This window comes from Microbacterium sp. Soil_N32 (genome assembly GCF_057655505.1).
Map to the genome: position 1 here is coordinate 1,293,785 of NZ_JBDGME010000019.1, position 54,093 is coordinate 1,347,877.

A 54,093-nucleotide genomic window follows, 5' to 3' on the forward strand; every position below is an offset into this window, starting at 1 on the left:
GGGCGACGTCGATCGAGGCGGAGGCCGCCGCCTCGGCATCCGCGCCCTCCGACACGTCGCGCGTCGACGCACGGAAGTCGTCGAGACGCTGCAGGCGCGCGGGGGTGCGCGGGGGCCGGGCCCGCAGCGCCTTCGCGTGATGGCGGATGCGCGGGATCACGCAGCCCACGAGCGACGTGAACAGCAGGAGGTAGATCGCCGAGAACCACGGCGAGAGGTACACGTCGAACAGCTTGAGGCCGTCGAGGATCGGGAACAGATCGGGGTTGTCGCGCTGCCACTGCGTGACGCCGTTCGGGTCGGCCATGCGCTGCGGGAAGATCGAGCCGGGGATCGCGGCGACGGCGAGCACGAGCAGCAGGATGAGCGCGGTGCGCATCGATGTGAGCTGACGCCAGCCCCATCGCAGCCACCCGACGAACCCCAGGCGCGGCTGCGCGATCGCCTCGTCGCCGTCGACGTGGTCGGACGGCCGCAGCGGATCGGTCGACCTGGTCTGGGTGTCGGTCACGTCGTCCTGGTTCTTCCGGTCGGGGGTCTGGTCGGGGGTCTGCCGCGCGGGGTCCGGGGAGCCCGGCGTGGCGAGGCGGTCAGAGCGGGAGGATGACACTGCTCATCACCGCCGTCAGGCGCGACATGAGGTCGGTCCACAGACCCGTGAGCATGAGGACGCCGAGCAGGATCAGCAGCACCCCGCCGATGATGTTCACCACGCGGATGTGGCGGCGCAGGAAGCCGATCGTCGTCGCCGCCCAGCCGAAACCGAGCGCGACGAGCAGGAACGGGATGCCGAGGCCCAGCGAGTAGGCGAGACCGAGGAAGCCCGCGCGCACCGGATCGCCGGCGTTGAACGACAGGGCGAAGATGGCGCTGAGGGTCGGCCCCAGGCACGGCGCCCACCCGATGCCGAGGGCGACGCCGAGCAGGGGCGCCCCGATCATGCCGTACTTCGCGTCGACGTGGAAGCGCAGCTCCCGCTGCGCGAACCCGAAGAGTCCGAGGAAGACCAGACCCATCAGCACGATCACCGCGCCGAGGATGCGCGTGACGAGCTCGCCCCACTGGATGAGGAAGACGCTCGCCACTCCCCCGAACGCGGTGATCGCGACGAACACGGCGCTGAAGCCGAGGATGAACAGGAGCACGCCGAGCACCGTGCGCGCCCGGGTCGGAGCGACCGTCGAACCGTCGCCCCCGCCGGCCGCGGAGCGCGGCGTGACCGATCCGCCGAGGAAGCCGAGGTAGCCGGGCACGAGCGGGAGCACGCACGGCGAGAGGAAGGAGATGAGCCCGGCGAGCATGGCCACCGGGATCGCCAGCCACAGCGCCCCCGATCCGATGATCGCTTCGGGGTTCACGGGGTCTCCGCGAGCGCGTCCTTGACGAGCGTGGACAGGATCGATGTGCCGTCGATGGGCCCGATGATGCGGGCGGCGACGCGGCCCTGCTTGTCGAGCACGAGCGTGGTCGGCGTGGCCTGGATGGGCGTGGCCTCGGCGAACGCGAGTTTCGCCTGGGCGGTGTCGACGTCGATCAGGCTCGGGTAGGTGATGTCGAACTCGTTCGAGAACGCCTTCGCGGTGTCGGCCTGGTCGCGGGTGTTGATGCCGACGAACGACACCCCCTGGTCGCCGTACTCCTGCCAGACGGCTTCGAGGTCGGCCGCCTCGACGCGGCACGGCGCGCAGCCGGCGTACCAGAAGTTCACGACCGTGACCTGACCGGCGATGTCGGCGCTGTCGAAGGCCTCGCCGTCTTCGTTCACGCCCGCGAACTCGACCGGCTCCCCGCGCTCGGCGACGGGGATCTCGGTGATCGCACCGTCGGCGGCGACGTAACCGGTGTTCTCCCCGCTCAGGAACGACTCGCTCACGGCGTCCGGAGCACAGGCGGTCAGACCGACGGCGAGCACCGCAGCGAGCGCGGCTCCGATCACACGCCGAGAGCGGCGGATGCGGGAGGGCCGGCTGCCGCGGATCGGGAACGTCCTCGAGGCGAGTGGCACGGTGATGAGTTTACGCCGAGCTTCCTATGGGTCGGCCGGATGCCGGAGCGCCGGGAGAGCGACAGCGCGCCCGTCAGACGGCGCCGACGTCGATCGCGCCGCCCGTGGCCGCGGGCTCGGCGTACTCGACCTCGCGCCACACGTCGCCGACGCGTTCGAACGACGTCACGCTCGACAGGGCGCAGCGCCGGGTGCGCGGGTCGTGACGCAGCGGCAGACCCGCGACCGACAGGTGCGTGATCCAGATCGGCGCCTGGTGCGAGACGATCACGGCGTCGCCGGCCTCGGTGCCGTGCCACAGGTCGTTCATGGCGTCGAGCATCCGATCGGCGATCGACGCGTACGCCTCTCCCCAGCTCGGCAGCGACGGCTGCCGCAGGTGCCACCAGTTGAACGGGTTGCGCAGCGAGCGGCTCATGCGCGTGCCCTCGAAGACGTTCGTCGGCTCGATCACGCGCTCGTCGAGCACCGGTTCGAGGCGGAAGCGCTCGGCGAAGGGCGCCGCCGACTCCTGCGCGCGCTCGAGCGGCGAGCACCGCAGCGCCTCGACGTCGCGGCCGAGCGCGGCGACGTGCTCGGCCGCGGCGCGCGCCATGTGCTGTCCGGCGTCGCTGAGGTGGAAGTGCGGAAGACGCCCGTAGAGCACGCGGGTGGGGTTGTCGACCTCGCCGTGGCGCACGAGATGCAGTCGCGATGCCGTCACGTCACGCCCCGCAGCCGAGGGTGTCGCCGAGGTCGGGGGCGACCGGTGCGTCGACCGCCGGGACGAGAGCGAGGTTCATGGATGCGCCTTCCGTTCCCTGCCACCCTACTGACCGCGAGCGCCGCACCCCCGCCCGCGAGGCACCCGGCTGCGCCCGCGTAGACTGGGCGGGTTCACCATCCCCCAGATCAGGAGGAAAACTCCGTGCTTCGCACCCATTCGGCCGGCTCCCTGCGAGCCGAGCACATCGGTCAGACCGTCACCCTCGCCGGGTGGGTGGATCGCCGTCGTGATCACGGAGGAGTCGCGTTCATCGATCTTCGGGATGCCTCGGGCATCGCCCAGGTGGTCATCCGCGACGAGGAGATCGCGCATCCGCTGCGCAACGAGTTCGTGCTGAAGGTGACCGGCGAGGTCTCGCGCCGCCCCGACGGCAACGAGAACCCGAACCTGCCGACCGGTGAGATCGAGCTCATCGCGACCGACGTCGAGGTGCTCAACGAGTCGGCGGCGCTGCCGTTCCAGGTCTCGACCGCGCTGGCCGAGACCGAGAACATCGGCGAGGAGGCGCGTCTCAAGTACCGCTATCTCGACCTGCGTCGCCCGACGGCGGCCTCGGCACTGCGCCTGCGCTCCGACGTGTACAAGGCCGTCCGCGACGTGCTGCACGGCGACGGCTTCACCGAGGTCGAGACCCCGACCCTCACCCGCTCGACCCCGGAGGGCGCCCGCGACTTCGTCGTGCCCGCCCGCCTGCACCCGGGCAGCTGGTACGCGCTCCCCCAGTCGCCGCAGCTGTTCAAGCAGCTGCTCATGGTCGGCGGCGTCGAGAAGTACTACCAGATCGCCCGGTGCTACCGCGACGAGGACTTCCGGGCCGACCGCCAGCCGGAGTTCACGCAGCTCGACATCGAGATGAGCTTCGTCGACCAGGAAGACGTGATCGCGCTGATGGAGACGCTCGTCGTCGCCATGTGGAAGACGATCGGCGTCGAGGTGCAGACCCCGCTGCCGCGCATCACCTACGCCGACGCCATGGCCAAGTACGGCTCGGACAAGCCCGACCTGCGCTTCGGGCTCGAGCTGGTCGAGGCGACCGAGTACTTCGCCGAGACGCCGTTCCGGGTGTTCCAGGCCGAGTACGTCGGCGCCGTGCGCATGCCCGGTGGTGCGAGCCAGCCGCGCAAGCAGCTCGACGCCTGGCAGGACTGGGCCAAGCAGCGCGGCGCCCGCGGCCTGGCCTATGTGCTGTTCAACGAGGACGGGACGCTCGGCGGTCCCGCCGCGAAGAACCTCTCCGAAGCCGAGCAGGCGGGCCTCGCCGGTCTCACCGGAGCCGAGCCCGGCGACTGCGTGTTCTTCGCCGCCGGTTCGACGAAGGAGAGCCGTGCGCTGCTCGGCGCCGCCCGCGTCGAGATCGGGCGTCGCCTCGGCTACCTGAACCCCGACGAGTTCGCCTTCACATGGGTCGTCGACGCCCCGATGTTCGAGCCGGCGGCGGATGCCGTGGCCTCGGGCGACGTGGCCGTCGGCGCCGGCGCCTGGACCGCCGTGCACCACGCCTTCACCGGCCCGAAGCCGGAGTTCGAGGACACCTTCGACACCGACCCCGGTTCGGCCCTCGCCTACGCGTACGACATCGTCTGCAACGGCTCGGAGCTCGGCGGCGGTTCGATCCGCATCCACCGCGAAGACGTGCAGAAGCGCGTGTTCGAGGTCATGGGCATCAGCGACGAGTTCGCGCAGGAGCAGTTCGGCTTCCTGCTCGACGCGTTCAAGTTCGGCGCCCCGCCCCACGGCGGCATCGCGCTGGGCATGGACCGCGTGCTGCAGCACCTGACGAAGACCGAGTCGATCCGCGAGGTCATCGCGTTCCCGAAGTCGGGCAACGGGTACGACCCGTTGACCGCCGCGCCCGCCCCGATCACCCCGGAGCAGCGCGCCGAGGCCGGGGTGGACTTCACCCCCGACGACGAGGCCTGACGCCGGCCACGAGGGCCCCGGGACGAGCACCCCGCTCACCCGGGGCTCTCGTGCATCCGGCGTCAGTGCATCAGGCCGAGGGCCGGGGCGAGGTTCTCGTTCCACACGTCGACGCCGAGCTTGGCGATGAGCGCCACGACCACGACGAGGAAGACCACGCGGATGAAGCCGGTGCCGCGCGAGATGGCCATGCGCGAGCCGAGGTAGCTCCCCGCCACGTTGGCGATCGCGAGGATGCCGCCGAGCAGCCACAGCACCGACCCGTGCGGTATGAAGAGCAGCAGCGCCCCGGCGTTGGTGGCGAGATTGACGATCTTCGCCTTGGCGCTGGCCTGCAGGAAGTCGTAGCCGAGCAGGGCGACGAGCGCGATGACGAGGAACGTCCCCGTGCCGGGTCCGATCATGCCGTCGTAGAACCCGATGACGAGGCCCGCAGCGCCGGCCATGACGTGGTGCCGGTGCCCCTGGAAGCGCAGTCGGGTCGCTGCGCCCATCTGCGGGCGGAGCGCCGTGAAGAGGGCCACCGCGAGCAGGGCCACGACGATGATCGGCTTGAAGGCGGCGGCGGGCAGCAGCGTCGCCACCGCGGCTCCGCCGAACGATCCGGCGAGCGCGATGAGCGCCATCGGGATCGCCGTGCGGATGTCGGGTTTCGCGCGGCGGTAGTAGGTCACGCTGCTGGTGGCGGTGCCGAAGACCGAGGCGAGCTTGTTCGTGGCGAGCGCCTGGATCGGCGCGATGCCCGGGATGAGCAGCAGGGCGGGGAGCTGCAGGAGCCCTCCCCCGCCGACGACCGCGTCGATCCATCCGGCCGCGAACGCGGCGAGCACGACGAGCACGAGCGTCGCCCAGGTGAGCTGCTCGAGCCCGAGAACGGCGCCGATATCCACTCGCCCCATGATTGCAGACCCCGGGGCCACCCTCGGCATCCGCTCATCGCCGGGTCGCCGCTGGCAGACTGGGCGGATGCTCCCCGCCCTGCCCCTGCCGCATCCCGTCGACTCTCGTCTCGGCCGTGCCGTGCTGCGCCGCGCGACCGCGCACGACACGGATGCCGTGATCATGCTGCTCTCCGACGATCCGATCAGCGCCGCCCGGGGCGACGTCGCGTCGGCCGACGACCGCGACGCGTACGCGTCGGCGGCGCGGCAGATCCTCGAGGACCCGTCGAACGACCTGCTGGTGGTCGAGCTGGACGGCGAGGTCGTCGGCACCCTTCAGCTCACCTCGATCCCCGGGATGGCGCGCCGCGGAGCGCGGCGTCTGCTCGTCGAGGCGGTGCGCGTGCGCAGCACCCTGCGGTCCTCGGGCATCGGCTCGTCGGTCATGCGCTGGGTCGCAGACGAGGCCGCACCGGCGCTCGGCGCCACGATCGTGCAGCTCACGTCCGACGCCGCACGCACCGACGCCCACCGGTTCTACGAGCGCCTCGGCTACGCGGGGTCGCACCGCGGATTCAAGCTCACGGTCGCCCCCCGCTGAGCCGTCGGAGCTGGTTGGTCCCGCGACGACGCTCAGACGCGCCACCGCGCCGTCATCTGCCGTTCACCGCCGTCGCTCCCCGCGGTCATCCGCGGCCCATATGTTCCTCTCGCAACCCGAACCGGCGCCCCGCCGGACACCGAGAGGACACTCATGGCACGCTTCACCCGCCGCGCGCGCATCGGCGCCGGTCTCGCCCTCGTCACCACCGCCGCCCTGGCGCTCACCGCCTGCTCCGGCGCAGCTGACGCGACCGACGGATCAGAGGGCTCGACCGACGCCGCCACCGCGACCTCCGTCGAGGACTTCGGCTCGTTCGCCGACCTCGAGGCCGCCGCCAAGGCCGAGGGGCAGCTTAACGTCATCGCCCTTCCCCGCGACTGGGCCAACTACGGCGAGATCCTCGACCTGTTCGCCGAGAAGTACCCCGAGATCACGATCAACGAGGCGTCGCCCGACGTGTCGAGCGCCGAGGAGATCCAGGCCGCCGAGACCAACAAGGGTCTCGACACCGCCCCCGACGTGTTCGACCTGGGTCTCACCGTCGCCCTGCAGAACACCGACAGCTTCGCCCCGTACCAGGTGCAGACCTGGGACGAGATCCCCGACGCCCTCAAGGAGCCGACCGGCCTCTTCGTCGGCGACTACGGCGGGTACATGTCGATCGGCTACGACTCGTCGAAGTACGACGCCCCGTCCGAGCTCGCCGACCTGCTCTCGGCCGACTACAAGGGCGCCGTCGCGATCAACGGCGACCCGACGCAGGCCGGCGCGGCCTTCGCCGCCGTGGGTCTGGCGACCGTGCAGTCCGAGGGAACGCTCGACGACTTCCAGCCCGGCATCGACTTCTTCTCGGAGCTGCAGAAGGCCGGCAACATGCTCAAGGTCGACGTCACGACGGCGACCGTGGCGAGCGGCGAGACGCCCGTCGTCTTCGACTGGGACTACCTGAACGCCTCCCACACGGCCGACAACCCGAACTGGGAGGTCGTGGTGCTCGACGGCACCGGCTACGCGGGGTACTACAACCAGGCCATCAACGTCGACGCCCCGCACCCGGCGGCGGCGCGCCTGTGGCAGGAGTTCCTGTACAGCGACGAGGTGCAGAACCTGTGGCTCAAGGGCGGCGCCCGCCCCGCGCGCATGGAGGCCATGACCGAGGCCGGCACGATCGACGCCGACCTGGCCGCGGCTCTGCCCGAGGTGCCCGAAGAGACGGTCGTCCCGACCGAGGAGCAGTCCGAGAACGCCGGCACCCTGCTCGGCGAGAAGTGGGCCGCGGCGGTCCAGTGACCGCGCTCGTCGACACGGGGGCGGATGCTCCGGCATCCGCCCCCGTCACCCCCGCCGGGTCCGCGCTCACCGCGAGGGCCCGGCGGTCGGCGCGGTCGTGGGCCGGGCTGGGACTGGTGCCCTTCGCGGCGTACGTGGTGCTGTTCCTCGCGGTGCCGACGCTCCTCGCGATCGGCTCTGGCTTCTTCACCCGCGACGGCGCCTTCACCTGGTCGAACGTCGCTGCCCTCGGCGACCCGGTGGTGTTGACCACGTTCGCGAACTCGGGCGGGCTCTCGCTGCTGACGGCCGTGGTCGGCGCGATCGTCGGCGCCCTCGTCTGCTACGCCCTGCTCGGGTTGAGCCCCGACGGCATCGTGCGGCAGACCGTGGATGCGGCGGCCGGGGTGCTCGCCCAGTTCGGCGGGGTCATGCTCGCGTTCGCCTTCATCGCGACGATCGGCATCCAGGGCGTGATCACCGCGCTCCTGCGCGACACGTTCGGTGTGAACATCTACGAGAACGGCACCTGGCTGTACGAACTCCCCGGTCTCGTGCTGCCCTACATCTACTTCCAGATCCCGCTCATGGTCATCACGTTCATGCCCGCCCTCGCCGCGCTCAAGCCGCAGTGGGCCGAGGCGAACCTCACGCTCGGCGGCACCCGCGCGAGCTTCTGGCTGCGCATCGGCCTGCCCGTACTCGCCCCGTCGTTCCTCGCGAGCCTGCTCCTGCTGTTCGCCAACGCGTTCTCGTCGTACGCGACGGCCGCAGCGCTGGCCAGCCAGGGCTCCCAGATCGTGCCGCTGCAGATCCGGGCCGCGCTGACGAGCGAGACCGTGCTGGGCCGCGAGAATCTCGCCGGTGCGCTCGCCCTCGGCATGATCGTCGTCGTCGGCATCGTCATGGCGCTGTACTCGCTGATCCAGCGACGAGCGGCGAGGTGGCAGTCGTGAATCGTCTCGCCCCGTCCCGCGTCACCCGATGGGTCATCGGCATCCTCGTCGGCCTGTTCTTCGCGCTCCCGCTCGTCTCGACGTTCCTGTACACGCTGCGCGACCTCGACGGCGGTCTGTCGTTCGACCACTGGGTGGCTCTGTTCGATCCCGCCGCTTCCGCCGCGATCCGGCCCATCTGGACGGGCCTCGGCAACTCGCTCGTCCTCGCCGCGGTCACCGTCGCGATCGTGCTGCTGCTACTGGCACCCACGATGATCCTGGTGAACCTGCGGTTCCCGCGACTGCGGCCCGTGTTCGAGTTCGCCGTGCTGCTGCCGATCTCCATCCCCGCGATCGTGCTCGTCGTCGGCCTCGCGCCCCTCTACCTGCAGATCGGGCGCAGCCTCGGCACGGGAACGTGGACCCTCGCGTTCGCCTACGGCATCACCGTGCTGCCGTTCGCCTACCGCTCGATCCAGGCCTCCATCGACGCCGCCGACCTGCGCACGCTCGCCGAGGCCGCACGCTCCCTCGGGGCGAGCTGGCCGACGGTCGTGCTGCAGGTGCTCGCCCCCAACCTGCGGCAGGGCCTGCTCGCGGCGTCGCTGATCTCGATCGCCGTCGTGCTGGGCGAGTTCACGATCGCCTCCCTGCTCAACAAGCAGGTGTTCCAGACGGCGATGGTCGTCGTCCAGAAGCAGGACCCGTACGCGCCCGCGATCTTCACCCTGCTCGCCCTCGCGTTCGTCTTCCTCCTGCTCCTCCTCATCGGCCGCGCCGCCCGCGGCACCCGAAAGGCCCGCTCATGACCATCGACCACGCCCTCCCCCGCACCAAGGACAACGTGCTGCTCGCCGAAGCGGGCGAAGGAACGCGCGTGCAGCTGCAGCGCATCGTGAAGAGCTACAGCGGCAACCGCGTGCTGCACGGGGTCGACCTCGACATCGCGCCGGGCGAGTTCGTCTCGCTGCTGGGCCCATCGGGGTGCGGCAAGACCACGCTGCTGCGGGTGCTCGCCGGGCTCGAAGGCGCCGACGAGGGTGCCGTGCTGCTCGGCGGCCGCGATGTCTCCCGCGTGCCGACGAACAAGCGCGACATCGGCATGGTCTTCCAGTCGTACTCGCTCTTCCCGCACCTGCGCGTCGTCGACAACACCGCGTTCGGTCTGCGGCGGCGGGGCGTGGCCGCGCGGGAGGCGGCGAAGCGCGCGACGGATGCCCTCGCCCTGGTGGGTCTGGCGGACTTCGCCGACCGCTTCCCCCACCAGCTGTCGGGCGGGCAGCAGCAGCGCGTGGCCCTCGCCCGCGCCCTCGTCACCGAGCCGAAGGTGCTGCTGCTCGACGAGCCGCTCTCGGCGCTCGACGCCAAGGTGCGCGTGCAGCTGCGCGACGAGATCCGCCGCATCCAGCTGCGCCTCGGCATCACGACCGTGTTCGTCACGCACGATCAGGAGGAGGCGCTCGCCGTCTCCGACCGGATCGCCGTGATGAACGCGGGCCGCATCGAGCAGATCGGCTCGCCGGAAGAGCTCTACACGACGCCGTCGACGGCCGGGGTGGCTGCGTTCGTGGGTCTGTCGAGCGTCGTCGCGGGCGTCGCCGAGGGCGACCACGTCCTCGTCTGGGGTCAGCGGCTGCCGCTGCAGAGGCCCGCCGACGGACCGGTCGACGTCTACCTGCGCCCCGAGAACGTGCGCTTCGCCTCCGAGGCGGATGCCGCGACCGACGCCCTGGTCGAAGAGAGCACCTTCCTCGGCAGCATGCGGCGCACGCTCGTGCGCACGGAGTCGGGCGATCTCGTGCGGGTGCAGCACGCCCCCGGCATCCACCCGGCCTTCGGCGACCGCGTGCGCATCGCGATCGTCCCCGAACCCGTGGCGGTGGATCCGCGCGGGTGATCCGCACGCCCCCGACACGGACGTGGCCCCCGGAGTACTCTCCGAGGGCCACTGCCGTGTCAGACCGTCACAGCACGCGCGAGAGGAAGTCCTTCGTGCGCTGGTGCTGCGGGTTGCCGAGCACCTCGCGCGGGTCGCCCTCCTCGACGATGTAGCCGCCGTCCATGAAGATCAGCCGTGAGCCGACCTCGCGGGCGAAGCCCATCTCGTGCGTGACGACCAGCATCGTCATGCCATCGTCGGCGAGCGAGCGCATGACCTGCAGCACCTCGCCGACGAGCTCGGGGTCGAGGGCCGACGTGGGCTCGTCGAACAGCATCATGTCGGGGTTCATGCACAGCGCACGCGCGATCGCGACGCGCTGCTGCTGACCGCCCGAGAGGTGGCCGGGGTAGGCGGTCGCCTTCTCGGCGAGTCCCACCCGTCCGAGCATCTCGTGCGCGATGCGCTCGGAGTCGGCCTTGCTGCGCTTCTTCACCCGCTGCTGCGCGACCGTGAGGTTGCCCAGCACGCTGAGGTGCGGGAACAGGTTGAAGCTCTGGAACACCATGCCGATGCGGGTGCGCACGCGGTCGATGTCGGTCTCGGGATCGGTGATGTCGATCCCCTCGATCCGCACCGTGCCGCCGGTCGGCTCCTCGAGCAGGTTCACCGAGCGCAGCAGCGTCGACTTCCCCGACCCGGAGGGACCGATGATGCACACGACCTCGCCCTTGGTGACGGTGAGGTCGATGCCCTTGAGCACTTCGTTCTCACCAAAGGTCTTCACCAGTCCCTGCACGTCGATCGCAGGGGCATGCACGTCGATCAGTTCCGTGATCATCGCTCTCTCGCCATCCGTCGCTCCAGCCACGCCGTGTACCGCGTCAACGGGATCGTCACCACCAGGTAGAGCAGCGCACCCACGATGAGCGGGGTCGCGTTCGCGTTGGCCGTGTTCGCGTCACGCACGAAGGTCGTGAGCTCCTTCGACCAGATGAAGCTTCCCGCCACGAACACGAGAGACGTGTCCTTGAGCAGCAGCACGAGCTCGTTCGTCATCGGCGGGATGATGATGCGGAACCCCTGCGGGAGGATGATCCAGAACATCGTCTTCAGCGGCGACATGCCCAGGGAGCGCGCCGCCTCGGTCTGTCCCTTCGGCACCGCCTGCACGCCGGCGCGGATGACCTCGGCGATGTACGCCGAGGCCACCAGCATGAGGCCGAGCAGTCCGGCGCCGACGGGGCCGCCGGGCACCTTCCACCCGAAGACGATCGGCACGATGAACGCCACCGAGAAGATCGTCAGCAGCGCGGGGAGCCCGCGGAACAGCTCGATCCACGCGGTCGCCACCCACCGGAACAGCCCGATGCTGGAGAGCTTCATCATCGCGAAGAGGATGCCCAGCAGCAGACCGCCCGTGAAGGCGATGATCGTGAAGAGGATGGTGTTGCGCAGACCGACCGTGATGACGTCGGGGAACAGTCGCGCCGCGACCTCCAGGTTGAAGAACTGCGGGATCGCCCGCTGCCAGTTGATCGACAGGGCGATGCCGATGATCACCGCGAAGAAGATCACGTACATCGCCAGGCGATACAGCCTGGACCTCGTCGTCCGTTTCAACGCCATCGTGAAGGACCTCCGACCTCTCTACTCGCCGGTCACTCGGCCGAGAAGTAGGAGTCGTAGATCTTCTGGTACTCGCCGCTGTCGCGCAGCTCCTGCAGCGCGTCGTCGACAGCCTTGCGCAGCGCGTCCTTCTCGCCCTTGGCGAAGGCGAAGCCGTACGACTCGTCGGTCTCGTAGGTCTCGACGATCTTGTAGGCGCTGTCGGCCTTCTCGTGCTCGAGGTTCACCGGCTCGTCCTGCAGGATCGCGTCGATCTGACCGGCCTGCATGGCGGGCCACAGCTCGCCGTCGGAGGGATACTGCACGAGCTCGGCGCCCGTCGCGTTCTCCGATGCGTAGGACTCGCCCGTGGTGCCCTGCTGGACGCCGACGTTCTTGCCGTCGAGGTCGTCGATGGACTCGATCCCCGAGTCGGTGCGCACGAGCAGCGACTGCAGCGAGTCGTAGTACGGCTCGGAGAAGTCGATGTTGGCCTTGCGCTCGTCGGTGATGGTCATGGCCGAGGCGCCGAGGTCGCACGTGCCGGCGACGAGCGTGGTGCCCGACTGGAGGGCGTCGAAGCCCACGTCCTGCACGGCGAGCTTCAGGTCGAGCTTCTTGGCGATCGCGTCGAGCAGGTCGATGTCGAAGCCGGAGTAGCCGCTGTCGGTGCTGGGGTCTTCGACCTCGAACGGCGGGTAGGGCACGTCGGAGCACGCCGTGAGCGTCCCGGCCGTGACCAGACCGTAGTCGTCGCCCTCGCCCGAACCGCCGGATCCGGCGTCGTCGGTGCCTCCGGCGCAGCCTGCGAGTGCGAGGGTGGCGGCGGCCGCGAGTGCGAGGCCGGCGAAGGTGGTGCGACGGTGCATAGCTGCTCCTGTGAGTCGATGGCAGGGTAGGACCCGCGGGGCGGGCCGATAGGTCATCATCTTGGCATGTCGCCGAAGAGATGCTCTCCCCAGAGTGCCCGATCGCCGATTACGGTTTTGTTTCGTTGCGTGACGGCGGCGATGTCAGAGTTCGAAGTCGACGGCCACCCGATCGGCGGCGACCGACCGGATGTAGCCGGCGGCCTCGAGATGGGCCGGATGCTTCTGGTATCCGTCGAGCGCCTCGACCGAGTCGAAGTCCGCGACCAGCGCGACGTCCCAATTGGAGCCGGGCAGCACGGTGTTCGCGCCGGCGGTGATCGCGAGCATCCCCGGGATCTGACCGTCGAGGGCGACGAGACGCCGGGCGACCTCGGCCGCCTGCGCATCGCGTTCCTGCGCGTCGTCGGCGGCCAGCCGCCAGCTCACGATATGGCGGATGGTCATCGCAGGGCCTCCTCGAGGGCCGTGCGCAGCCGGTCGGGCGAGACCCGCCAGTGCGCGTGGAATTCGCCGTCGATCAGCACGACGGGGATCTTCTCCCACCACAGTTCGTAGAGGGCGGGGTCGTCGGCGATCGACGCCTCGACGATCTGCAGGCGCTCGGCCGCGGCATCCGGGAGCTCGGCGACCACGGCGTCGACGACCTCGGAGGCGACATCGCACAGATGGCAGTCGGGCTTGCCGATGAGCGTCAGCGTCGTCACGCCGAGGGCACCTCGACCGCGCGTCCCTGCGCGATCCACTCGCCCGTGCCGCCCTCGACGTTCGTGGCGTCGTACCCGCGGGCCTCGAGCGCCTCGACGACGCGCGCCGATCGGCCGCCGGCCTGGCAGATCACGTCGAACGACTCGGCGGGCAGCTCGTCGAGCCGGTTGCCGATCTCGGACATCGGGATGTTCTGCGCGCCGGGCACGTGCCCCGCGGCGAACTCGTCCTTCTCGCGCACGTCGATGAGCGGCGTTCCCGTGCGCTCGGCGAGTTCGGTGACGGTGATCGACTTCATGTCGTCTTCCTTCGAGCTGATGGTCTCGGGCCGCAGAGACACAAAGCGCCCCCGGTCGACATGCTCCGAAGAGCCGTCGGGGGCGCTCGTGTCTGGGCCGCTTACTTCTTGTTGCGGCGCTGGTGGCGAGTCTTGCGAAGCAGCTTGCGGTGCTTCTTCTTCGCCATGCGCTTGCGGCGCTTCTTGATGACAGAACCCACGGAAACCTCACTAAGTCAGGGGCTGGGCGTCGCGGATGTCGGACGCCCGGGTACGGGCACGGAAAAAAATGCCTCGGAGCAGTCTAGCAAACCGTCGGACCCCGCCGTCACACCGGCGGGACGAGCCCGGCTCCCGGTCAGCCGACGTCGGCGATTGGGCGCTGCAGCGCGTCGGCCACGGCCGACTCGGGCACACGGTAACTGCGACCGAAGCGGATCGCCGGCAGCTCGCCGGCATGCACGAGGCGGTAGACGGTCATCTTCGACACTCGCATGAGTTCGGCCACCTCGGCCACCGTCAGGAATCTGACGTCAGGAACTTCGGGCATCCCACGTACCCCTTTCTCGAATGAGCACACTCTATGGGGTGGCCGTGACGCGTGTAAACCCGTGTGGCTGCTGTGATCCACGCCTCGCGCAGCGTCGCCGTGTCTCAGCGCGGTCATAGGGATCGCCCCTCGTTCGTCCAGGCTGCGATGCCACGCTGTACGGACTGATCCGATCCCGCACCGAACGGATCTCCGCGGGCGTGGGGCCCGCGGCTCTCGCCCCTGACGACGCCCCCCGGTCGTCAGGGGCGATGTGCGTCCGGGCGCCGGGGATCGGTCAGGCGCCGAGGCGCTTGAGAGCCGTGGCGACGACGTGCTTCGCGGATGCCGCGGCCCGCCCGACCACCTCTGCGGCATGGGCGGCGCCCTCGGGGATCGGCGCACCGGGGTAGGCGATGTCTGGGGCATCGTCGCCGAACGCATCGACGAGGAACGGCACGAGCCAGTCGTCGACCTCGCTGAGCGGCTCGACCGCGAGGCTGTAGAAGCGCCGCTGGCCGTCTTCGCGTACCCGCACGAGGTCGGCGTCGCGCAGCACCTTCAGGTGCTTCGACACGGTCGGCTGGCTGATGCCGAGCTCGGCGACGATCTGACTGACGCTGGTACCGGACTCCCCTTCGTTCGCGCGACGCAGGAGGAGCTGGAGGATGTCGCGCCTCGTCCCGTCGGCGATCACGTCGAAGATGTCGGTCATGTGTTCAGGGTAGTGGTCCCTGCCACGGAGTACCATGACGAGGGCTCGGCCGGAGGCGCCGAGCGCGCCGGCATCGGCGTCGGCATACGGAAGGGGACGCGTTGTCCGGCATCGTCTCGGCGTCGTCGCCGCGCCAGCGCCTCCGCAACGTCGCCTCGCAGGGCCGACACCTCCTCACGTCGTCGCCGTCGCGCCTCGCGATCGTGGTGTTCGCCGCCCTCATCCTCGTCTTCACGGCGCTGCTCTCCCTGCCGATCGCGTCCGCCGATCGGACGGTCACGCCGCTGAGCGACGCGCTCTTCACCGCCGTCTCCACGATCTGCGTCACCGGCCTCGCCACGGTCGACATGGCCAACCACTGGTCGCCGTTCGGCCACGTGGTCATCTTCATCGGGGTCAACATCGGCGGCCTCGGAGTGCTGACCCTCGCCTCCCTGATGGGGATGGTGATCTCGAAGAGGCTCGGGCTGCGGGCCAAGCTCCTCGCCGCCGGCGACACGAACCCGATGCGCGCGCACGGAGGCGTCGTCAACGAGAGCCAGACCGTGCGCCTCGGCGAGGTCGGACAGCTCCTGCGCACCGTCGCCCTGTCCGCACTCATCATCGAGGGCGCCCTCGCGGTGCTCCTCTACCCGTTCCTCGTGATGGCGAAGGTCGATCCGATCGCGGCGCTCTGGGAAGCCCCGTACTTCGCGGCGATGGCCTTCACGAACACCGGCTTCGCACCGAACGACGGCGGGGTCGCCGTGTTCGCCGACGACTACGCGGTGCTCACCCTCCTCATGGCGGGCGTCTTCCTCGGCAGCATCGGCTTCCCGGTGATCTACTCGCTCGCCAAGCACGTCTGGCACGTCAAGAAGTGGTCGCTGCACACGAAGCTCACGCTCGTGACGACCGTGCTGCTCTTCATCGTCGGGGCGGCGGTCTTCCTCGTGCTCGAGTACGAGAACCCCCGCACGTTCGGCTCGATGGATGCCGTGGACACCACCTTCCAGGCGTTCTTCCTGTCCGCCATGACGCGCTCCGGCGGATTCAACGTCATCGACATGGCCGACCTGAACGGTTCGTCGCTCGTCGCCGCGAGCATGCTGATGTTCGTCGGCGGCGGCTCGGCGTCGACCGCCGGCGGCATCAAGGTCACCACGCTCGCGGTGCTGGCGATCGCGGTGTGGTCCGAGGCGAAGGGGCGGCAGTCGGTCGAGGTGTTCGGTCGCCGCATCCCGAGCGACGTGCAGCGGGTCGCCCTCAGCGTCGTCGCGTGGGGCGCCACGATCGTCGCGCTGTCCACCATCGTGATCGCGCAGATCACCAAGGCCGACATCAGCCACGTCCTGTTCGACGTGATCTCGGCATTCGCCACCGTCGGCCTCTCGACAGGACTCACCGCCGAGCTCCCCGACGCCGGATCGTACGTGCTCGCCGTCACGATCTTCATGGGGCGCATTGGTACAGTGACACTCGCCGCGGCAGTCGCCGCGACGTCGCGATCGCAGTATTACTCGCTGCCCGTGGAAAGGCCGATCGTTGGTTGAAGTCCTCCGGGGCGACGCTCCCGTCCTCGTCATCGGCCTCGGCCGATTCGGCGCCGCCTGCGCGGGCGAGCTCGACCGCCTCGACCGCGAGGTGCTGGCGATCGACGGCAACCTCGAACTCGTGCAGAAGTGGTCCGACCGTGTGACGCACACCGTGCAGGCCGACGCGAAGAACATCGAGGCGCTGCGTCAGATCGGCGCGCAGGACTTCCAGGTCGCCGTCGTCGCCGTGGGTTCGTCGATCGAGGCATCCGTTCTCATCACCGCCAACCTCGTCGACCTCAAGGTGCCGCAGATCTGGGCGAAGGCCGTCTCGCAGTCGCACGGCAAGATCCTCGCCCGCGTCGGCGCCAACCACGTGATCTACCCCGAGCGCGAAGCCGGCGAGCGCGTGGCGCACCTCGTCAGCGGACGCATGCTCGACTTCATCCGCTTCGACGACGACTTCGTGCTCGCGAAGATGTACCCGCCGAAGTTCATCCGCGGGATCGGACTCAACGAGTCGGGCGTGCGGTCGAAGTACAAGGTCACCGTCGTGGGCGTGAAGAGCCCGGGCAAGCCGTTCCGCTACGCGGAGGCCAACACGGTCGTCACGAACCACGACCTCATCATCGTCTCGGGCACCAACAGCGACATCGAGCGCTTCGCCGCCCTCGACCGCTGACCCGCGAGGTCACGCCCCGGCGGCCAGCTCCTTCGCGCGGGCGAGCGCCGCTGCCGAGGCATCCGCGAACAGACGCTCGAGGTGGGCGTCCTGCAGAACGGCGATGGCCCGTTCGGTGGTTCCCTTCGGACTCGTCACGCGGCGCCGCATCTCGGCCGGCGTCTCTCCCGACGCATCGAGCAGCGCCGTCGCGCCGATGAAGGTCTGCTCGGCCATGAGCCGCGCGTCCGACTCGCTGAAGCCGAGGCCGACGCCGACCTTCGTCCACTCCTCGATGAGCAGGAAGACGTAGGCGGGGCCCGACCCCGAGATGGTCGAGAGGGCGTCGATCTGCGACTCCGGCACCTCGATGACCGCCCCCACGGTCTCGAACAGGCGACGCACGAGTGCCAGGTCGTCGGCCGTGGCCGCCGCACCCGCCGCCAGGCCCGTGACCGCCTTGCCGACCGTGGCGGGAGTGTTCGGCATCGAGCGCACGACGTGCGCCGCGTCGCCGAGCGCGTCGGCGAAGGTCTGCAGCGTGACGCCGGCGGCGAGACTCACCACGATCGCGTCGGCAGCGAGATGCGGGGCGATCTCGCGGAGCAGGTCGGGCACCATGGCCGGCTTCACGCCGACCAGGACGATGCGTGCGGAGGCCACAGCCTCGCGGTTCCCGTCCGGATGCTCCTCGAGGGCGATGCTCGTCACGTCGCGGAGGTCGGCGAGGTCGGCAGCGCTCACCCGCGAGCGATTCGTGGCGACGATGCCGCCCTCGACGGGAACCCCCGAGGCGACGACCCCGCGGAGGATCGCGCCCCCCATCGAACCGGCACCGAGGAACGCGAGCGAGGGGAGCGAGTCAGCCATGTCGCCATCCTACGGCGGCGCACCTGCGCTCCCCGGAGGCCGCGTCCTAGACTCGACGCATGAGTGCATCCGGCGGCGGCAAGGCGATCATCGCAGCGTTCCTGGCGAACATGGGCATCGCCCTCGCGAAGCTCATCGCCTGGCTCCTCTCGGGCTCGGCCTCCATGCTCGCCGAGGCCGTGCACTCGGTCGCCGATTCCGGCAACCAGCTCCTCCTGCTGCTCGGCGGGCGCAAGTCGCGGCGCGAGGCCGACCGCTCCCACCCGTTCGGGTACGGCAGGGAGCGATACGTGTCGGCGTTCGTCGTGTCGATCATCCTCTTCTCACTCGGCGGTCTGTTCGCCATCTACGAGGGCATCGACAAGTTGCGCAACCCGCACGAGCTCGACCCTGCCTGGTGGTGGCTGCCGATCGTGGTGCTCGTCGTGGCGATCTCGCTCGAGAGCTTCTCGCTGCGCACCGCCGTCAAAGAGAGCAACCGCGCGCGCGAGAAGGGCCAGTCCTGGGTGTCGTTCGTGCGTCGGTCGAAGGCGCCGGAGCTCCCCGTCGTGCTGCTCGAAGACACGGGCGCTCTCGCCGGTCTCTCCTTCGCCCTGCTCGGCGTGGGGCTCACGGTCATCACCGGCAACTCGGTCTTCGACGCGATCGGCACCCTGATGATCGGCGTGCTGCTCGTGCTCATCGCGATCGTGCTGGGCATCGAGACGAAGAGCCTGCTCGTCGGCGAGGGCGCCACCACCGCCGACCTCGACCGCATCGTCGACGCGATCACCAGCGGTCCCGAGGTCGAGAAGCTCATCCACATCAAGACGCTCTACCTCGGGCCGGACGAGCTGCTGGTCGCGGCGAAGATCGCGCTCACCGCCGACAAGACCGTGCGTGAGGCCGCCGACGACATCGACGAGATCGAGTCGCGCATCCGCGAGGTCGTCCCCGCCGCGCGCGTGATCTACATCGAGCCCGACGTGTACCGCCCGTCGCTCGACCCCGAGCCGCCGACGGATGTCTTCGTGCTCAAGTCGTCCGACTGAGCCCAGCGCCGTGCGGGAGCGTCAGCGCAACTCCGTGCGGGAGCGTCAGCGCAGCTCCGTGCGGGCGTCAGCGCCGTGTCGTGCGGGAGCGTCAGCGCCGTGCCGTGAAGAATGCGCGCAGCAGCTCGGCGGAGGCATCCGCCTGCACTCCCCCGACGACCTCGGCGCGGTACGGCAGCCGGCGGTCGCGCAGTACGTCGTACATCGACCCGGCCGCACCGGCCTTGTCGTCCCATGCGCCGAATACCACACGTCCGATGCGCGCCTGCAGGATCGCTCCCGCGCACATCAGGCACGGCTCGAGGGTGACGACGAGCGTGTGCCCCTCGAGATTCCACGACCCGAGGGATACCGCGGCCCGGCGGAGCGCGAGGACCTCGGCATGGCCGGTGGGGTCATGGGTCTGCTCGCGATCGTTCCGGCCCTCGCCGACGATGCGCCCCGCCCGGTCGAGCACGACCGCACCGACGGGGATCTCGTCGGCCGCTGCGGCCTCGACGGCGAGATCGAGGGCGCGGCCCATCGCGGAGCTGTCGGCGGTCATGCGTCGAGCCTATGACAGCGGCTGCGCCGGCCCGCGGCCACCTGCTGCACCGGGGGTCCGCCGCGCGGTGGATGCCCTCGGCGTCGATGCGGCCGCGTGTCCACCCGCCGGGGGATCCGCCGACCGACGACGGTGCGTAGCGTGGGTCGCATGGAAGCTCCGCTCGTCATCGCCCTCACCCTCATCGGCCCCCTCATGGCGGTCGCGACCAGCGTGATCGCCGCCCGGTACGCGCTTCGCAAGAAGGCGGCGGCGTCGTCCGATGTCGTGCGCGAGGGCGGGGCGCATTAGCCTGTATCCATGCGTGTTCACGTCGCCGACCACCCCCTCGTCACCCACAAGCTCTCGGTGCTGCGCGACGCGCGCACCCCGTCGCCCGTCTTCCGCCAGCTGACCGAAGAGCTGGTGACCCTGCTGGCGTACGAGGCGACCCGCAACGTCAAGGTCACGCCGATCGAGATCACCACACCGGTGACGACGACCATGGGCGTGAAGATCTCGGAGCCGCGACCGATCGTCGTACCGATCCTGCGAGCCGGTCTCGGCATGCTCGAGGGTCTGGTGAAGCTGCTCCCCACCGCCGAGGTCGGCTTCCTCGGGATGGTGCGCGACGAGGAGACCTTCGAGCCCACCACGTACGCCGAGCGTCTGCCCGACGACCTGAGCGACCGCCAGTGCTTCGCCATCGACCCGATGCTCGCCACCGGCGGCTCCCTGGCTGCCGCGATCCAGTTCCTCTTCGACCGGGGAGCGAAGGACGTCACCGCCATCTGCCTGCTCGGCACCCCTGAGGGCGTCGCCGCGATCGAGAACCTCGTCGGCGACCGTGACGTCACGCTCGTGCTCGGAGCGCTCGACGAGCGTCTCAACGAGAAGGGCTACATCGTGCCCGGCCTCGGTGACGCCGGAGACCGGCTGTACGGCACGGTCTGACCTGCTCGCGGCGGATTCCGCCGAGTGTTCTCGTCTGCTCGCACCGCCTGATCCGTCGCGCCGTCTGACCTGCTCGCCGGGCGCGCCTCCGCCGTCACGCGCCGGCTTCCATCGCCGCTACAGCGCGAGCCGGTAGGCCCGCTCTTCGCCGACCTGTCGGAAACCGGCCCGCGCCAGGATGGGTGCGGAGGTCGAGATGCGGCCCTTGACGAGGGCGGTGGTCGCGCCGTGTTCCTGGCCGATCCGCAGGCGTTCGGCCAGCACGGCCCGGTAGGCGCCGCGGCCACGCGCTGCGGCGAGGGTGGAGCCGCCCCACAGCCGCACGAAGCCGTCGACGATGGTGCACCCGCCGACTGCCGCGGGCGCTCCGTCGAGGCGTGCGAGCACCTGGATCCCTGCGCCCGACTCGAGAGCCTCGACGACATCGTCGAGCTCGTCGCGCACTCCCTGTTCGTCGAGCGGCGTCTGGCCCCAGACCGGCACGTTGACCGTATCGACGTCGCGCACCTGCGCGAGGGTGCGCACCACCTCGACCGTGACATCGCTCGGGGCGTCGAGCGCGACGCCGTCGACCGGAGCCGAGAGAACCGAGACGGTGTCGACGTGAGCGGCGCCGCGGCGCCGGAGCTCGGGTTCGAGATCGGGCTCGTCCGACGGGTTGGTCCAGAACGTGAGGCCGGTCGCCGCCCACTCGCGGCTCCGGGCGAGGGCGTCATCGACGACCTCGGTCGCATCGAGTCTCGACCGCACCCGCGAGGCGCGCACTCCCCCACCGAGCCGGGCGGGATAGAGCGTGAGCCGCAGATGGGTGTCGTCGTGCCTGCTGTCTCGCGGGGTCCACGACCACTCCGCGGCGGCGCGGAGGATCTCTTCGAGCGAATGCGTCATGGTGACCGCCTCAGTCGGCGACGCCGACCAGGCGGGCGAACGCGCTCAGGCGCGCGACGCCCTCGGGGGTACGCGGCAGGTCGTCGAGCAGCGCCGGGGAGTGGATGAGGTAGGCCGCGCACTGTGCCCGCGAGATCGCCACGTTGAGCCGGTTCTGCAGCAGCAGGAACTCGGGCCCGCGGGGGGCGTCCCTTCCGCTCGACGCCGCGAGCGACGTGATCGAGACGACCGCTTCCTTGCCTTGGAAGTTGTCGACGGTGCCCACCGGAACGTCGTCGAACCCGGCCGCCGTGAGAGCGTCGTGCACGAGCTGGCGCTGGGCGTTGTAGGGAGTGACGACGATGATGTCGGACGGGCGGAGCGGGCGCACCGTGGCGGCCTCGTCGTTGTCTGTGAACGATCGGCCCACGAGGTCTCGCACGAGACGTACGACCTCGTCGGCCTCCTCCGGCGACTGCGTCGCGTTGCCGCGGTGCCGGAGCGGGATCACGTGCAGCCCCGGCTCGACACCGTCGATGGATCGTCTCTCGGTGCCCGGCGCCGACGCCAGGCGACCGGCATAGGCGAGGCGCGACACCGGAGCGGCGACGAAGGGGTGCATGCGCCACGAGCGGGCGAGGAAATAACCGTACTCCGGTCGTACGACCGCGTCGCCGTCCATCACCCAGCCGAGCGCCGACGTGTCGACCGGCTCGGGATGCGCCCCCTGACTGACCTGGGGAAGCTGTTGCGGGTCGCCGAGGAGCAGCAGTCGTTTCGCGCCCGCGGCCACCGCGATCGTCGAGGCCAGCGAGAACTGTCCCGCTTCGTCGATCACGAGCAGGTCGAGACCCCCGCGGTCGACGCGGGCCGTGTTGCTGAAGTCCCACGCCGTCCCACCGACCACGACGCCCTCGTTCGCATGCTCGGCGAGATACGCGGCCATGCCGTTCTTCGGGATCGTCGTGAAGGAATGCTCGCCGTCGGGGTCTTTCGGCGCCTTCGCGACCTGCGACGGCGCGAGCCCGTCGCCGACCACGCGCTCCAGCAGCGTCTCGATGATCGCGTGCGACTGCGCGACGACGCCGATCGAGAAGCCGTGCTCCTTGGCCAGTCGCGCGATCACCCGCGAGCCCGTGTACGTCTTGCCCGTGCCGGGAGGGCCCTGCACGGCGAGATAGCTGCGATCGAGGTCGAGAACGCCCCGGACGATCGCGTCGACCGTGTCGTCGCCGGCCGGAGGGAGCGAAGCCCCGGAGAGCGTGCGAGGCGGTACCCGACGGAGGATGTCGGTCGCCGGGTCGGCGGGGAACTCCGGAGCCGCGGCGTGCACGGCATCCGCCCACTCGTCGATCGCCCCTTGCAGCGAGACCACCCGCGGAGGCGCGGGCGGCGTGAGGGCGAGCGGCAACTCGTCCCACGTCTGTCCCTGAATCGCCGACTCGGTGACGAGATACCCGTCGTCGAGCAGCTCAGTGATCGTGACGGCGTGCGGCACATGCACGGCTCGCGACGTGGGCGCGTCGACGTCGAACGGCGCCGGCGCCTCGTAGAGGGCGAACGGCTGGGCCCCGGCGCCGAGGGTGGTGCCTGGCGATACCTCGCCCCGCACCTCGATGTCGCGCGACATCACCCGGCGCCCCTCGCCGATGCTCCAGTCGCGGCGCACGCGCGATGCCGCTCCATCCACCCGGACCACGTCGCGGGTGCCCTCCCACATCGTCACCGGCTCGCGGAGACGCTGGAAGTGCGAGACCCAGAAGCTCTTCGCCTCGCGCGGGAAGTAGTCGATGGCCGCAGCGGCGATGCGCTGCACCTGTCCGTCGGCGCCGGCCGCCGTCGCCTGCTCGGCATCGGAGAGCAGAGCGACCGAACGGGGCGAGGGCTCGTAGACGACGAGGTCGGCTTCGTCTGGCGGGGCGGGGGCGACGCCCTCGCGGCGGGCGATGTCGATGAGCCAGTTGCGCAGACGGCGCGTGGAGACGCAGTCGTAGCGGTTGTAGTCGGCGAGGTCGGCGAGCACGGCATCCGCCTCGTCATGCGCCCCGGCCGCCGCCAGCTCGCGGGCGGCCACGTACTGGACGATCGAGTCGTCGCCCTTCTGCACCTCGCTCGTGCGCACATCGTCGCCCATGTAGAGCGGCTCGAGCTTCTTGATCGAGTACGAGCGCGATCCGACGCGCACCGTGCGCAGCACCAGCGGGTACAGGTCGACGAACACGCCCTCCCGGAGCAGGCGGTCGACCTCGGCCTCGCGCACGCCGTGCCGCGCGGCCATGGCGACCAGATGCGACGTCTCGTAGGGCGCGTAGTGGTAGATGTGCATACCCGGATGCGCCGCCCGCCGCACCGCGACGAAGTCGAGGAACGTCTCGAACGCCCGCCGCTCCTCGGCGAATGTGTGGGCCCAGAGCGCCGAGTACTGGTCGGCGTTGTCGACCCAGCCGAACAGGTAGTCGATACCCCAGTGGGACTCGCCGACCGGGGCCGCCTCGGTGTAGAGAGGGTCGCCCTCGAAATCGAAGAAGATGTCGCCGTGGCTGGGCACCGGCAGCGTGTGGATGGCAGGGGCGTAGTGGACCTCGAACGTCGCCGCCCCCTCGGCCTCCGCCCGCAGCTGAAGCGCGGCCTGCGCCCGGAGGTTGGCGAAGGTGTCGCCGTTCATGCCGTCCGGCGCCGCAGTGGCGTGGGCGAGGTCGTCGATGGTGCGGATGCCCGCGTCACGAAGCCTCGCGCGTTGCACCGGTCGCATGCGGGCGACCATCAGGAGGTCGCGGTGCGCGGTCACCTGCTCCTCGCAGGTGGCGCAGCGGCCGCATGCGACGACCTGCAGATCGCCCCGGTCGTCTCCCCACGCCAAGGGCGCCCCCGCGGCACCCTCGGCGACGTTCCGGTCGGCGATGAGCGCTCGCAGACGTGCACGGCGCACCTGGAAGAGGGGCAGGAGGTCGTCAACCGCATGCGTGCTGAGGGTGCCGTCGCCCAGGATCAGGTCGACCTCGTCGGATCTCGACACGCCCAGACGGTCGAGCTGATCGACGTATGCCGCGAGCTGCATGAGCGCGGTCACTCGTGCTTTGCGGGCGAGCTTCGAGTCCTGCACCCGCCAACGACCGTCGACGTCTCGCCGGAGGAAGTCCGCGAATCCGACGAACTCGTCGGTCGCGAACGCCGCCTGGAAGACGACCTCCGCATCCGATCGCAGTGCCGCGATGCTCTCGGCCACCGCCCGGTCGAGCGCCTCAGGATCGCGCGACGAGACCTGCGCGACCCGGTGCACCGCCGCGTCGCCCAGCTCGTCGACGTAGCGGGCGAGCACGGCGCGCTCGTGCACGTCGCCGAGCAGCGCGGCGCGCGCCAACGTCGCGTCTTCGGGCTCCTCCACCGCCGGAACGCGCCCGAGCTTGGCATCGATCGCGCGTGACCACGCGAACTCGCACTCGGCAGCGGCCTTCAGGTCGCTGGCGCTCCAGATGACGCGTTGCGCCTGGGTGTCGATCCGCACGATGCTCCATTCCGTCGTGCTTCGACCCTAGCCGCGGCATCCGACATGGACGCCGCCGCTAGCACGCCGCGCCTCGGCGCCGCCCGCCGTCGCCGCCGCTCAGCGCCACCACGTGTCGTCGGGTCCGACCGGCAGCTCCCTCTTGTGCTGGGTCGCCACGTACCGCTCCTCGATCCGTCGCGCCGCGTCGGCGTCGATCTCGCGTCCCTCGAGGAAGTCGTCGATCTGCTCGTACGTGAGTCCCAGCTCGTCTTCGTCGGCTCGCCCCGGCTGCCCGTCGAGCAGGTCGGCCGTGGGGACCTTGAAGGTCAGACGGTCGGGGGCGTCGAGCGACTGCAGCAGTGCGCGACCCTGGCGCTTGGTCAGCCCCGACAGCGGCAGGATGTCGGCGGCGCCGTCGCCGAACTTCGTGTAGAAACCGGTGACCGCCTCCGCGGCGTGATCCGTGCCGATCACGAGCGCACCCTCGTGCCCCGCGAGCGCGTACTGCGTCACCATGCGCAGTCGCGCCTTGATGTTGCCCCGGTTGAAGTCGGTGATGTCGCTGGTGACGGCGAACTCGATGTCGGTCTCGACGCCGTCGACGCCGTTCTGGATGTTCACCTCGACCGAGGAGTCGGGGGCGATGAAGGCCAGCGCCGCCTCGGCATCCTCCGCATCGTGCTGCACACGGTAGGGCAGGCGCACCGCGAGGAAGCGGGCCTCACCGCCCTCGGCGCGCACGCGCTCGACGGCCAGCTGCGCCAGCCTGCCGGCGAGGGTCGAGTCCTGGCCCCCGGAGATGCCGAGGACGAACCCCTTCGCGCCTGTGCTGCGCAGGTAGTCGGCCAGGAACTGCACGCGGCGCTCCACCTCGGCCTGCGGGTCGATCTCGGCGCGGACGCCGAGGGCTTCAGAGATCTGCTTCTGCAGGGACACGGTTCCTCCACTCGTCTGAACCCCACTATGGTCTCCCGCTGTTACGGCGTCATGACGGTTGACACGCGGCCCCGGTTCGCTCGTATCCTTGCCGCCTGGCAGGATGGCGGGGTGAAGCTCCTCGTCGCCGCCATGGCATCCGAACTGCAGGCTTTCCCCGAGGACCTCCCCGGATTCGACCGGCTCGTCACGGGCGAGGGCAAGATGCAGGCGACGTACGCCCTCACGCGGGCGCTGAGCGCCGGCGACTACGACGAGGTCGTGGTCGTCGGGACCGCGGGCGGTATCGACCCCGGGCTCGCGGCCGAGGTGCACGAGATCGGCAGCGCATTGCAGCACGACGTCTTCGACCTCGACGGAGTTCCCGGGCAGCACGTGTCGCTGCCCGCGCGGGTCTCGACGGGACGCGAGGGCGTGCTGATCGCGACCGGCGACAGCTTCGTCGGCGATGCGGGGATCACCGCGGTCATCCGCCCGTCCGGCGCAGGTCTCGTCGACATGGAGACCTACGCGTACATCTGGGTCGCCCAGCAGTTCGGGGTACCGATCCGCGCCTTCCGGGCGATCTCGGATCGCGCCGAGGACGGTGCGCTTCTCGACTTCCGCGAGGCGATCGCCCGATGCAGCGCGCAGCTGCGCGAGGTCGTGCGACGCGAATACGGCGTCTGAGCGTCGCCGTCGCCTCCCGCAGCCGCTGCGCCGGTCGCGCTGCGACCCGCCCGCGACACCTCAGCGGGTCTCGATGACGCTCGGACCCTCGCTCGTTGCTCGCACCCGCAACTGAGCGGGAATCTGGTCCTGCATCGCCTCGACGTGGCTGATGACGCCGACGGTGCGCCCGCCCTGCCGCAGCTCGTCGAGCGTGCGCATCGCCACGTCGAGGGTGTCGCCGTCGAGCGATCCGAACCCCTCGTCGATGAAGAGGGTGTCGAGGCGGATGCCGCCGGCGCGCGCGGTGACCACCTCGGCCAGACCGAGCGCGAGCGCCAGTGAGCTGAGGAACGTCTCGCCGCCGGAGAGCGACTGTGCCGGTCGTGTCTGACCGGTGAACGCGTCGTGCACGACGATGCCCAGCCCGGACGCGGCACCCCGCGCAGCCAGCGCGTCGGAGTGCCGGAGCTGGTAGCGACCGGTCGACATGTCGTGCAGTCGCCGGTTCGCGGCCTCCACGATCTCTTCCAGCTCGGCAGCGAGCACGAAGGTCTCGAGGGTCATCTTGCGGGTGTTCGCCCCTCGGCCGGCGATGGCGTCGGCCAGCCCTTGGATCACCTCGTGCTCCGCCGCCTCATCGGCGCTCCTCGCGTGCTCGGCGGTCGCCGCCGCAAGAAGAGCACCCAGGCGTTCGACGACCACCTGCGCCCGTCCCGCGACCTCGACGGCCGAATGCCAGGCCGAGCGAGCTTCGGCCGCCGCCGCCTCGGCCGGGGCCGGATCGATCGGCTCTTCGGGGAGCGCCCGCATCTCGAGCGGGAGGAGGATGCCTTTCTCGGTCTCGAGCCGCACCGCGTAGCGCCGGATGCGCTCCTCCCATGCCTCCCGCTCGCGAGCGGGCTGCAGAGCCGCGCGGGCGTCGTCGACCGAGTCGAGCGGCGAATCGGCGAGCGCGGAGTGCTGCGCAGTCAGCGCCTCGTCGAGAGCGGTGCGCCGTGACGAGAGGGCCTCTCTCGCGACGGCGAGCGCGCTCGCAGCGTCGATGCCGACCGACGCGGCCGCGATGCGCTGCCGCACCGTCTTCGCGTCGCCGCGCGCCGCACGGATCAGAGCCTCGGCGTCGCGCTCGCTCTGCTCGAGAGCGGCGAGGGCGGCCCGCGCCTCCCCTACCGCCTGCTCGGCGCGAGCATGCTCACCGTCGAGAGCGGAGGCGCGGGAGGTGAGCTGCGCGATCTCGGTGTCGAGCTCGTCGCGCGACGTCCGGGCTGCGAGGGCGGCCCCTCGCTCGGCTTCGAGGGCGGCGAGTTCGTCGAGAGCGGTCTCGGGCGTGCGCCCCTCTGCCAGGGTCTCGGCGGCGGCGATGCGAACGCGCACGTCGGACACGCGCTCCGACGCGGCGCGCTCGACCTGTGCCGCGCCGTCGCGGGCGGCTTCGGCCCGGTCGATGTCGTCGGCCGACACCGGATCCGCGTGCTCCGCCGGCGCCGGATGCTCGGTCGCCCCGCACACGGGGCACGGCGCGTCGTCCGTCAGCGTCGTGGCGAGCTCTCCGGCATAGCCGTCGAGCCGCCGACGCCGCAGCGTCGCGAGGTCGGTCTGCGCGACGGCGACGACCTCGCTGGCTTCGGCGAGCGCGCGTTCGGCGGCCGCGGACTCGTCACGCAGCCGTTCGAGCTGTTGCACGGCCTCACCACGCACGATGGCGCGGTCGCGAAGTGCCGTCAGGTCGTCGAGACGGTCGGCCCGGCGGCCCGCGTCTTCGCGTGCCGCGCGCACGCGCGCCAGCGCGTCCGGCAGCTCGCCGCGCTCTCGCCCGAGCTGGTCGAGCCGCCCGAGGGCCGCGGTCAGGGTCTCCTGCGCCTCCGCGATCGCGGCGACGCGTGATCCCTGCTGCTCCTCCAGTCGCGCCGCGTGCTCCCATTCGCCGCTCTCGCGCGTGCGCGCCGACGCCCATGCCCGGAGGGCGTCGACGGTCTCTCCTGCGTCGTCGATCTCGAGCAGCTTCCAGGCCTCGGCCGCAGCGCTCTCGACGTGCTCCGCGTCATCGGCATCGCGCCGAGCTCGGTCGACGAGGTCGATCACGCCCCGCAGCGTCTCGGCCGCACGGGCGCGCTCGAGGTCGGCGCGCAGGCTCTCGATCTGCGGCGCCTCGGCGTCGAGCGCCGCCAACGCTGCACGCGAACGGTCGCGTTCGGTCTGCGCGATCTGCTGATCCCGCACCTCCGCCCGGTGCGCGTCCGCAGCGGTCATGGCCCGTTCGGCGTCGTCGCGTTCGGCGAAGCGTCGCTCGACGCGGTACGCCGCGCGCGCCTCTGCACGTCGCAGGGCGTCGATCCTCGCCGCAGTGTCGAGAGTCGGCGCCGTGTCGAGAGCCGGCGCAGCGGCGACGAGGTCGTCGTCCGGCGGGCCGAGCCCCTCCACCTCGACGAGCGCCTCGGCCTCGTCGAGGCGTGCCTCGAGCTGCGCGAGCCGCTGGCCGAGGACCTGTTCCGACGCCCGCCGCCGCTCGTCGAAGCGCGCCTGCACGTCTTCGAAGCGCTCGGTGCCGAAGAGGCGCCGCAACAGCGCCTGTCGCTCCTTGCTGCCCGCGAGCAGGAACTCCGAGAAGCGGTTCTGGGCGAGCAGGATGACCTGGAGGAACTGCTCACGGGTCAGCTGCAGGATCTCCTCGAGCGCGTGGGCGACGTCGACCGCCCTGGCCGCGCGTCCGATCCACCCGGCATCCGTCTTCTCGTCGAGCGCGGCGGCCGCGGCTTGCTTGGTGAGCCCCGACCCGCGCTTCGCGGGCCGCAGGTACTCGGGAGAACGGGTGACCCGGTAGCGCCCCGCAGGGGTGCTGAACTCGACGACGACCTGCGAGAGATCATCGGGGGCGCAGTAATCGCTGCGCAGCCGCTTCTCGCCCCCGTCGTATCGGGGCACTCCGCCGTAGAGGCCGAAGCAGACCGCGTCGAGGATGCTCGACTTACCGGCCCCGGTTCGCCCCGCGATGAGGAAGATGCCGTCATCGACGAACTCGTCGAAGTCGACGACCTGGCGCGAACGGAACGGGCCGAATCCCTCGACCTCGAGTCGGTGCAGGCGCATCTAGACGAGCGCCTCTTCGCGCACACGGTCGTCGAGCACGTCGCGGATGAGCTGCTGCTCGCGTTCGCTCGGCCCCGCGCCGGCCCGGACGTGCGCGAGGAACGATGCGATGCGCTCGTCGTCGCTCTGCGCCGTGCGCAGCCGAGCGGCGTACGACCCCTTCCCCTCGTCGGTCGACTCGAGAGGAGCGTGCTGCACCATCGCGCAGTACGGGAAGCGCTCCCGCAGCCGTCGCATGGGTTCGGTCTGCGGCAGCGTGTCGGTGTAGACGGCGCAGACCCACGACTCGGCGTGCGCCCGCGCGTTGTCGTCGCTGAGGATCTCATCGAGGGTGCCGGTGAGCGTCACCAGCCGGCGGGGCACCGGCAGATCGAGCCATCGCACATCGGCGAGGCCGTCGGCGTCGAGGTCGACCAGCCACGACCCTCGCGGCTTGTGCTGCTCGCCAAAGCTGTAGTGCAGCGGCGCACCCGCGTACCGCACGCGGTCGCTCAGCTGGTTGCGACCGTGGATGTGCCCGAGCGCCACGTAGTCGGGGCCGTCGAAGACCTCGAGCGGCACGACGTCGAGACCGCCCTGGCGCACCTCGCGTTCGAGTCCGAGCGTGGCGTCGACGCCGGCGGCGAAGCAATGCGCCACCGCGACCGAGCGCCCGCCGTGCTCGGTCATGCCACGACGAACGAGATCCATGGCGTGCGCCATGGTCTGGGCCTGCGTGCGGAGGGGACGCCCCGCCGCATCGCCCTCGGGCCAGTGCTGGCGCACGATCGCCGGTTCGAGATAGGGGATGCCGAAGAAGTGCACGGGCCCGTGCGCATCGCTCAGCGTGACGGGGGCGGCGATGGCCGTCGGGTCGGTGAGCACGTGGATGCCGTCGCGGAGCAGACGAGCCTGGAATCCGAGCCGTGCCGCGGAATCGTGATTGCCGCTCGTGACGATGACCGCCGCGCCCGTCGCGTGCAGGTCGACGAGCGCATCGCCGAGCAGCGTGTAGGCCGCGGCGGACGGAGTGGCGGAATCGAACACGTCGCCCGCGACGACGACCGCGTCGACATCGTTCTCGCGCACCTGCGCGGTGAGCGCGCGCAGAACCTCGGCGAGGGCGTCGAGCGTCGCGTTGCCGTGGAAGGTGCGCCCGATGTGCCAGTCGGAGGTGTGCAGGATTCGCATGCCCTCACGCTACGGACCCCCTCCGACATTGCCGCCGAGGCGTGCCGTCGAAGCCGCCGACGCATCGATCGGCGACCGGGCGAACGTCATACGGCGTCACATACGCGACGTCATCGCGAGCGCAACAGGGCGGCCTTCTCCGGATGCGCGGAGAACCAGTCGGAGACGTACCAGCAGACCGCCGCGACCTTGCGATCGCCCCGCGCCTCGATCTCCGCCACCGCACCTTCGACGACGACACCGGCGTAGCCGTGACCGCGGAAAGTCGGCACGGTGAAGGCCCTGGTCAGGGCGATCGTGCGCCCGTCGTCGCGGTAGTCCAGAACGCTCACGAGCTGTCCGTCGCGCGTCAGCGTGAAGCGCGAGGCGTCCTTCTCGTCGGTGAGGATGAAGCCGGATGCGAGGGTCGAGGTGGTCATCGCATCCACGTTACGCTCGCCGCGCCGACGTGTCGTCGTTTTGACACGAACGGACACGATCGGACATAATCCCCCCATGACCACCAACGCACGCCCTTTGTCCGCCCAGGAGGCGAACGGGACTGCCGGGATGATGATGCCCGGTCGCGTTGGCATGTGTTGCCGAATGTGTCGCTGAACGAACAGCCACCCCGCCCGACTCGTTTTCGCGCTATCTGCGCGGCCTGAGTCCCCGAGCATCCACCCCCGTGCTCGCTTCCCGGCTCGCCCGGTCATTCATGCAACGCATCCGAGCCCTTCGGCTCACGTCCTGAGGACCCCATCATCATGTCGAACACCGCCCTTCTCGAGCGTCCCGCCGTCCGCACCTCCGCACAGCCGGACGCCGCGCTGAACTCCGCCGCCGACCTGCCCGCCGCCCGTTCGCCGCGCGGCTTCGCCCTGTACGTGGGCCTCGACGAGATCAAGGCGGCCGAAGCCGGCGTGAGCCTTCCGCTGCTCGTCGATGCCCTGCGCCGCACCCTGGCCGAGCTCGCACCCGGCGCCGAGACGCACGCCACCGTCGCGCTGGCCCCGCACGGCTCCGGCGGCCGCGACCTCGACGTCGTGCGCCTCGCCCTGCAGGAGCCGGGCGCGATCGCCCGCACGAAGGCCGCCGCCGAGGAGGAGCAGGCCGACGAGGACGGCGGCGTCACCGTCGACATCTCGCGCAAGCGCGTGCTCATCGACGGGGAGTCGGCGTCGTTCACCTACAAGGAGTTCGAACTGCTGCAGTACCTCGTGCTGCGAGAGGGACGGACCATCGAGCGCTCGGAGCTCGTCTCGGCCCTGTGGCAGGCGCAGGACGACGAGACCCCCGGCGAGCGCACGATCGACGTGCACGTGCGGCGTCTGCGCGCGAAGCTCGGTCGCTACGAGGACATCGTGCGCACGGTCCGTGGCATCGGCTACCGCTTCGACCGGCACGCCGACGTCATCATCCGTTACGGCCACGGCACCCCCTCCCCCGACCGCTTCTGATCGCTCCCACGTGATTGTCGGTCGCCCGACGTAGGGTGGGCGCATGACGATGATCGCGAATGCCGGGGCGACCGAGGTCGCACCCGCCGGCACCCCGCGCGACACCGTCTACCGGCCGGCTCATCCGCTCGATCTGATCCGCTCGGTCGGCATGCTGCGCCGCGGTCGAACCGATCCGACCACGGTGATCGAGAACGGTGTGATCTGGCGGGCACTGCGCACTCCGAACGGTATCGCGACCCTCGCGCTGCGCGCCGTCAGAGGCGAGGTCAGGGCGACGGCCTGGGGCCCGGGTGCCGAGGACGCCCTCGACCGGGTACCGCGGCTCTGCGGTCGGGATGACGACTCCTCCGGGTTCGACCCGTCGGGGCATCCGTTGATCGCCGACGCGGCGCATCGGAACCCCGGCATCCGTCTGGCGCGCACCGACGAGGTGTTCGACGCGTTGGCCTGCGCGATCATCGAGCAGAAGGTCACGGGCATGCAGGCGTTCGGCGCCTGGCGCTACCTCGTGGCCCGCTTCGGCGAGCGCGCGCCCGGGCCGACGCCGCGTGCGATGGCCGCCGCTCCCCCGGCTGCGGTCTGGCGCACCATCCCCTCCTGGACCTGGCAGCGGGCCGGAGTCGAGCCGCCGCAGTCGAAGACGATCGTGCGGGCGGCGCAGCGCGGCGACAGCATCGAACGAGCCGCGCGCGGCACCGAGATCGGCGCGGAGCGGGAGCGCATCCTCACGAGCCTGCCGGGGGTCGGACCGTGGACGTCGGCCGAGACCCGCATCCGGGCACTCGGCGATCCCGACGCCGTGAGCGTCGGCGACTACCACCTGGCCCACCAGGTCGGCTACGCGCTCACGGGCTCCCGCACCGACGACGACGGCATGCTCGCGCTCCTCGCGCCCTGGCAGGGGCACCGCCAGCGCGTGCTGCGCCTCATCCACGCGAGCGGCGTGCAGGAGCCGCGTCGGGGCCCGCGTCTGGCCCCCGAGGATCACCGGCAGCGGTGACCGCCCCGACAAAGCGGAGCACCTAGGCTGGCGGCATGTCCGCTTCCCGTCGCCGTCTCCTGCTGCGTCTGTCCGTCACCGCCGGGCTCCTCGTGCTCGGGGTCGTCATCGGCCTGATCCTCCAGAACGTCTGGCTCGGCATCCTCCTCGCCGCGATCGTCTGGATCGGGTGGTTCCTCGGGTACGAATCGCGCCGCGGTCACAACGCCGGAGTCAACGACGAGGATCATGGCATCGAGGTCTGACCGACCGAGCAGACCGCCCTCGGCCAGGTGCGCGAAGTGACTCTCTCTGCACGAGCGGGCAGATCTCTTCCTTTTGCACAGTTCACGTGACGGCCGAAATCTCACCCCGGACCATCCTGGAACCTTGATCTCGACGATGCGACGATGAGGGGATGGGTTTCATGGACGATGCGCAGATCTGGGTCATGATCGGAGCCTTCACCTCCCTGATGCTGGGAATGCTCACAGTCGTGTCGACGCTGTTCGTGCGAGTGGTGCGAGCCGAGGTGGGAAGCATCCGCGGCCGCCTCGACGGACTGGAGGGACAACTCGGTGGCCTGCGTCACGAGATCAGCACGCATGTCGGCGGACTGCGCAGCGAGATGAGTGCGCGGTTCGACGCCGTGAACGCCCGGATCGACGGACTCGACCGAGACGTCCAGGCCGTCGTCAAGCGCACGTTCGGCCTGGACCGCGACTGACGGACGGCGCGAGGCGTTGCGGCTCAGAGCAGCGGCGCGACCTCGGCCTCGACCGGACGGTCGGTGAACGCCGTCCGCGGCACGAACAGTAGGCAGAAGGCAGCGACGACCGCGGTCACCCCGCACACGATCCACACGGTCATGTACCCGGCGAGCGACCCCGCGGTGCTTTCAGTGGTCGAGCCCGCGACCTGCGCCGCCCCGCCGAGCAGTGCGATGCCGAACACGCACGACGCGACGGCTCCCCCGACCGTCTTCACCGAGTTCGTCAGCCCCGTCGCCACGCCGGTCTGAGTCGGCGGGGCGGCCGATGCCGCGGCGGCGGGCAGCGCGGCGACCAGCGCACCCGAGCCCAGACCGGCGATCATCATGTTCACCACGACCTGCACGTAGGTCTGGTGGAAAGGCACGAACAGCAGGAACCCCGCGCCGACCAGCAACGACGCGAGGAGCAGCGCACGCCGCGGGGTGATGCGCCGCGCCACGACGGGAAAGAGCAGGGCGCCCGCGATCATCGCGATGAGGTACAGCCCGATGATCAGCGACGTCTGGAAGCCGCTGGTCCCGAGGCCGTAGCCGTTCACGCCGGGGTCGGTGCGGGCGAAGGTCGAGAGCGGCGCCTGGGCACCGAGCACGCTCACGCCGAACAGGCCGGCGGTGAGGAAGACCGGACCGAGCGCCGGCGACCGGAACATCCGCACGTCGATCAGTGGATCCGGATGCCGCAGCTCCCACCGCGCGAACGGGATGACCAGCAGCACACCTAGCACGACGACCGCCCACGACAACGGGTTCGCGACCCCGCCGTCGAGGCGCAGCAGGCTGAGCCCTCCCGTGAAGCAGAGCAGGGCCAGGGAGATCAGCACCAACCCGACGGTATCGAAGACTCCGCCGTTCTGATCCGGCGACTCCTTGACTCCGAACAGGATCACGAAGAAGCACACGACGATCAGGGCCGCCGGCACAAGGAGCACCGCCGTGAGGGGCAGGACGTCGACGAGCTGTCCCCCGGCGAGCGCGCCGATGATGGCGCCGCCCTCGAGCGCCGCGACGAGCAGCCCCGCCGCCTTGGCGGTGATGCCGGCTCGACCCTCCAGACGGCGGGAGCGCGACCAGATCAGGGCGATCTCGAGAGGCAGCCAGACAACGTAGAACCCCATGAGCGTCCAGGCGACCAGGAACACCGCGAAGGAATCGGTGAAGGGGAGCACGAGAGCCGCGACAGCCGTGAGCGCGGTGGAGACCAGGAGCATCCGCTTGTGCCCGACCATGTCGCCGAGCTTGGCGAACGCGGGGACGACGAGCGCCGAGAGCATCAGCTGGGATCCCTCCAGCCAGTTCACGTCGGCGTCGTGGATGCCGAGGTGGCGGGCGATGTCGGTCAGCATCGGCGTGTAGTAGCCCTGCAGCACACCACTGGTGAACTCGACGAAGGCGAGGTATCCGACCACCGCGGCGAGGGCACCGAACGTGCGAGTGCGCGTCATCGCGACTCCTGCTTCTCTCCCGGCCCCGACGGCACGGAATCCGGGTCTGGCGTGCTCCTCGGGGCGTGTGGGATCACACTAGCCGTTCGAGGAGCGCGCGGTGGAAGCGCTCGCCGCGCTCGAGGGCGGCGATCTCGACCCGCTCGTCGACGCCGTGGATCGACGCGCGCTGCGCATTGGACATATCGAGCGGGGCGAAGCGGTAGACCGCCGACGCGAACCGGTGGAAGTGGCGCGAGTCGGTCGCAGCCATCATCACGTACGGCACGGCCGGGATGTCGGGGTGCGAGACCCGCAACGCCTCGCCGAGCAGCGCGAACGGAGCGTTGTCTGTGGGCGACTCCGGCGACGGTTCGCTGGCCTCGAGCACCTCGACCCGCACGAGCGGGTCGCGGATGCGTCGACGCAGACGGAGCACGGTCTGCTGCGTCGTCTCGCCGAGCGCGATGCGGAGGTTGATCGTCGCGGACGCCTGCGACGGCAGGACGTTCGCCGCGGTTCCGCCGGATTGCATCGTCGGAGCGATCGTCGTGCGTACCAGCGCCGCGGGTTCGCCGCCGAGCATCGCGAAGAGACGCGCAGTGAGCAGAGGCGCGACCGAGAGCAGGCGGAGGAGGTGGCGAGGCGCACCCGGTGTGCGGTCAGCGAGACGGGCGAGCATCGTCAGGATCGCCTTCGGAGCACGGGGCCGGAAGGTGCCCGGCCCGAGCCGCTCGACCGCCCGAGCGACCCGCCGGACGGCGGTGCGCGAGGGTGGCGCCGATGCGTGACCGCCCTCGCCGCGGGCGGACAGGCGAACGGTCAGCACACCCTTCTCGCCCACGCCGATCATCGCCGCACGACCGGGGACGAACGGCAGCGGAGCGTCGACCACCGCGCCGCCCTCGTCGACGACGAGCCACGGTACGACGCCCCGCCCCTGCAGCACGGACGCGATCGTTCGGGCGGCGTTCCCGTAGGTCTCCTCGTTGCCCCCGAACGACAGATACACGTCCCGTGGCGGGGCGAAACCCGCGGCCAGCAGGTTCTCGACCGCCTCCAGAATGACCATCAGCGGGCCCTTGTCGTCGAGCGCGCCTCGCCCGTACACGAGTCCATCGGCGATGACACCGTCGAACGGCGGGTGCGTCCACGCGTCGCTCTCGTCGACCGGAACGACGTCGTAATGCGCCATGAGCACGACCGGATCACCGGATGCCCCGTCACGCGCCGCCCACCGGAAGAGGAGCCCGTGGTCGGTGATGCGCTCGCGCTCGAGGTGCGCATGCACCAGCGGGTAGAGCTCGGCCAGCAGGGCGACGAACTCGTCGAACGGGCCGCTGCCCCGCTCGTAGAGTTCTGCGGACACGGTCGGGAGGCGGAGCATCCGCGAGAGACGTTCCTCGATTCCGGGTCGTACGCTCGCAGCCGTCACGTCGCCATCGTATCGACCGGTGTGGTCGGGGGCGCGGCCGACCGGGAGGAGAATGGAGGGGTGAGTCTGTTCGCCTTCACCCCGTCGCGCGGGAGGCGATGGCATCTCGCCCTGCAGGCATCGATCGGCATCGCCGCGCCGATCGCCGTCCTCGGTCTTCTCGGCCACGCTCCGCTGGGCTACGTCGCCGCGACCGGCGCGTTCACGGTGCTCTACGCCGGGTCGGCCCCGGTGGTCGATCGCGCCCGCATCCTGCCATTCGTCGCGGCGGGACTGATCGCGAGCGCCGCCGGCGGCGCCCTCGTCGCCCCCAGCACGGTGGCCGCCGCCGTGGGCGTCGTGGTCGTCGCGATCGTCAGCGCGGCGCTCGCCTTCGGTTTCCGACTCGGGCCACCGGGACCGCTGTTCTTCGTGCTGGTGTTCGGTCTGACCGCCCATGTCATCGGCACGGGGGCCATCGCCCCGCTCGTCTACCTGGCGGCGCTGGCGGGCGGATGCCTCTTCTCGTTCCTGGTCGCGCTCGTCCCGCTCCTGCGCGCCCGCACGCGGGCGGTCGGGGCACGCCCCCTTCGCGAGCTGCTGCCCGGGCCGCACCTCGACGCGGACGGACGGATGCTGCTGCTGCGCGTGGCGATCGTTGCCGTGGTCGGCGTGCTGCTGGGGCTCGTCGTCGATCCCGATCGCACGTACTGGATCGTGGGATCGGCGGTCGCGGTGATCGGCGTGGCGGCGGCACGACGCGCCGCCTTCCAACGGGGCCTGCACCGGATGCTCGGCACGATCGTCGGCGCCGGCCTGTACCTCGTCCTCGCACTGCTCCACCCGGCGGGCATCTGGTTGGCGCTGCTGCTCGGGGCGCTGCAGTTCACGATCGAGCTCGTCGTCGTGCGCCACTACGCACTGGCCCTGGTGTTCATCACGCCGCTGGTGCTGCTGCTCACCGGCGCCGCGACCGGCACCATCGGATCGATCGACGTCGCCGGGGAACGGATCGTCGACACGATCGCGGGAGCGGTGCTCGGAGCCGCGTCCGGGGTGCTGCATCCGTCGTCGAAACGCCCCCTCGGCGACGACGACTCTTCCTCCACCGATCGCGGAAGATAGCGGTTGTCCCCAGCTCCCGTGCCCGGGTGGGCGGGCCCGGATGACGGCTTGGCAGCCTGGAGGTCCGTCCGCACAATAGGAGCATGATCGCCGTGACCGAACCCCAGATCTGGACGATGATCGGAGCCTTCATCGCCACCACGATCGGCATGATGACGATCGTGTCGACCCTGTTCGTCCGCGTGCTGCGCGCCGAGATCGGAGGGCTGCGCGAAGAGATGCGGGGCCGCTTCGAGGCGGTCGGCGCCCGGATCGACGGTCTCGACCGCGACGTCCGGGCGCTCGTGAAGCGCACGTTCGGCCTCGACCGGGAGTAGCGAGGGAACATCGTCGTCGCCCCGGCGGTTGCACTGCACACAGCATCCGGGAGGCTCGCATGGAACTGACGCTCGTGTCATCGTCGTTCTGCGGCGCGTGCGCCCGCACCCGTGCCGTGCTGCACGACGCCGCGCGCTTCCTCTCCGACGCCGCCGTCACCGAGATCGACGTGGCCCGCGATCCGGATGCCGCCGAAGCGCTCGACATCCGCTCGACGCCGACGGTCGTCATCCGCGACGACGCGGGAGCGGTCGTCTTCCGCGCCGAGGGCGTTCCGTCCGTGCCGCAGGTGCTCGCGGCCGCGGCGCGCGCGCTGCCCGACTGACACCTCGCGACACGGGAGATATACCGCTCACGGTGTCTTGAACCGCGCCCGACCCCCGCGCAGAATGTTGCTGCCTCGGCCCGCAGGCATCCGTCGACCAGGAGCAACCATGCCCTTTCTGAACCCGTACCTGTCCTTCCGCACCGAAGCCCGCGAGGCGATGGAGTTCTATCGCGACGCGCTCGGGGGCGACCTCGAGGTCACCACGTTCGGCGACTATCCCGGAATGGTCGAGAACCCCGACCAGCAGTCGCTCGTCATGCACGCTCGACTCACCACCTCCGACGGTCTCGTGCTCATGGGCGCCGACACCCCCGACGGTGTTCCCTACGAGAAGCCCGCGGGCATCTCGGTGTCGCTGAGCGGCAACACGAAGGCGCGCGCTCAGGAGGTCTGGGATGCGCTGTCCGACGGCGCCACCATCACGATGCCGCTCGACACCCCGCCGTGGGGCGGCACCTACGGCATGCTCGTCGACCGCTACGGCATCGCCTGGATGGTGCACAGCGACCCGGAGGCCTGACTCCGATCGCACGAAGGGTCGGTATCCCTCGGGATACCGACCCTTCGTGCGACGGGAGCCCGGCGACTCAGCGCAGCGCGTGCTCCTCGATGAAGGCGCGCAGCGCGTGCTCGTCGTCGGCCATCTCCACGACGTGCTGCGGAGCGCCGAGCATGTCTCGCAGCTCCTTCGAGTAGTCGAGCTCGACGCCGATGGCCTCGATGATCGTCTCGGCGAACTTCTGCGGCTTGGCGGTCTCGAGCACGAGCATCGGAACGCCCTCTTCGACGTGCTGATGCGCGACCTTGACCCCGTCGGCCGTGTGCGGGTCGATGATCTCCTGAGTCTCGGCGTACACCGCGCGGATCGTCTCGAGGCGGTCGGCATGCGTCGACGTGCCGCTGACGATGCCGAACTCCTCGACGAAGCGCGGCTGGTCGGCCGCGAAGTCTACGTAGCCCTGCTCGTCGAGGTCGCGCCACGCACCGACCACGCGCTCGGGGTCGCGGTCGACGAGCTCGAAGATGAAACGCTCGAGGTTCGACGCCTTCGAGATGTCCATCGAGGGGCTGGACGTCGCCAGGGTCTGGGCGGCGTTACGGGGGCGGTAGATGCCGGTGCGGAAGAACTCGTCCAGCACGTTGTTCTCGTTGGCTGCCAGGACGAGACGGCGGACCGGCAGGCCCATCTGCTTCGCGAAGAAGCCGGACAGGATGTTGCCGAAGTTGCCCGACGGAACCGTGAACGACACCTCGGTCGCACCCTCGGCATCCGTCGCGCGCAGCCACGCCCAGAAGTAGTAGACGACCTGTGCGGTGATGCGGGCGAGGTTGATCGAGTTCACGGCGCCGAGATTCTGCGCGCGCTTGAACTGCAGATCGCCTGCGAGGTGCTTCACGAGGTTCTGGCAGTCGTCGAAGACGCCCTCGACCGCGATGTTGTGCACGTTCTCGTCGTCGAGCGAGAACATCTGCGCACGCTGGAACGCGCTCATCCGTCCCTGCGGAGAGAGCATGAACACCGCGACGCGCTCCTTGCCGCGCAGCGCGTGCTCCGCCGCAGAGCCGGTGTCGCCCGAGGTCGCCCCGAGGATGTTGAGCACCGACCCCGTGCGCGCGAGCGTGTATTCGAGCACCTGCCCGAGGAACTGCATCGCCATGTCCTTGAACGCGAGCGTCGGCCCTTCCGACAGACCCACGAGCGTCAGCCCGCCGCCGATCGTCCGCAGAGGCACCACGTCGCCCGGGAAGGGCGCGTACGCCGCCTCGGTCATGCGCGCGAGGTCTTCGCGCGGGATGTCGGTGGCGAAGAGCCCGATCACCTCGGTGGCCAGCTGGGGGTACGTGAGTGCGCGCCACCGTTCGAGCGTCTCGGCGTCGACCGTCGGCATCTCGGCGGGCACGGCCAGGCCGCCGTCGGGCGCGAGGCCCTCCAGCAGCGTCTCGCTGAACGGCTGCGGCTGCATGCCGCCGCGGGTGGAGATGAACTGCACGTCTGCTCCTCGGCTCGGGACTCGGCCCGTCCATTCTCGCAGGAGGATTCGCGGCCCGTTGACGGATGACGCCCCCGCAAGGAACAGCGGGACCGCGCGGCGCGCTCAGAGCAGGTCGGCGAGGAGCGCCTCGATGCGCCCGCGGATCTCGTCGCGGATGGGCCGCACGGCCTCGATGCCCTGTCCGGCCGGGTCGTCGAGCTTCCAGTCCTCGTAACGCTTGCCCGGGAAGAACGGGCACGCGTCGCCGCAGCCCATCGTGATGACGACATCGGATGCCTGCACGGCCTCGGTCGTGAGCACCTTCGGCTGCTCGCCCGCGATGTCGATTCCGACCTCGGCCATCGCAGCGACCGCGACCGGGTTGATCGCGTCGCCGGGCATCGAGCCGGCAGACCGCACCTCGACACGCCCCTGGCCGAGTTCGCGCAGGAAGCCGGCGGCCATCTGCGATCGGCCGGCGTTGTGCACGCACACGAAGAGGACGGAGGGCTTCTCGGCAGCGGTCGTCACGGCTCTAGGATACGCGTCAGATCCAGCCGCGTTCCTCGGCCAAGAGCACGGCCTGCTGCCGGGTGGCGACCGACAGCTTGCCGAGGATCGCGGAGACATGATTCCGCACGGTTCCCGGCGCGAGCGACAGAGCGCGCGCGATCTGCCCCGTCGTCTCACCGCGACGCCCGACTCGCAGCACGTCGAGTTCGCGGTCGGTGAGCGGCGATCGCTCGTCGCTCAGGGCATCCGCCGCGATCTCGGGATCGACGTACCGGCCGCCCGCGGCGACCGTGCGGATCACGGCGGCGACCTCGTCGGCTCCGCGGGACTTGGGCAGGAACCCGCTGACGCCCGATGCCAGGGCCCGCCGCAGCACGCCGGGTCGCGCATGGCGGGTCACGACCACGCAGCGGGTGGGGATGGCGCGGTGCAGACGCTCGGCGACCTCGACCCCGTCGAGCCCGGGCATCTCCAGGTCGAGCAGGCACACGTCGGGCTGCAGACGCATCGCCTCGGCGACCGCCTCGGTGCCGTCGGCGCACTCGGCGACGACCTCGATGTCGGCTTCGAGCCGAAGCAGGGCCGCCAGCGCGGACCGGATCATCCCCTCGTCGTCGGCGAGCAGCACACGGATCATGCGGGCTCCTCGGCCGGGACGGTGACCGTGATCGAGAACGAGGCACCGTCGCGCTCGACCGCGAGCGACCCGCCCGCGTCGGCGATACGACGCCGCATGCCGGCGATGCCGGACGCGGCGGCGTCGACCGACTCGCCTGCGGCGACGGGATCGGCATCGTTGGCCAGCGTGTAGCGCCAGACGGCACCGTCGCGGGCGAGCGCGATGCGGGCGCGCTCGCCGCTCCCGTGTCGCAGCACGTTCGTGGTCGTCTCGCGGATGATGGGCCCGAGGGCGGATGCCGGGGCACGATCGGCGTCGGGGGCGATGTGCGCCTCGACCGACAGCCCGGCGGCCACGAGGAGGTCGCGGGCGTTGGCCAGTTCGTCGCCCAGCGGCACGGAGCGGTACCGCGTCGCGAGGTCGCGGGTCCCCTGTCGGGCGTCGTCGACACTCTCACGCGCGGCGCGCAACTGCTCCATGCCTGCGGCCGGATCGGCGGGCATCAACCGCTCGGCGAGTTCGAGCTGCAGCGCGATCACCTGCAGGTGGTGCCCCTGCAGGTCGTGCACGTCGGTTGCGAGGCGCAGCCGTTCCTGAGTGGCGGCGAGCCGGGCTTCGGAGGCGCGGGCGCGGTCGAGCGTCATGAGCACGTCCCACCACCACAGGGTGCTCACCGTCATGACCGGCAGGAGCGACGTGTAGACGATCGGCATCCACCACGACGTCTCGCTGGAGTGCCTCGCGTCGATGAAACCGAGCACCACGAGCACGAGCACGGCGGCGATGGTGACCCGGTAACGCACCCCGGTGGGCCAGTTGAGCAGGGTGAGCGACTGCACGACGGGCATCAGGGCGAGCTGCCAGCTGCCGAGCAGCGTCCCCGCCGTCGCCCCGAACGCGACGGCGACGGCGATCGGCACAAGGATGCGCCGCCAGGCCACCCCCGGCGCCGCGTCGACGCGATGACGATAATCGCGCAGCAGCAGCATCGTCGAGGCGCACCACAGGAGGCCGCCGACGGCCACGACCACTCCGGCGGCGGTCGTGTCGGGGAGTGTGAAGGCGATCAGCGTCCAGAACAGCACGAGCATCAGCTGCAGGAACATCACGCCGCCGGCCGTGTACCACCAGGTCGCGACCACCCCGCGGGCGAGTCGGCGGGAGCCGGGGGTGGGGTCGACGGATGCGCTCACCCCACCCACCCTAGAGCCGTGACACATGTCACCCGTCGGGTGTGCAGACCGCCCGGATGCCGGTGACACGGCGGCACTTCTGCGCCCCTGGTCGCTCCGCTGGACTGGAGTCATCGCCACGGACCTCCCGTGGCCCGACACGTCAGGAAGCCCCTCATGAACCTCATCGAGACGTTCCAGGATCTGGTCGCCCAGGTGCCCGAGCTCATCCAGCCCCTCATCGTCGCGCTCGCCGGCGCGGTGCCCTTCATCGAAGGCGAGGGAGCCGCCGCCATCGGCATCATCGGCGGCATCCATCCGGTGGTCGCCGCGATCGCGGCCATCGTGGGCAACTTCGCGTGCGTCGCCGTGCTCGTGCTCGCCAGCTCCGGGGCTCGCAAGGCGATCGTCGACCGCACCCGCACCCGCCAGCTCGCGGGCGCCGACGGCGCCGTGGTCGTCGAAGAGACCCCCGCCGACGACCGCCGCACGGCGCGGCGCCAGAAGTTCCAGCGTGCGTTCGAGCGGTACGGCGTACCCGGGGTGAGCCTGCTCGGACCGCTCCTGCTGCCGACGCATTTCACCGCGACCATGCTCGCGGCCTCGGGCATCGGCAAGGGCCGCATCCTCCTCTGGCAGGCGGTCGCGATCATCGGCTGGACCACCGTGATCACCCTCATCGTGGGCGGCGCGGTGTCGGTCATCCCCTGATCCGTGCCGGCGGCGGGCGGTGCGTGCGCGATTGTCTCAGGCGCTTCCCGATTTGGAAAGCCCCTCCGTCGATCGCGGGAGCGAGGCGCTGGATGGTCGTTCACCGACAGCAGATCAGAAAGGTAGGACCCATGTTCTTCCACCGACAGGAACTGCAGTTCTCGGCGACACCGGAGAAGCCCGATGCCGTCTACGCACGCAAGCTCCAAGAGGTGCTGGGCGGCCAGTACGGCGAGATCACCGTGGCCATGCAGTATCAGTTCCAGGCCTGGAACATGCACATCCCCGGCAAGTACCGCGACCTGGTGTTCGGCATCGGAGCCGAGGAGATGGGCCACGTCGAGATGCTCGCGATCATGATCGCCCAGCTGCTCGAGAAGTCGCCGCTCGGCATCACCGAGGAAGCGGTACAGGACGACCCGACGGTCGCGGCCGTGATCGGCGGCACCGACGTGCAGCACGGAATCGTCGCCGGTGCCGGCGCCCGCCCGGTCGACAGCAACGGCAACCCGTGGCAGGGGTCGTACATCACGTCGAGCGGCAACCTGCTCGCCGACTTCATGGCGAACGCCAACGCCGAGATGCAGGGACGGGTGCAGGTCGCCCGGCTCTATCACATGACCGACGACCACGGCATCCGAGACATGCTGGGCTTCCTGCTCGCCCGCGACACGATGCACCAGAACCAGTGGCTGCGCGCGGTGGAGGAGCTCAAGGCGGAGGGCGCGGAGGAGCTGCCCGTTCCGAGCAACTTCCCGATCAACAAGGAGCACCGCGAGGTCTCGTACCAGTACCTGAACTTCAGCGACGGAGCCGCCGCCGCGGAGGGATCGTGGGCCTCCGGCCCGACGCCCGACGGCAAGGGCGAGTTCAGCTACCACGACGGGCCCACGACCACGGCCGAGATGCCGCCGCCCACTCACCCCGACGCGCGCTTCTACGGCACCACCGAGCTGCCGAACGTGGTCGAGAAGGTCGCCGGCGCCGCACAGGACGCGTTCAACAAGGAATGACCGGGTTCCGCTGGGGAGGAGGGGGCGCAGCCGGTCGGCGGCTGCGCCCCCTCGACGCCCAGGTCGCGGTGGTCACCGGGGGCTCGCGCGGCATCGGGCGCGCCGCGGCGCTGCGCCTGGCCCGCGCCGGTGCCCGTGTGGTGGTGCTTGCCCGCGACGAAGAGGGCCTCCGCGAGACCGTACGGCTCATCGAGGAGAGCGGCGGGACGGCCCGTCATCTGGTCGTCGACGTCACCGATGCGGATGCCGTGCGCACCGCGGTCGACCGTGTCGAGGAGTGGTTCGGACGCATCGACACCTGGGTGGGCAACGCCGGGGTGCTGCTGTACTCGCGAGTCGCCGACACGCGCCCGCAGGAGTTCCGCGACGTGCTCGAGGTGAACCTCATCGGGCAGATCCACGGCATCCAGGCCGCGCTCCCCGCCCTGCGTCGCGCGGGCGGCGGCGCCCTCGTCATCGTCTCCTCTGTCGAGGCGGTGGCGGCCCTGCCCATGCACGGCGCCTATGCGGCATCGAAGCACGCGCTCGAGGGAACCCTCGACGCCCTGCGCCGGGAGCTCGGTGGGGAGCATCCGCGGATCAGCATCACCTCGGTTCGACCGGCCGTCATCGACACCCCCATCTATCGCCATGCGCGCAACCGCATGCCGTGGCGGCCGACCGCGCCTCCTCCCGCGTACGCGCCCGAGGTCGTGGCCGAGGCGATCGCCTTCGCCGCGACGCACCCCGTGCGCACCATCCATGCGGGCGGGGGCGGCCGCCTGCTCGTCGCCGCGCAGCACGCTGCGCCGGGGATCGTCGATGCCGTCTTCCGCCGATTGGGCACCGACATCATGCACACCGACGACCCCGACGGCACAGGCGGCGGCGACCTGCGCGTCGGTGCCGCGGATCGCGCGTCGACCGGGGCGCTTCCGCGGCGCGGCCGCGCGGTGAGTGCGTACACGTGGCTCGCGGTGCACCCGCGGCTCCGCCTCGGCCTCACCGCGGCGGCGCTGGTGTGGGCGGGATCGCGTCTACGGCGGCGCTAGCGGCGGGGTTCCGGCCGCACCCCCTCACTGGTGCAGACGGAACCCCTCGGCCTGCGTCTGCTCATCGGCGACGCGGACGCCCCAGCGGTACGCGAGCTTGCCCCCGAGGTATCCCGACGCACCGACCAGCAGGAAGGCGATCGCGCTGAGGATGAACGCCGGCAGGTGCGGGCGGTCGGCGCCGTCGACGAGACGCAGCACGAAGCCGAGCGCGAAGAGAGCGGTCGCGAGCAGGTTGAGCGCCATGTGCACGAGTGCGGTGCGACGCGCGACCGTGCCGGGGACGATCTGCGACAGGTCCATGAGTCCGAGCACCGCGGCGAGGAGCGCTCCCGCGATGCCGATGCCGGCCAGGACCGTCGCTCCCTGTGCGAAAGCGGAGTCGTCGCCGACGAGGGCGACCACGTCGAAGATCAGCGCGGCCGTCCACGCGCCGATCGGGATCGTGACCGCGACGGGGTGGAACGGATGCCCGTACGGTCCCGCGGCGATCGATCGTGGATGCTTGGCCCGGTGGATGCGCTGCGCTGTGTCCATGCCCGGACGGTAGAGGCCGCTCGACGATCCCCTCAGGGTCTTGACAGGACGGTGCGCGGTCGGCGGGCCTGACACAATGGGACCGTGCACCCGTCCCGGAGACCCGCCGTCCTGCGCGGGTTCGCGGCATCCGCCGTGGCGATCTTCGTCGCGCTCGCCGGGCACGTCACGGCCGGAGGGGCGATGCCCGGGGCGCTGGGCATCCTCGTGCCCTGGGTGCTGTCGTTCATGGTCTGCGTGCTGCTGGCCGGCCGCCGGCTCTCCGTCACCCGCCTCACGCTCTCGGTCGCGGCGAGCCAGTTCCTCTTCCATGTGCTCTTCGTGCTCGGCACGATCACGCCCATCGCGGGTGCCGCCGCGCCCCACGTGCACGGCGGTCCGCTCGTCCTGCCCGACGCGTCCGGCATCCCCGCCGCGGTCGTGGCGGACGGCGGGATGTGGGTCGGGCACGTGGTCGCCGCCCTCCTGACCGTCGCCGCTCTGCACCGCGGCGAGCGCCTGCTCGTCGGGCTGCGCGATCTGGCTCAGCAGAGCATCCGCTGGGTCCGCCGCCGTACCGCCGTCGCGGTCTTCTCCCCCCGCCCCCGCCCGGTCGCCGTTCCTCGCCTGCGGGCGGACGCCGTCGTTCTCCGGGGTGCGCTGCTGCTGTCGCCCCTGCGCGGGCGCGCCCCACCTCTCCACGTCGCGGTCTGATCTCCGCCCCGGGCCGATGCCCGTGGGCGTTCACGCCTGCGCGCGCCCGACGCCGCGCGGGCCGGCAATGCACCGTCCGGCGCCCTCTCCCGGCGCCCGTCGAGAGGTACTCACCATGTCCCCTGTCCGCAGAATCGCGGCCGGGCTGGCCGTGGCGGCCGTCGCCGTACTGGCGACCGCCGTTCCGGCATCCGCCCATGACTCGCTCGTCCACAGCACTCCGGAGGCCGGGCAACGCCTGGCCACCCCGCCGGAGTCGATCACCCTGACCTACTCCGGCGACCTGCTCGTGCTCGGCGACTCGACCGAGGGCGCCGTCGTGCTCGTGGTCGACGCCGACGGTCACGACTGGGCGACCGGCGAGGTCGACGTCGACGGCCGCACCGTCACGGCCCTCCTCGACCCCGGCATGCCCGCGGCGGGGTACCAGGTGCAGTGGCAGGTGGTCTCGGAGGACGGGCATCCGATCTCCGGCGTGGTGCCGTTCACGGTCGGCGACGGCGAGCCGATGCCCGCCTCGGCGTCCGCCGGCACGGGCGGGTCGTCCGACGAGACGGTCGCGCCGTCGGAGGGCGGCTCGAATGCCGACCGCGGAGACGCCGATGCGGATGCCGCAGAGCAGACCCCGACCCCGCCCGACGACGGCCTGCGCGTGCTCGTCGTCGGCGCCGCGGGCGCGGCGATCACCGCCGCCGCCCTTCTCCTCTTCCGAATCCTGCGCCGTGCTCGCACGGCACCCGCCGCCTCGGCCGACGCCGACGCCGCGGAGAACAACTGAAAGGCCTCACCATGACCTTCTTCACGAAAACCCCACTCCCCCGTCTCGCGGCCCTCGCCGCGGTGTCGCTGCTCGCGCTCACCGGCTGCTCTGCCGCACCCGCCGAACCGGCCGCCCCGGCTGCTCCGGCGGGCGATGCCGTGACGATCGACGACGCCTGGATCAAGGCGACCGACGACGACATGTCCGCCGCGTTCGGCACGCTCACGAACGACAGCGGACAGGCGGTGACGGTCGTCTCCGCTGCGACGGACGCGGCCGGCATGGTCGAACTGCACGAGACCGCCGAGAACGAGGCGGGCGAGATGATCATGCGCGAGATCGAGGGCGGGTTCTCGATCCCGGCCGAGGGAGAGCTGACCCTCGAACCCGGCGCCGACCACATCATGCTGATGGCCCTCACCGGCCCGCTCGTCGCAGGCGACGAGGTCACCGTGACCCTCACCTTCTCCGACGACTCGACCTACGCCTTCACCGCCCCGGTGAAGGACTACTCGGGCGCCAACGAGAACTACGAGGGCGACGACCACGAGGGCATGGACCACTGATGCGCGCGCGCACCGAGGGTGCGCGCTCCGATCGCCCCGGGTCGACCCGGCGGCAGTTCCTCCTCGGAGGAGCTGTCGTCGGCGTCGGCGCGGCCGCGGCGATCGGAGTCGACCACGCCCTGAACCGGCCGGATGCCGGCACCCCCGCCCCCGCCTCGTCGCCGATGAACGGCGAGGAGACCGTGCCGTTCTTCGGCGCTCACCAGGCCGGCATCGACACCGCGGCGCAGGCGCACGGCCTCTTCCTCGCGCTCGACCTGCTCGATGCGACCGACCGTGAGGGACTGCGGCGGCTGCTGGGCATCCTCTCCGACGACGCCGCTCGCCTCACGCAGGGCCGGGCGGCGCTCGCCGACTCCGAGCCCGAGCTCGCCCTCTCGCCCGCCCGACTGACGGTCACGTTCGGATTCGGCCCGCGCCTGGTGGCGCGTGCGGCGGGTGTCGGGCCGAGCTGGCTCGCGCCCCTGCCGGCGTTCTCGATCGACCGACTGCAACCGGAGTTCTCCGACGGTGACCTGCTCCTGCAGATCGCCGCGGACGACCCCCTCACGGTGTCGCACGCGGCGCGGATGCTGCTGAAAGACGCCCGCAGCTTCGCCTCGCTGCGATGGAGTCAGCAGGGCTTCCGCCGCGCGTACGGCACGGAGCGCCCCGGCACGACGATGCGCAATCTCTTCGGCCAGGTCGACGGCACGGCCAACCCGCAGCCGGGAACCGCCGAGTTCGACGAGGTCGTGTGGGCGGGCGAGGGGTGGATGGCCGGAGGCACCGGCATGGTCGTGCGCCGCATCCGCATGGATCTCGACACCTGGGATCGGCTCGACCGCAGCGGGCGCGAGGCATCCGTCGGCCGCACGCTGGCGAACGGCGCGCCGCTGACCGGAATCGACGAGTACGACGAACCGGACCTCGCGGCGACCACGGCTGTCGGGTTCCCGGTCATCCCGCAGTTCGCCCACCTGCGCCGGGCGCGAGGCGACGACGGGGTGAAGATCTTCCGCCGCGCGTACAACTACGACGAACGTCCGACCGGCGCGAGCGTGTCGGAGTCGGGGCTGATCTTCGTGTCGTTCCAGGCCGATGTCGCGCGGCAGTACACGCCGATGCAGCAGCGTCTCGCCGACCTCGACCTGCTGAACGAGTGGACGACGCCGATCGGCTCGGCGGTGTTCGCGGTACCTCCCGGATGCCGCGAGGGTGGATTCATCGGCGAGACGCTGTGGGAAGGCGCGCCGTGAGCGCCACCGAGGCGGCACCGACCACGGCCACGCGGGCCGTCGCCCCTGCGGTCGCCCGCGCACGCGGGCGCGGCGAGCCGGGGTGGTTCGGCGCACTCGCTCGCCGGCTGCACTTCCTGGCGGGCATCCTCGTGGGCCCGTTCATCCTGGTGGCCGCCGTGAGCGGTGCCCTGTACGCGTTGACGCCGACGCTCGAGCAGATCGTGTACGCGCACGAGTTGCACGTTCCGGCGACGGACGAGACGCTCAGCCTGGCCGCGCAGATCGAGATCGCCGAGGAGCACGTCGGCCGAACCGCGTCGCTCTCCGCCGTGCGGCCCGCGCCGGAGCCCGGCGATACGACGCGGATCATGTTCGCCGACGAGTCCCTCGGCGCGAGCGAGTCGCGCGCTGTGTTCGTGGATCCGGGCTCGGGCGAGATCCGCGGGGACCTCACGGTCTACGGCACGAGCGGCGCCCTGCCGCTGCGCACCTGGATCGACCAGCTGCACCGCACGCTGCATCTCGGCGACATCGGCCGCGTCTACAGCGAACTCGCGGCGTCGTGGCTCGGCATCGTGGTACTCGCAGGCTTGGCGCTGTGGGTCATGCGCCTGCGGCAGGCGCGGGCGAAGCGCGATCTGCTGCGCCCGAACCTCCGCCACCGCGGGTACCGGGGGCTCTTCGGCTGGCACACGTCAGTCGGCGTGTGGGTCGCGATCGGGGCCCTGTTCCTCGCGGCGACCGGAATCACCTGGTCGCAGTACGCGGGCGCGAACGTGTCGCAGCTGCGTGCGACGCTGGGCGGAGCGACGCCTGTGCTGGACACATCGCTCGATAGCGGCGGAGACGGCGAAAGCGGCGGGCAGCTCGACGAGCACGCGGGGCATCACGGCCCGGCAGCGGCACCGACCGGGGCGGCCAACCCGGCCACCTTCGATGCGGTGCTCGCGATCGCCCAGCGCACGAACGTGAACACCGGACGGGTCGAGATCACGCCCCCGGCGCAGCAAGGGGCGGCGTGGACGGTGCGGGAGATCCAGACGAGCTTCCCGACCGAGGTCGACCAGGTCGCGATCGACGGCACCGCGCTGCAGGTCGTCGACCGGGTCGACTTCGCCGAATTCCCCCTCGCGGCGAAGCTCGCACGCTGGGGCGTCGACCTGCACATGGGGTCGATGTTCGGCCTCGCGAATCAGCTCGTGCTGTTCCTGCTGGCCATCGGCATCGGTGCGATGGTCGTCCTCGGGTACGCGATGTGGGCGAAGCGGCGGTCTCCGCGGTCTCTGCGCCGGTTCGGCGGGACCCCGCCCTCGCGCGGTGCTCTGCGCGGTGCGCCGTGGTGGGGCGTGCTCGCCGTCATCGTCACCGGCGCGGGCATCGGTCTGCTGCTGCCGCTGGTGGGCTGGACGCTCGTCGCGTTCGTGGCCATCGATGTGATCGCGGGACTCGTCGCGCGCACCCGCGCGGAATCGACGGCGTAGTGCCCCGGCGAGCCGCCCCTCCCGACGGCGCCCGAGCGGGCGTCACGGCGAGGGGCGGCTCGTCGCAGAGCGGGTCAGCCGACGGGCACCTCGTCGTCGGCGCGCGGCGTCACCCGCACGCGGGCGATGCGGCGACGGTCGAGCTCGGCGACCTGGATCGTCGCGCCCGGCACGTCGACCGTGTCGCCGACGACCGCGAGACGCCCGAGCCGCTCGGTCACGAACCCGGCGATGGTGTCGCTCGATCCGCGCGGCAGTTCGAGACCCGTGGCCTCTTCGAAGTCCTGCAGATTGAGGCGCCCGTCGAGGGCGCCGCCCGGAGCATCCGTCTCGGCTGCGTCGTACTCGTCGAAGATCTCTCCGACGACCTCCTCGACCAGGTCTTCCAGCGTGACGAGACCGTCGGTCCCGCCGTACTCGTCGACGACGACGGCGATGTGGTGTCCGTCGGCGCGCATGCGCGTGAGGGTCGGCAGCACCCGCGCGGTCGAGGGGATGTACGGGATCTCGCGGATGAGCGCCTGCACGGGACGCTCGGGGTCGGCGCCCGCTGCCTCGAACAGGTCGCGCACGTGCACGAAGCCGGTGATGTCGTCGATCGACTTGTCCGACACGGGGTAGCGCGAGAACGGCAGGTCGCGCACCTGCGCCACCGCCTCGGCGACCGTCGCCGTCTCGTCGAGCGCGACCACCTCGGGTCGAGGACGCATGACCTCGCTGATCTGACGCCCGCGCAGCGAGAGCACATCGTCGAGGATGCGCCGCTCGTCGTCGGGCAGGCCCTGGTGCGACGCGACGATGTCGCGCACCTCCTCGTCGCTGAGCTCCTCCCCCGTTTTGTCGGGGTCGCCGCCGAGCACGCGCACGAGCGCGTTGGTCGACACCGAGAGAAGCCAGATCACGGGGCGCATGACGACCGCGAAGCCGTTGAGCGCTGGGGCGACGGCGTACGCGAACTGCGCGTTCCGCTGGATCGCGAGGCGCTTGGGCACCAGCTCGCCGAGCACGAGCGACAGGTACGCGATGACGAGGGTCAGCACGACGGTCGCTATCGTGAGCGAGATGGCCGGGTCGATCCCCCACGACTCGAAGAGCGGGGCGACCGACGGAGCGATCGACGTCGCGCCGTACGCCGCCGAGGCGAACCCAGCCACGGTCACGCCAATCTGCACCGCCGAGAGGAAGGTGTTGGGGTTGCGGGCGAGGCCGGCGACCTTCGCCCCTCGGCGGCCCCGCGCAGCGATGGCGTTGATCTGGCTCTCCCGAAGGGTGACCAGGGCCATCTCCGTCGCGGCGAAGACGCCGCCGATGAGCACGAACGCGATGACGAGGGCGATGTTCCAGAGCAGGCCGTCCATCAGCGGGTCACCTGCTCGGTGCGGGGGTGCGCGCCCGGCCTGAGCCGGGCGCTCGTACTGTCAGAGTCCGAAGAGTCAGAACAGTGGGCGTTCAAGGAGTGCTCCCTTACTTGGTGGTGGTGTCGGTGACGGAGGGGACGGATGCCGGGTCGCGGCGCGTCTTGACGAGGCTGGCGATCGTGGCGACCGCGATGGTCGCGGCGATGAAGAGCAGCGAGAACCAGATGGGGATCTCGGGGGCCCACAGCACCGGCTCCCCGCCGTTGATGAACGGCAGCTCGTTGACGTGCAGGGCGTGGAACACGAGCTTCACGCCGATGAACGCGAGGATGACGGCGAGGCCCTGCGCCAGGTAGACCAGGCGCTCGAGCAGACCGCCGATGAGGAAGTACAGCTGGCGCAGGCCCATGAGCGCGAACGCGTTGGCCGTGAACACGATGTAGGCCTGGTCGGTGAGGCCGTAGATCGCCGGGATCGAGTCGACCGCGAACACGAGGTCGATGAAGCCGATCGCGACGATCGTGAGCAGCATGGGGGTGACGAAGCGCTTGCCGTTCTTGACGACCGTGAGCTTGTCTTCGTTGTACTCGTCGCTGACCGGCAGGTGCCGGCGCACGAAGCGCATGAAGCGGCCGTTGGCGGGGTCGCTCTCGTGGTCGCTGAACGCCTGGCGCCAGGCGAGCACGAGCAGCAGCGCGCCGAAGAGGTAGAAGATCCACGAGAAGTTCTCGATGAGGGTGGCGCCGACCGCGATGAAGATGCCGCGCAGGATCAGCGCGATCACGATGCCGATCATCAGCACCTTCTGCTGGTACTTCTTGGGCACCGCAAACCCGCTCATGACGATGAGGAAGACGAACAGGTTGTCGATCGACAGGGCCTTCTCGGTGAGGTAGCCGGCGAAGTACTCACCGCCGTAGGTCCACCCGGAGACGAGGCCGATGCCCACGCCGAAGATGAGGGCGAGGCTGATGTAGAAGATCGACCAGCGTGCGGATTCGCCGATGGTCGGCTCGTGCGGGGTGCGCACGTGCGCGAAGAACTCGTACACGAAGAACGCGATCGTGACGGCGATCGTGATGATCCAGATGAGGGGGGTGACGTCCAACGGAGGCTCCAGACTCGGCGTATGCGGCAGCAGAGCCAAAGTCTTCTCCATTCCCGATCGGGAACCGGTGGGCCGGGATGCGACTGCATCCGTAATGACGAAACCACCGTGGCGGAGTACTCCCCTTGGTACGTCCAGTGTAATGCATGCGACCGGATGCTTTTCTGAGCAACTCCCCCGAGCGTGGGTAGGCTCGCGTTCCATGGACTTCGTGCCGATCGTGGAGCGCTTCGTCGCCGCTCGTTTCCCCCGGGCCGAGGTCGTGATCGTGGCCGGCAGCACGTCGCGGGGCACGCGCACCCCGACCAGCGACATCGATCTGCTGCTCCTCGGCGATGAGCTGTTCCAGGCCGAGCGCGACAGCCTCGCAGCGACCTACCGGTTCGAGGGCGAGGTGTTCGAGGTCTTCGCGTACACGCATCAGGGCTTCGCGACGTGGGCGGAGCGAGGCCTGGCGCAGTATCGACCGGTCATCGTGCAGATGCTCCTCGACGGCCTGACGGTGCGGGGAGTCGCCGAGCGCGAGCGGTACCGCACCCTGTGGGAGCCCGTCTACCGTCGTGGCCCCGAGCTCGACGACACGGAGCGGCGGTTGCGGCGCTACGTTCTCACCGATGTGCTCGACGACTTCATGGATGCATCGGACCCTCTGGAAAAGCACGTCCTCGCGTCGCTGCTCTTCGAGCGCACCGCGGAGCTGGTCCTTCTGACGAACGCACGATGGGTCGGCGCAGGCAAGTATCTGCCGCGCAGGCTCCGGGAATTCGATGCCGAGCGGGCGGATGCCCTCACCGCTCCCCTGCTCGCCCACGATCACGCG

At 70.6% G+C, this 54,093-nt stretch carries 60 protein-coding genes (2 of these 60 only partly in view); 29 read left to right on the forward strand and 31 right to left on the reverse strand.

Annotated elements, in window-relative coordinates; all coding sequences use genetic code 11:
• The 4 genes from resB to AC3A3J_RS14350 all read right to left on the reverse strand — a co-directional run.
• Window positions 1-511: the start of a cytochrome c biogenesis protein ResB gene (resB, locus tag AC3A3J_RS14335; RefSeq protein ID WP_487672909.1), read on the reverse strand. Its footprint begins 1,256 nt before the window's first position; only the first 511 of its 1,767 coding nucleotides appear in the window; its start codon is at window positions 509-511; the stop codon falls past the left edge of the window.
• Between the two features lie 79 nt (window positions 512-590).
• The gene (locus AC3A3J_RS14340; RefSeq protein ID WP_487673125.1) at window positions 591-1,301 is read right to left on the reverse strand and encodes a cytochrome c biogenesis CcdA family protein; all 711 of its coding nucleotides are present in this window, start codon (window positions 1,299-1,301) and stop codon (window positions 591-593) included.
• Between the two features lie 53 nt (window positions 1,302-1,354).
• On the reverse strand, window positions 1,355-2,005 hold the full coding sequence (locus tag AC3A3J_RS14345; RefSeq protein ID WP_487672910.1) for a TlpA family protein disulfide reductase: 651 nt from the start codon (window positions 2,003-2,005) through the stop codon (window positions 1,355-1,357).
• 73 nt (window positions 2,006-2,078) lie between these two features.
• Complete coding sequence (locus AC3A3J_RS14350) at window positions 2,079-2,708, reverse strand: histidine phosphatase family protein (protein WP_487672911.1); 630 nt, start codon at window positions 2,706-2,708, stop codon at window positions 2,079-2,081.
• A gap of 204 nt (window positions 2,709-2,912) precedes the next feature.
• Here AC3A3J_RS14350 and aspS point away from each other — a divergent pair, with 204 nt between their 5' ends.
• Window positions 2,913-4,691 (forward strand): aspartate--tRNA ligase, encoded by a 1,779-nt coding sequence (gene aspS / locus AC3A3J_RS14355; RefSeq protein ID WP_487672912.1) that lies wholly within the window; start codon window positions 2,913-2,915, stop codon window positions 4,689-4,691.
• Window positions 4,692-4,753: 62 nt separating this feature from the next.
• On the opposite strand, the gene AC3A3J_RS14360 is transcribed toward aspS, so the two are convergent.
• On the reverse strand, window positions 4,754-5,581 hold the full coding sequence (locus tag AC3A3J_RS14360) for a sulfite exporter TauE/SafE family protein (protein ID WP_487672913.1): 828 nt from the start codon (window positions 5,579-5,581) through the stop codon (window positions 4,754-4,756).
• A gap of 76 nt (window positions 5,582-5,657) precedes the next feature.
• Between AC3A3J_RS14360 and AC3A3J_RS14365 the strand changes: the two genes are divergently transcribed.
• The 5 genes from AC3A3J_RS14365 to AC3A3J_RS14385 all read left to right on the forward strand — a co-directional run bounded on the left by AC3A3J_RS14365 (window position 5,658) and on the right by AC3A3J_RS14385 (window position 10,280).
• The gene (locus tag AC3A3J_RS14365; protein ID WP_487673126.1) at window positions 5,658-6,173 is read left to right on the forward strand and encodes a GNAT family N-acetyltransferase; all 516 of its coding nucleotides are present in this window, start codon (window positions 5,658-5,660) and stop codon (window positions 6,171-6,173) included.
• 153 nt (window positions 6,174-6,326) lie between these two features.
• Complete coding sequence (locus AC3A3J_RS14370; protein ID WP_487672914.1) at window positions 6,327-7,466, forward strand: ABC transporter substrate-binding protein; 1,140 nt, start codon at window positions 6,327-6,329, stop codon at window positions 7,464-7,466.
• Window positions 7,445-8,401: an ABC transporter permease gene (locus AC3A3J_RS14375; RefSeq protein ID WP_487672915.1), complete on the forward strand. Its 957-nt coding sequence runs from the start codon at window positions 7,445-7,447 to the stop codon at window positions 8,399-8,401. Before AC3A3J_RS14370 ends, AC3A3J_RS14375 begins: the two co-directional genes overlap by 22 nt.
• Window positions 8,398-9,192: an ABC transporter permease gene (locus AC3A3J_RS14380; RefSeq protein ID WP_487672916.1), complete on the forward strand. Its 795-nt coding sequence runs from the start codon at window positions 8,398-8,400 to the stop codon at window positions 9,190-9,192. The genes AC3A3J_RS14375 and AC3A3J_RS14380 overlap by 4 nt, the downstream gene beginning before the upstream one ends.
• Window positions 9,189-10,280, forward strand: a complete 1,092-nt coding sequence (locus AC3A3J_RS14385; protein WP_487672917.1) for an ABC transporter ATP-binding protein — start codon at window positions 9,189-9,191, stop codon at window positions 10,278-10,280. The genes AC3A3J_RS14380 and AC3A3J_RS14385 overlap by 4 nt, the downstream gene beginning before the upstream one ends.
• A 67-nt stretch (window positions 10,281-10,347) precedes the next feature.
• On the opposite strand, the gene AC3A3J_RS14390 is transcribed toward AC3A3J_RS14385, so the two are convergent.
• The 9 genes from AC3A3J_RS14390 to AC3A3J_RS14430 all read right to left on the reverse strand — a co-directional run bounded on the left by AC3A3J_RS14390 (window position 10,348) and on the right by AC3A3J_RS14430 (window position 14,968).
• A complete protein-coding gene (locus AC3A3J_RS14390; RefSeq protein WP_487672918.1) occupies window positions 10,348-11,103 on the reverse strand; it encodes an amino acid ABC transporter ATP-binding protein in 756 nt (251 codons plus the stop codon).
• Window positions 11,100-11,846, reverse strand: a complete 747-nt coding sequence (locus AC3A3J_RS14395; protein WP_487672919.1) for an amino acid ABC transporter permease — start codon at window positions 11,844-11,846, stop codon at window positions 11,100-11,102. The genes AC3A3J_RS14390 and AC3A3J_RS14395 overlap by 4 nt, the downstream gene beginning before the upstream one ends.
• Window positions 11,847-11,923: 77 nt before the next feature.
• Window positions 11,924-12,739, reverse strand: a complete 816-nt coding sequence (locus AC3A3J_RS14400) for a transporter substrate-binding domain-containing protein (RefSeq protein ID WP_487672920.1) — start codon at window positions 12,737-12,739, stop codon at window positions 11,924-11,926.
• Window positions 12,740-12,883: 144 nt separating this feature from the next.
• Window positions 12,884-13,186: a Dabb family protein gene (locus AC3A3J_RS14405; RefSeq protein WP_487672921.1), complete on the reverse strand. Its 303-nt coding sequence runs from the start codon at window positions 13,184-13,186 to the stop codon at window positions 12,884-12,886.
• Window positions 13,183-13,446: a glutaredoxin family protein gene (locus tag AC3A3J_RS14410; RefSeq protein WP_314645829.1), complete on the reverse strand. Its 264-nt coding sequence runs from the start codon at window positions 13,444-13,446 to the stop codon at window positions 13,183-13,185. Before AC3A3J_RS14410 ends, AC3A3J_RS14405 begins: the two co-directional genes overlap by 4 nt.
• A complete protein-coding gene (locus AC3A3J_RS14415; RefSeq protein ID WP_314645826.1) occupies window positions 13,443-13,745 on the reverse strand; it encodes a rhodanese-like domain-containing protein in 303 nt (100 codons plus the stop codon). The genes AC3A3J_RS14410 and AC3A3J_RS14415 overlap by 4 nt, the downstream gene beginning before the upstream one ends.
• Before the next feature lie 101 nt (window positions 13,746-13,846).
• Window positions 13,847-13,945: a 30S ribosomal protein bS22 gene (locus AC3A3J_RS14420; RefSeq protein WP_003792170.1), complete on the reverse strand. Its 99-nt coding sequence runs from the start codon at window positions 13,943-13,945 to the stop codon at window positions 13,847-13,849.
• 137 nt (window positions 13,946-14,082) lie between these two features.
• On the reverse strand, window positions 14,083-14,274 hold the full coding sequence (locus tag AC3A3J_RS14425; RefSeq protein ID WP_046013605.1) for a helix-turn-helix domain-containing protein: 192 nt from the start codon (window positions 14,272-14,274) through the stop codon (window positions 14,083-14,085).
• A gap of 277 nt (window positions 14,275-14,551) precedes the next feature.
• The gene (locus AC3A3J_RS14430) at window positions 14,552-14,968 is read right to left on the reverse strand and encodes an ArsR/SmtB family transcription factor (RefSeq protein WP_487672922.1); all 417 of its coding nucleotides are present in this window, start codon (window positions 14,966-14,968) and stop codon (window positions 14,552-14,554) included.
• Between the two features lie 101 nt (window positions 14,969-15,069).
• On the opposite strand from AC3A3J_RS14430, the gene AC3A3J_RS14435 reads away from it, so the two are divergent.
• Window positions 15,070-16,500 carry a TrkH family potassium uptake protein gene (locus tag AC3A3J_RS14435; protein ID WP_487672923.1) on the forward strand — a complete coding sequence of 477 codons (1,431 nt, stop codon included), beginning with the start codon at window positions 15,070-15,072 and terminating at the stop codon, window positions 16,498-16,500.
• On the forward strand, window positions 16,493-17,164 hold the full coding sequence (locus tag AC3A3J_RS14440; RefSeq protein ID WP_314645820.1) for a potassium channel family protein: 672 nt from the start codon (window positions 16,493-16,495) through the stop codon (window positions 17,162-17,164). Before AC3A3J_RS14435 ends, AC3A3J_RS14440 begins: the two co-directional genes overlap by 8 nt.
• 9 nt (window positions 17,165-17,173) lie before the next feature.
• Here the strand turns inward: AC3A3J_RS14440 and proC are convergent, their stop codons facing one another.
• Complete coding sequence (gene proC / locus AC3A3J_RS14445; protein ID WP_487672924.1) at window positions 17,174-18,013, reverse strand: pyrroline-5-carboxylate reductase; 840 nt, start codon at window positions 18,011-18,013, stop codon at window positions 17,174-17,176.
• 59 nt (window positions 18,014-18,072) lie between these two features.
• On the opposite strand from proC, the gene AC3A3J_RS14450 reads away from it, so the two are divergent.
• A complete protein-coding gene (locus tag AC3A3J_RS14450; protein ID WP_487672925.1) occupies window positions 18,073-19,044 on the forward strand; it encodes a cation diffusion facilitator family transporter in 972 nt (323 codons plus the stop codon).
• 91 nt (window positions 19,045-19,135) lie between these two features.
• On the opposite strand, the gene tadA is transcribed toward AC3A3J_RS14450, so the two are convergent.
• Window positions 19,136-19,588, reverse strand: a complete 453-nt coding sequence (gene tadA / locus AC3A3J_RS14455) for a tRNA adenosine(34) deaminase TadA (protein WP_487672926.1) — start codon at window positions 19,586-19,588, stop codon at window positions 19,136-19,138.
• A gap of 150 nt (window positions 19,589-19,738) precedes the next feature.
• Here tadA and AC3A3J_RS14460 point away from each other — a divergent pair, with 150 nt between their 5' ends.
• Together AC3A3J_RS14460 and upp are read left to right on the forward strand one after the other, a co-directional pair.
• Entirely contained in the window at window positions 19,739-19,879 is a 141-nt protein-coding gene (locus AC3A3J_RS14460; protein WP_487672927.1) for a hypothetical protein, read from the forward strand.
• A gap of 9 nt (window positions 19,880-19,888) precedes the next feature.
• Window positions 19,889-20,521, forward strand: coding sequence for a uracil phosphoribosyltransferase (gene upp / locus AC3A3J_RS14465; protein WP_487672928.1), 633 nt, complete (start codon window positions 19,889-19,891; stop codon window positions 20,519-20,521).
• Between the two features lie 117 nt (window positions 20,522-20,638).
• Here the strand turns inward: upp and AC3A3J_RS14470 are convergent, their stop codons facing one another.
• The 3 genes from AC3A3J_RS14470 to nadE form a co-directional block, all read right to left on the reverse strand.
• Window positions 20,639-21,409 (reverse strand): GNAT family N-acetyltransferase, encoded by a 771-nt coding sequence (locus tag AC3A3J_RS14470; RefSeq protein WP_487672929.1) that lies wholly within the window; start codon window positions 21,407-21,409, stop codon window positions 20,639-20,641.
• A gap of 10 nt (window positions 21,410-21,419) precedes the next feature.
• Window positions 21,420-24,893, reverse strand: coding sequence for a TM0106 family RecB-like putative nuclease (locus tag AC3A3J_RS14475; protein WP_487672930.1), 3,474 nt, complete (start codon window positions 24,891-24,893; stop codon window positions 21,420-21,422).
• A 99-nt stretch (window positions 24,894-24,992) separates the two neighbouring features.
• A complete protein-coding gene (nadE, locus tag AC3A3J_RS14480) occupies window positions 24,993-25,811 on the reverse strand; it encodes an NAD(+) synthase (RefSeq protein ID WP_487672931.1) in 819 nt (272 codons plus the stop codon).
• A gap of 111 nt (window positions 25,812-25,922) precedes the next feature.
• Here nadE and AC3A3J_RS14485 point away from each other — a divergent pair, with 111 nt between their 5' ends.
• Window positions 25,923-26,480, forward strand: coding sequence for a phosphorylase family protein (locus tag AC3A3J_RS14485; protein WP_487672932.1), 558 nt, complete (start codon window positions 25,923-25,925; stop codon window positions 26,478-26,480).
• A 60-nt stretch (window positions 26,481-26,540) separates the two neighbouring features.
• On the opposite strand, the gene AC3A3J_RS14490 is transcribed toward AC3A3J_RS14485, so the two are convergent.
• The 3 genes from AC3A3J_RS14490 to AC3A3J_RS14500 all read right to left on the reverse strand — a co-directional run bounded on the left by AC3A3J_RS14490 (window position 26,541) and on the right by AC3A3J_RS14500 (window position 31,138).
• Window positions 26,541-29,549, reverse strand: coding sequence for an AAA family ATPase (locus AC3A3J_RS14490; RefSeq protein ID WP_487672933.1), 3,009 nt, complete (start codon window positions 29,547-29,549; stop codon window positions 26,541-26,543).
• Entirely contained in the window at window positions 29,550-30,719 is a 1,170-nt protein-coding gene (locus AC3A3J_RS14495; protein ID WP_487672934.1) for an exonuclease SbcCD subunit D, read from the reverse strand. It abuts the gene before it with no gap.
• Window positions 30,720-30,829: 110 nt separating this feature from the next.
• Window positions 30,830-31,138, reverse strand: a complete 309-nt coding sequence (locus tag AC3A3J_RS14500) for a GNAT family N-acetyltransferase (RefSeq protein WP_314645790.1) — start codon at window positions 31,136-31,138, stop codon at window positions 30,830-30,832.
• A gap of 327 nt (window positions 31,139-31,465) precedes the next feature.
• Between AC3A3J_RS14500 and AC3A3J_RS14505 the strand changes: the two genes are divergently transcribed.
• The 4 genes from AC3A3J_RS14505 to AC3A3J_RS14520 all read left to right on the forward strand — a co-directional run bounded on the left by AC3A3J_RS14505 (window position 31,466) and on the right by AC3A3J_RS14520 (window position 33,867).
• Window positions 31,466-32,158, forward strand: coding sequence for a winged helix-turn-helix domain-containing protein (locus AC3A3J_RS14505; protein WP_487672935.1), 693 nt, complete (start codon window positions 31,466-31,468; stop codon window positions 32,156-32,158).
• A gap of 43 nt (window positions 32,159-32,201) precedes the next feature.
• Window positions 32,202-33,161 (forward strand): DNA-3-methyladenine glycosylase family protein, encoded by a 960-nt coding sequence (locus AC3A3J_RS14510; protein WP_487672936.1) that lies wholly within the window; start codon window positions 32,202-32,204, stop codon window positions 33,159-33,161.
• Window positions 33,162-33,196: 35 nt separating this feature from the next.
• The gene (locus AC3A3J_RS14515; protein ID WP_487672937.1) at window positions 33,197-33,406 is read left to right on the forward strand and encodes a hypothetical protein; all 210 of its coding nucleotides are present in this window, start codon (window positions 33,197-33,199) and stop codon (window positions 33,404-33,406) included.
• Window positions 33,407-33,558: 152 nt separating this feature from the next.
• The gene (locus tag AC3A3J_RS14520) at window positions 33,559-33,867 is read left to right on the forward strand and encodes a hypothetical protein (RefSeq protein WP_487672938.1); all 309 of its coding nucleotides are present in this window, start codon (window positions 33,559-33,561) and stop codon (window positions 33,865-33,867) included.
• A 23-nt stretch (window positions 33,868-33,890) separates the two neighbouring features.
• On the opposite strand, the gene AC3A3J_RS14525 is transcribed toward AC3A3J_RS14520, so the two are convergent.
• Window positions 33,891-35,354 (reverse strand): MFS transporter, encoded by a 1,464-nt coding sequence (locus AC3A3J_RS14525; RefSeq protein ID WP_487672939.1) that lies wholly within the window; start codon window positions 35,352-35,354, stop codon window positions 33,891-33,893.
• Window positions 35,355-35,427: 73 nt separating this feature from the next.
• Entirely contained in the window at window positions 35,428-36,702 is a 1,275-nt protein-coding gene (locus AC3A3J_RS14530) for a M20/M25/M40 family metallo-hydrolase (RefSeq protein ID WP_487672940.1), read from the reverse strand.
• A gap of 126 nt (window positions 36,703-36,828) precedes the next feature.
• Between AC3A3J_RS14530 and AC3A3J_RS14535 the strand changes: the two genes are divergently transcribed.
• From AC3A3J_RS14535 to AC3A3J_RS14550, 4 genes are all read left to right on the forward strand, one after another.
• A complete protein-coding gene (locus tag AC3A3J_RS14535; RefSeq protein ID WP_487672941.1) occupies window positions 36,829-37,872 on the forward strand; it encodes an FUSC family protein in 1,044 nt (347 codons plus the stop codon).
• Window positions 37,873-37,955: 83 nt separating this feature from the next.
• Window positions 37,956-38,189, forward strand: a complete 234-nt coding sequence (locus AC3A3J_RS14540) for a hypothetical protein (RefSeq protein WP_487672942.1) — start codon at window positions 37,956-37,958, stop codon at window positions 38,187-38,189.
• Window positions 38,190-38,248: 59 nt separating this feature from the next.
• Complete coding sequence (locus AC3A3J_RS14545; protein WP_487672943.1) at window positions 38,249-38,515, forward strand: glutaredoxin family protein; 267 nt, start codon at window positions 38,249-38,251, stop codon at window positions 38,513-38,515.
• A 109-nt stretch (window positions 38,516-38,624) separates the two neighbouring features.
• Window positions 38,625-39,038, forward strand: a complete 414-nt coding sequence (locus tag AC3A3J_RS14550; RefSeq protein WP_487672944.1) for a VOC family protein — start codon at window positions 38,625-38,627, stop codon at window positions 39,036-39,038.
• A 67-nt stretch (window positions 39,039-39,105) separates the two neighbouring features.
• On the opposite strand, the gene thrC is transcribed toward AC3A3J_RS14550, so the two are convergent.
• The 4 genes from thrC to AC3A3J_RS14570 all read right to left on the reverse strand — a co-directional run bounded on the left by thrC (window position 39,106) and on the right by AC3A3J_RS14570 (window position 42,816).
• Complete coding sequence (thrC, locus tag AC3A3J_RS14555; RefSeq protein WP_487672945.1) at window positions 39,106-40,509, reverse strand: threonine synthase; 1,404 nt, start codon at window positions 40,507-40,509, stop codon at window positions 39,106-39,108.
• 105 nt (window positions 40,510-40,614) lie between these two features.
• Window positions 40,615-41,022 carry an arsenate reductase ArsC gene (locus AC3A3J_RS14560; RefSeq protein WP_487672946.1) on the reverse strand — a complete coding sequence of 136 codons (408 nt, stop codon included), beginning with the start codon at window positions 41,020-41,022 and terminating at the stop codon, window positions 40,615-40,617.
• Window positions 41,023-41,038: 16 nt separating this feature from the next.
• Window positions 41,039-41,641 carry a response regulator gene (locus tag AC3A3J_RS14565; protein WP_487672947.1) on the reverse strand — a complete coding sequence of 201 codons (603 nt, stop codon included), beginning with the start codon at window positions 41,639-41,641 and terminating at the stop codon, window positions 41,039-41,041.
• Window positions 41,638-42,816 carry a sensor histidine kinase gene (locus tag AC3A3J_RS14570; RefSeq protein WP_487672948.1) on the reverse strand — a complete coding sequence of 393 codons (1,179 nt, stop codon included), beginning with the start codon at window positions 42,814-42,816 and terminating at the stop codon, window positions 41,638-41,640. The genes AC3A3J_RS14565 and AC3A3J_RS14570 overlap by 4 nt, the downstream gene beginning before the upstream one ends.
• Before the next feature lie 156 nt (window positions 42,817-42,972).
• On the opposite strand from AC3A3J_RS14570, the gene AC3A3J_RS14575 reads away from it, so the two are divergent.
• The 3 genes from AC3A3J_RS14575 to AC3A3J_RS14585 all read left to right on the forward strand — a co-directional run bounded on the left by AC3A3J_RS14575 (window position 42,973) and on the right by AC3A3J_RS14585 (window position 45,550).
• Window positions 42,973-43,506, forward strand: a complete 534-nt coding sequence (locus AC3A3J_RS14575) for a small multidrug efflux protein (RefSeq protein WP_487672949.1) — start codon at window positions 42,973-42,975, stop codon at window positions 43,504-43,506.
• Window positions 43,507-43,637: 131 nt separating this feature from the next.
• The gene (locus AC3A3J_RS14580) at window positions 43,638-44,519 is read left to right on the forward strand and encodes a manganese catalase (RefSeq protein ID WP_487672950.1); all 882 of its coding nucleotides are present in this window, start codon (window positions 43,638-43,640) and stop codon (window positions 44,517-44,519) included.
• Window positions 44,516-45,550, forward strand: a complete 1,035-nt coding sequence (locus AC3A3J_RS14585) for an SDR family oxidoreductase (RefSeq protein ID WP_487672951.1) — start codon at window positions 44,516-44,518, stop codon at window positions 45,548-45,550. The genes AC3A3J_RS14580 and AC3A3J_RS14585 overlap by 4 nt, the downstream gene beginning before the upstream one ends.
• A gap of 24 nt (window positions 45,551-45,574) precedes the next feature.
• Here AC3A3J_RS14585 and AC3A3J_RS14590 read toward each other — a convergent pair whose 3' ends face one another.
• Complete coding sequence (locus AC3A3J_RS14590) at window positions 45,575-46,087, reverse strand: DUF2231 domain-containing protein (RefSeq protein WP_487672952.1); 513 nt, start codon at window positions 46,085-46,087, stop codon at window positions 45,575-45,577.
• 84 nt (window positions 46,088-46,171) lie between these two features.
• On the opposite strand from AC3A3J_RS14590, the gene AC3A3J_RS14595 reads away from it, so the two are divergent.
• The 5 genes from AC3A3J_RS14595 (at window position 46,172) to AC3A3J_RS14615 (ending at window position 50,807) form a co-directional block, all read left to right on the forward strand.
• Window positions 46,172-46,780, forward strand: coding sequence for a hypothetical protein (locus AC3A3J_RS14595; RefSeq protein ID WP_487672953.1), 609 nt, complete (start codon window positions 46,172-46,174; stop codon window positions 46,778-46,780).
• Window positions 46,781-46,895: 115 nt separating this feature from the next.
• Window positions 46,896-47,558, forward strand: coding sequence for a copper resistance CopC family protein (locus AC3A3J_RS14600; protein ID WP_487672954.1), 663 nt, complete (start codon window positions 46,896-46,898; stop codon window positions 47,556-47,558).
• Between the two features lie 11 nt (window positions 47,559-47,569).
• Window positions 47,570-48,106 (forward strand): copper chaperone PCu(A)C, encoded by a 537-nt coding sequence (locus AC3A3J_RS14605; protein ID WP_487672955.1) that lies wholly within the window; start codon window positions 47,570-47,572, stop codon window positions 48,104-48,106.
• Window positions 48,106-49,344 carry a Dyp-type peroxidase gene (locus AC3A3J_RS14610; RefSeq protein ID WP_487672956.1) on the forward strand — a complete coding sequence of 413 codons (1,239 nt, stop codon included), beginning with the start codon at window positions 48,106-48,108 and terminating at the stop codon, window positions 49,342-49,344. The genes AC3A3J_RS14605 and AC3A3J_RS14610 overlap by 1 nt, the downstream gene beginning before the upstream one ends.
• Window positions 49,293-50,807, forward strand: a complete 1,515-nt coding sequence (locus tag AC3A3J_RS14615) for a PepSY-associated TM helix domain-containing protein (RefSeq protein WP_487673127.1) — start codon at window positions 49,293-49,295, stop codon at window positions 50,805-50,807. Before AC3A3J_RS14610 ends, AC3A3J_RS14615 begins: the two co-directional genes overlap by 52 nt.
• Before the next feature lie 74 nt (window positions 50,808-50,881).
• Here AC3A3J_RS14615 and AC3A3J_RS14620 read toward each other — a convergent pair whose 3' ends face one another.
• The gene (locus AC3A3J_RS14620) at window positions 50,882-52,165 is read right to left on the reverse strand and encodes a hemolysin family protein (protein ID WP_487672957.1); all 1,284 of its coding nucleotides are present in this window, start codon (window positions 52,163-52,165) and stop codon (window positions 50,882-50,884) included.
• A gap of 106 nt (window positions 52,166-52,271) precedes the next feature.
• Window positions 52,272-53,273, reverse strand: a complete 1,002-nt coding sequence (locus AC3A3J_RS14625) for a TerC family protein (RefSeq protein WP_487672958.1) — start codon at window positions 53,271-53,273, stop codon at window positions 52,272-52,274.
• A 202-nt stretch (window positions 53,274-53,475) separates the two neighbouring features.
• Here AC3A3J_RS14625 and AC3A3J_RS14630 point away from each other — a divergent pair, with 202 nt between their 5' ends.
• On the forward strand, window positions 53,476-54,093 hold the 5' portion of the coding sequence (locus AC3A3J_RS14630; RefSeq protein ID WP_487672959.1) for a nucleotidyltransferase domain-containing protein. The gene runs 72 nt beyond the window's last position; 618 of the gene's 690 nt are visible here — the first part of the coding sequence; the start codon lies at window positions 53,476-53,478; the stop codon falls past the right edge of the window.

What these genes read in the sequence shown, in the direction of transcription:
- tadA (WP_487672926.1), bottom strand. Translation starts at nt 19,588, where the DNA reads ATGACCGCCGACAGCTCCGCGATGGGCCGCGCCCTCGATCTCGCCGTC.
- AC3A3J_RS14500 (WP_314645790.1), bottom strand. Translation starts at nt 31,138, where the DNA reads ATGACCACCTCGACCCTCGCATCCGGCTTCATCCTCACCGACGAGAAG.
- AC3A3J_RS14385 (WP_487672917.1), top strand. Translation starts at nt 9,189, where the DNA reads ATGACCATCGACCACGCCCTCCCCCGCACCAAGGACAACGTGCTGCTC.
- AC3A3J_RS14390 (WP_487672918.1), bottom strand. Translation starts at nt 11,103, where the DNA reads ATGATCACGGAACTGATCGACGTGCATGCCCCTGCGATCGACGTGCAG.
- proC (WP_487672924.1), bottom strand. Translation starts at nt 18,013, where the DNA reads ATGGCTGACTCGCTCCCCTCGCTCGCGTTCCTCGGTGCCGGTTCGATG.
- AC3A3J_RS14340 (WP_487673125.1), bottom strand. Translation starts at nt 1,301, where the DNA reads ATGCTCGCCGGGCTCATCTCCTTCCTCTCGCCGTGCGTGCTCCCGCTC.
- AC3A3J_RS14620 (WP_487672957.1), bottom strand. Translation starts at nt 52,165, where the DNA reads ATGGACGGCCTGCTCTGGAACATCGCCCTCGTCATCGCGTTCGTGCTC.
- AC3A3J_RS14430 (WP_487672922.1), bottom strand. Translation starts at nt 14,968, where the DNA reads ATGACCGACATCTTCGACGTGATCGCCGACGGGACGAGGCGCGACATC.
- AC3A3J_RS14575 (WP_487672949.1), top strand. Translation starts at nt 42,973, where the DNA reads ATGAACCTCATCGAGACGTTCCAGGATCTGGTCGCCCAGGTGCCCGAG.
- upp (WP_487672928.1), top strand. Translation starts at nt 19,889, where the DNA reads ATGCGTGTTCACGTCGCCGACCACCCCCTCGTCACCCACAAGCTCTCG.
- AC3A3J_RS14515 (WP_487672937.1), top strand. Translation starts at nt 33,197, where the DNA reads ATGTCCGCTTCCCGTCGCCGTCTCCTGCTGCGTCTGTCCGTCACCGCC.
- AC3A3J_RS14590 (WP_487672952.1), bottom strand. Translation starts at nt 46,087, where the DNA reads ATGGACACAGCGCAGCGCATCCACCGGGCCAAGCATCCACGATCGATC.
- AC3A3J_RS14405 (WP_487672921.1), bottom strand. Translation starts at nt 13,186, where the DNA reads ATGACCATCCGCCATATCGTGAGCTGGCGGCTGGCCGCCGACGACGCG.
- AC3A3J_RS14495 (WP_487672934.1), bottom strand. Translation starts at nt 30,719, where the DNA reads ATGCGAATCCTGCACACCTCCGACTGGCACATCGGGCGCACCTTCCAC.
- AC3A3J_RS14490 (WP_487672933.1), bottom strand. Translation starts at nt 29,549, where the DNA reads ATGCGCCTGCACCGACTCGAGGTCGAGGGATTCGGCCCGTTCCGTTCG.
- AC3A3J_RS14400 (WP_487672920.1), bottom strand. Translation starts at nt 12,739, where the DNA reads ATGCACCGTCGCACCACCTTCGCCGGCCTCGCACTCGCGGCCGCCGCC.
- AC3A3J_RS14545 (WP_487672943.1), top strand. Translation starts at nt 38,249, where the DNA reads ATGGAACTGACGCTCGTGTCATCGTCGTTCTGCGGCGCGTGCGCCCGC.
- AC3A3J_RS14580 (WP_487672950.1), top strand. Translation starts at nt 43,638, where the DNA reads ATGTTCTTCCACCGACAGGAACTGCAGTTCTCGGCGACACCGGAGAAG.
- AC3A3J_RS14615 (WP_487673127.1), top strand. Translation starts at nt 49,293, where the DNA reads ATGCCGCGAGGGTGGATTCATCGGCGAGACGCTGTGGGAAGGCGCGCC.
- AC3A3J_RS14565 (WP_487672947.1), bottom strand. Translation starts at nt 41,641, where the DNA reads ATGATCCGTGTGCTGCTCGCCGACGACGAGGGGATGATCCGGTCCGCG.
- AC3A3J_RS14505 (WP_487672935.1), top strand. Translation starts at nt 31,466, where the DNA reads ATGTCGAACACCGCCCTTCTCGAGCGTCCCGCCGTCCGCACCTCCGCA.
- AC3A3J_RS14470 (WP_487672929.1), bottom strand. Translation starts at nt 21,409, where the DNA reads ATGACGCATTCGCTCGAAGAGATCCTCCGCGCCGCCGCGGAGTGGTCG.
- AC3A3J_RS14605 (WP_487672955.1), top strand. Translation starts at nt 47,570, where the DNA reads ATGACCTTCTTCACGAAAACCCCACTCCCCCGTCTCGCGGCCCTCGCC.
- AC3A3J_RS14540 (WP_487672942.1), top strand. Translation starts at nt 37,956, where the DNA reads ATGATCGCCGTGACCGAACCCCAGATCTGGACGATGATCGGAGCCTTC.
- AC3A3J_RS14610 (WP_487672956.1), top strand. Translation starts at nt 48,106, where the DNA reads ATGCGCGCGCGCACCGAGGGTGCGCGCTCCGATCGCCCCGGGTCGACC.
- AC3A3J_RS14585 (WP_487672951.1), top strand. Translation starts at nt 44,516, where the DNA reads ATGACCGGGTTCCGCTGGGGAGGAGGGGGCGCAGCCGGTCGGCGGCTG.
- AC3A3J_RS14510 (WP_487672936.1), top strand. Translation starts at nt 32,202, where the DNA reads ATGACGATGATCGCGAATGCCGGGGCGACCGAGGTCGCACCCGCCGGC.
- AC3A3J_RS14600 (WP_487672954.1), top strand. Translation starts at nt 46,896, where the DNA reads ATGTCCCCTGTCCGCAGAATCGCGGCCGGGCTGGCCGTGGCGGCCGTC.
- AC3A3J_RS14370 (WP_487672914.1), top strand. Translation starts at nt 6,327, where the DNA reads ATGGCACGCTTCACCCGCCGCGCGCGCATCGGCGCCGGTCTCGCCCTC.
- AC3A3J_RS14525 (WP_487672939.1), bottom strand. Translation starts at nt 35,354, where the DNA reads ATGACGCGCACTCGCACGTTCGGTGCCCTCGCCGCGGTGGTCGGATAC.
- AC3A3J_RS14460 (WP_487672927.1), top strand. Translation starts at nt 19,739, where the DNA reads ATGGAAGCTCCGCTCGTCATCGCCCTCACCCTCATCGGCCCCCTCATG.
- AC3A3J_RS14425 (WP_046013605.1), bottom strand. Translation starts at nt 14,274, where the DNA reads ATGCCCGAAGTTCCTGACGTCAGATTCCTGACGGTGGCCGAGGTGGCC.
- AC3A3J_RS14395 (WP_487672919.1), bottom strand. Translation starts at nt 11,846, where the DNA reads ATGTACGTGATCTTCTTCGCGGTGATCATCGGCATCGCCCTGTCGATC.
- AC3A3J_RS14450 (WP_487672925.1), top strand. Translation starts at nt 18,073, where the DNA reads ATGAGTGCATCCGGCGGCGGCAAGGCGATCATCGCAGCGTTCCTGGCG.
- AC3A3J_RS14520 (WP_487672938.1), top strand. Translation starts at nt 33,559, where the DNA reads ATGGGTTTCATGGACGATGCGCAGATCTGGGTCATGATCGGAGCCTTC.
- AC3A3J_RS14365 (WP_487673126.1), top strand. Translation starts at nt 5,658, where the DNA reads ATGCTCCCCGCCCTGCCCCTGCCGCATCCCGTCGACTCTCGTCTCGGC.
- AC3A3J_RS14550 (WP_487672944.1), top strand. Translation starts at nt 38,625, where the DNA reads ATGCCCTTTCTGAACCCGTACCTGTCCTTCCGCACCGAAGCCCGCGAG.
- AC3A3J_RS14415 (WP_314645826.1), bottom strand. Translation starts at nt 13,745, where the DNA reads ATGAAGTCGATCACCGTCACCGAACTCGCCGAGCGCACGGGAACGCCG.